The sequence below is a fragment of the Streptomyces sp. NPDC001137 genome (assembly GCF_040298885.1).
Taxonomy (GTDB): Bacteria; Actinomycetota; Actinomycetes; order Streptomycetales; family Streptomycetaceae; genus Streptomyces.
In genome coordinates, this window is the sequence record NZ_JBEPBA010000011.1 from 1 (window position 1) to 56,805 (window position 56,805).

Below are 56,805 nucleotides of genomic sequence, written 5' to 3' on the forward strand. Positions count from 1 at the left end.
GGGGGGGGGTGGGGGTGGGCGTGGGGGTCGTCGGCCGGGTGGTGCTGGGGGTGGTTGTGGTGGTGTTGGGGGTGGGGGGGCGGGGGGTCCCGCCCCCCCCCGGGCCCACCCCGGAGCTCTCACATCTGGGACATTTTTCTATGCGCAAGAAGACGTTCGCCGCGGCCGCGCTGCTCGCCGCCGCCACCCTGACCCTCTCCGCCTGCGGCAGCGGCGACGACAGCAACTCGCCCGTCGCCGTGGTCTCCGAGGACACCTCGCAGAAGGCCGCGACCGTTCTCGACAAGCCGTTCGAGAAGCCGGACCTCGTCCTCACCGACACCCATGGCAAGAAGTACGGCTTCCGCAAGGAGACCGCGGGCCGTCCGACGCTGATCTACTTCGGCTACACCCACTGCCCCGACATCTGCCCGCTGACGATGAGCAACATCGCCGTCGCCAAGAAGCAGCTGCCCAAGGCCGAACAGGACAAGCTGCGGGTCGTGTTCGTCACCACCGACCCCCAGCGCGACACCCCGGCCGAACTCGGCAAGTGGCTCAAGGGCATCGACCCCCAGTTCGTGGGTCTGACCGGCGACTTCGCCACCATCCAGGCCGGCGCCCGCACCCTCGGCATCTCCATCGAGCCGACCCACAAGGACAAGAAGACCGGCAAGACCGTCTCGGTGCACGGCACCCAGGTCATCGCGTTCTCGCCGAAGACCGACGGCGGCTACGTCCTCTACGGCGAGGACGCCCAGGTCGGCGACTACACCAAGGACCTCCCCAAGATCATCAAGGGGGAGAACCCGTGAGGCACCTCGTCGCCCCCGCCGCGGTACTGGCGGGAGCGCTGGCTCTGGCGGGCTGCGGCGGCTCCGGCGACACGAAGGCCGACCTGTCCGTCAGCTCCTCCTACATGCCCCAGCCCGTCTCCGACATGGCCGCGGGCTTCCTCACCATCGCCAACAAGGGCGGCACCAAGGACGAACTGACCTCCGTCACCAGCGACGCCGCGGGCAGCGTGACCGTCCACGAGACGGTCGGGCAGTCCATGGAGGAGGTCAAGTCCCTGGATGTCCCCGCACACGGTCAACTCGTGTTCAAGAGCGGCGGCAATCACCTGATGTTCGAGAACCTGAAGCGCAAGCCGAAGCAGGGCGAGAAAGTCACCCTCGAACTGCACTTCGCCAAGTCCGGCCCGATCAAGGTTGAGATGCCGGTCAAGTCGGCCACGTACAACCCCGCGACCGGCCACTGAGGGAGGCACCACCGTGACCCGGACCATCACCCCCCGTCGCGTGCGGACACTGGCGCTGCTGTTCCTGGCCGTCCTCGGCATGCTCCTCGCCGGTGCCGGGACGGCCTCCGCGCACGCCGCGCTGACCGGCAGCGACCCCGCCCAGGGGGTGGTGGTCGACAAGGCACCCAGCCAGGTCACGCTCACCTTCTCCGAGAAGGTCGCCACGTCCGACGACTCGCTGCGCGTCCTCGACCCCAAGGGCAAGCGCGTCGACACCGGCAGACCGTCCAACGTGAGCGGCACGTCGTACGCCGTGCCGCTGCACAGCGGGCTGCCGGACGGCACCTACACGGTGTCCTGGCAGGTGGTGTCCGCGGACAGCCACCCCGTCGCCGGCGCCTTCACCTTCTCCATCGGCGCCCCCTCCACCACCACCGTCTCGGTCACCGACCGGACGGTGGGCGGCGGGATCGTCGGCCGGCTGTACGGCTTCGGCCGGTATGTGTCGTATGCCGGCTTCATCGTCCTGGTCGGCGGCGCAGCCTTCGTGCTCGCCTGCTGGCGGCGCGGCTCCGGCGTACGGGCGCTGCAGCGGTTCGTGGTCGGCGGGTGGCTCGCGCTCACCTCGGCCACGCTCCTGCTGCTGCTCCTGCGCGGCTCCTACACCAGCTCCGGCAAGGTCGGCGCCATCTTCGACCTGAGCCTGCTCGGGCAGGTGCTGCAGACCAAGTCGGGCGCGGCACTGATCTCCCGGCTGCTGCTGCTCGCCGCGGCGGCCCTGTTCATCGCGGTGCTCTTCGGCGCCTATGCCCGCCCGTCTCCCACCACCACCCCGAACGACGACGCTTCGCGCCGACTGCCTGATTCAAGGGACGCCGAGGAGAAGCGGGACCTGACGTTCGGACTCGCGATCGGCGGAACCGTGGTGGCCGCCGGGCTCGCGGCGAGCTGGGCGATGGCGGAGCACGCCTCCACCGGGCTCCAGCCGGGCGTCGCGATGCCCGTCGACGTCGTCCATCTGCTGGCCGTGGCCGCATGGCTCGGCGGCCTGTGCGCGCTCCTCGTGGCGCTGTACCGGTCGGACACCCCGATCGAGGCCGCGGCGGTACACCGGTTCTCCCGGGTCGCCTTCGGCAGCGTCCTCGCGCTCGTCGCGACCGGCATCTACCAGTCCTGGCGCCAGCTCGGCTCCTGGTCGGCGTTCACCGACACGGCGTATGGCCGGCTGCTGCTCGTCAAGATCGGGCTCGTGGCGCTGCTCGTCGGGATCGCATGGATCTCCCGGCGGTGGACGGCACGGCTGGCGGACACCGCCGTCGTGCAGCCGCACGAGGAAGCGGTGGAGCAGAACACCTCGCAGAACGACGTCCTGGAGGTGAAGGAGCCGGCCGCCGCCCGGGCGGGTACCGGCTCGGCCAGGACGGCGACGGCGTCCGCCGACTCCTCGGCCGGTGAAGGACCGAGAGCCGCCCGCGGCTCCACGGCCGACGGCGGCGCCGCGTCCACCACCGGATCCGAGGAGTCCGAGGAGCCCGACGCGTCCGAAGCTGCCGACGAGGCCCGGACCTCCGGTGACTCCGAAGCCCCCGCCGACTCCGAGCGCGCCGCCCAACTCGCCCGCCAGAAGGCCGCCATCGCCACCGCACGGCAGAAGCGGCAGCGCGACGCCGACCCCGACCGGTTCGGCCTACGGCGCTCCGTACTCGCCGAGGCGGGCGTCGCCGTGGTCCTGCTCGCCGTCACCACCGTGCTGACCCAGACCGAGCCCGGACGCACGGAACAGCAGGCCAAGGCCGCCACCTCGGCGTCCTCGTCCTCCTCGTCCACGGCGGACTCGTCGTCCGGCGCGCTGACCCTGACCATGCCGTTCGACACCGGCGGCACGGACGGCAAGGGCGTCGTGTCCGTGGACCTCGACCCCGCGCGCGTAGGCGGCAACGACATGCACGTCTACGTCCAGCGGCCCAACGGGCGCGCCTTCGACATCCCCGAGGTGAAGGTCGCCTTCACCCTGGAGACCAAGAAGATCGGGCCGCTGCCCGTCAGCCCCGACCACATCGCCACCGGACACTGGGCGACGAACGGGGTGCAGATCCCCATGGCCGGCGACTGGAAGGTCGCCGTGACCGTGCGCACCTCCGACATCGACCAGGTGACCGTCTCCAAGAACGCGCAGATCGGCTGAATCGCACCATGGCTGACAAGTCCATCCGGGAGGCCCGCACTCCCGACGCAACTCCCGAAGCGGCTCCGGAGGAGAGCGTTTCCGAGAATGCGCGCTCCAGGGACGGCATTTCGCGACGGAAGCTGCTCGGCACCGCCGGCGCCACCGGGCTCGTGCTCGGCGCGGCCGGCGGAGCCGTGGGGTACGCCGCCGCACCCTCCGAGGCCGCCCCGCTCAGCTCAATCGGCTCCAATCGGGTGATGTTTCACGTGAAACACCAGCCCGGCATCACCGAGGGCCTCCAGGCACGCGGCCACCTCGTCGCCTTCGACCTGACGGCAGGGGCGGGCCGCAAGGAGGCTGCCGCGTTGCTGCGCCGCTGGTCGGCGACGGCCGAGCGGCTGATGGCGGGCGAGGCGGCAGCGAGTGACGACACGGATGTCGCGCGGGACGCGGGCCCGTCGTCCCTGACGATCACCTTCGGCTTCGGCCACAGCTTCTTCTCCCGCACCGGCCTGGAGAAGCAGCGCCCGGTCTCCCTCGACCCCCTGCCCGACTTCTCCTCCGACCACCTGGACAAGGCCCGCAGCGACGGCGATCTGTGGGTGCAGATCGGCGCCGACGACGCCCTGGTGGCCTTCCACGCCCTGCGGGCGATCCAGAAGGACGCGGGCAGCGCGGCCCGCATCCGCTGGCAGATGAACGGCTTCAACCGCACTCCGGGCGCCACCGCCCACCCCATGACGGCCCGCAACCTCATGGGCCAGCTGGACGGCACCCGCAATCCCAAGCCGAGTGAGTCCGACTTCGACAAGCGGATCTTCGTGCCGTCCTCGGGGTCCAACGATCCCGCCTGGATGGCGAACGGCTCCTACGCCGTCGTACGCCGCATCCGTATGCTCCTCGACGACTGGGAGAAGCTCTCTCTCCGGGCCCAGGAGGACGTCATCGGGCGCCGCAAGTCCGACGGAGCCCCCCTGTCCGGGGGCACCGAGACGACCGAGATGGACCTGGAGAAGACGGACGCGCAGGGCAACTACGTCGTCCCGGTCAACGCCCACGCCCGCATCTCCCGCCCCGACCAGAACGGCGGTGCGGCGATCCTGCGCCGTCCGTTCTCGTACCACGACGGGTTCGACGCGGACGGCGTCCCCGACGCGGGCCTCCTCTTCGTCTGCTGGCAGGCCGACCCGCTGCGCGGCTTCGTCACCATCCAGCGCAAGCTGGACCGCGGCGACGCCCTGTCGAAGTACATCCGCCACGAGGCGAGCGGCCTGTTCGCCGTGCCGGGCGGGGCGGCACAGGGCGAGTACGTGGGGCAGCGGCTGCTGGAGGGATGAGCCGCGTCTGCGTAAGGCCCATTAGGGTGAGGTCATGCCAGCGAGCTACGCGTATCTCGGCCCCGAGGGCACCTTCACCGAAGTCGCCCTGCGCACCCTCCCCGAAGCGGCCACCCGGGAACTGATCCCGTACGTGTCCGTCCAGTCCGCGCTCGACGCGGTCCGCGCGGGCGAGGCCGAGGCCGCCTTCGTGCCGATCGAGAACTCCGTCGAGGGCGGCATCACGACCACCCTCGACGAGCTGGTCGCGGGCGCCCCGCTGATGATCTACCGCGAGGTGCTGCTGTCCATCACCTTCGCGCTGCTGGTCAGGCCGGGCACGAAGCTCTCCGACATCAAGACGGTCTCCGCCCACCCGGCCGCCCAGCCGCAGGTGCGCAACTGGCTCAAGAACAACCTCCCGGACGCCCACTGGGAGTCCGCCGCCTCGAACGCGGACGCCGCCCGACTCGTCCAGGAGGGCCAGTACGACGCCGCCTTCGCGGGCGAGTTCGCGGCCGCCCGGTACGGTCTGGAGGCCCTGGAGACCGGCATCCACGACGCCGAGAACGCGCAGACCCGGTTCGTGCTGGTCGGCCGGCCCGCCCGGCCCGCCGCACCCACCGGCGCGGACAAGACGTCCGTCGTGCTGTGGCAGCGCGACGACCACCCCGGCGGCCTGCGCGACCTGCTGGGCGAGTTCGCCACCCGGGGCATCAACCTGATGCTGCTGCAGTCCCGGCCCACCGGTGCCGGCATCGGCAACTACTGCTTCTGCATCGACGCCGAGGGCCACATCTCCGACCGCCGGGTCGCCGAGGCCCTGATGGGGCTCAAGCGGATCTGCCTGGAGGTGCGCTTCCTCGGCTCGTACCCGCGCGCCGACATCGGCGTCGAGGACGTGCGCGCACCGCGCCAGGGGACGTCGGACGAGGAGTTCCTCGCGGCGTCGGACTGGGTGGCGCGCTGCCAGGACGGCCGCTTCTAGCCGGTCCGTCGGGCCGGTCCTACCTGCAGATTTTCGTTGTCCACAGAAGTTATCCACAGGCTGGCTTCTCGACCTGGGGACAAGTCGACATCGGAGCGTGAGTCTGTCGACAAATCCGCCTGTGGGCTCCTCTCGCGTCCATCGGATCGCATGTCACCGTTCGTCCACCTGTTTCCTTTAGGCAATCCTTTGGGGCGACCGCTTTCCACTCGAAAGTGGTGGTAAATCAGGGTCTGGGGCACGATTCCTCGGCGTGACCCTCCGGTTTCGGAGTGATTAATTCCGAAATCCACAGACGCCTCGCACAGCCTGTGGATAACTCTTCGGGGGGTGTGGATCGCTGTGGACAACCAAACGCCAAGTCCCGCTCCCCGCAAGGGAATCGGGTCAACCGAGCGCCGACCGCGTGCCCCGTATCAGGGAGTGAGACGCCTTTTGTTGACACTGAGGGCAATTCGCTCATAACTGAACGTAAGCCGCAATTGGCGACTGTTGGGAATGGTGAGTCGTGGGCCGTATCCCGGCACCGGTAGCCTTGACCGCGTGATTGACCTTCGCCTGCTCCGTGAGGACCCCGACCGTGTGCGCGCGTCCCAGCGCGCCCGTGGAGAGGACGTCGCGCTCGTCGACTCTCTCCTGTCTGCCGACGAGCGGCGCAGGTCGTCCGGCGTCCGCTTCGACGAGCTGCGTGCCGAGCAGAAGCAGCTCGGCAAGCTCATCCCCAAGGCCTCCGCGGACGAGAAGGCGGAGCTGCTGAAGAAGGCGAGCCAGCTCGCCGCCGACGTCAAGGCCGCCGACGCCGAGCGCGACGCAGCCGACACCGAGACGCAGGAGCTGCTCCTCCAGCTCGGCAACCTCGTCCACCCCGACGTGCCCGTCGGCGGCGAGGAGGACTTCGTCACCCTCGAGACGCACGGCACGATCCGCGACTTCGGCGCCGAGGGCTTCGAGCCCAAGGACCACCTGGAGCTCGGCACGCTCCTCGGCGCGATCGACGTGGAGCGCGGTGCGAAGGTCTCCGGCTCGCGCTTCTACTTCCTGACGGGTGTGGGCGCCCTGCTCGAGCTCGCGCTCGTCAACGCGGCGATCGCCCAGGCCACCGCGGCCGGCTTCACTCCGATGCTGACGCCCGCCCTGGTCCGTCCCCAGTCGATGGCGGGCACGGGCTTCCTCGGCCAGGCGGCCCAGGACGTCTACCACCTCGACAAGGACGACCTCTACCTGGTCGGCACCTCCGAGGTCCCCCTCGCCGCGTACCACATGGACGAGATCATCGACGCCGACCGGCTGCCCCTGCGGTACGCGGGCTTCTCGCCCTGCTTCCGCCGTGAGGCAGGCTCGCACGGCAAGGACACCCGGGGCATCTTCCGCGTCCACCAGTTCGACAAGGTGGAGATGTTCTCGTACGTCGCCCCGGAGGACTCGGAGGCCGAGCACCAGCGTCTGCTGCAGTGGGAGAAGCAGTGGCTGACCTCGCTGGAGCTGCCGTTCCGCGTCATCGACGTCGCCTCGGCCGACCTGGGCTCCTCGGCGGCCCGCAAGTTCGACTGTGAGGCGTGGATCCCGACGCAGGGCAAGTACCGCGAGCTGACGTCGACCTCGGACTGCACCGAGTTCCAGTCCCGCCGTCTGTCGATCCGCGTCCGTGACGGCAAGCAGGTCAAGCCGCTCGCGACGCTCAATGGCACGCTGTGCGCCGTACCGCGCACGATCGTGGCCATCCTGGAGAACCACCAGCAGGCCGACGGCTCGGTGTATGTTCCGCCGGTGCTGCGCCCGTTCCTGGGCGGCCGGGAGGTCCTGGAGCCGGTCGCCAAGTGAGCGACGCGTCCGCAGGCCCGGGGTTCCCGTACAGACTCATCGCCACCGACCTCGACGGAACGCTCCTGCGCTCCGACGATTCGATCTCGCGGCGCACCCGTGACGCGCTCGCCTCGGCCACCGAGGCGGGCGCCGCTCACATCGTCGTCACCGGCCGCGCGGTCCCCTGGACCCGGCACATCCTCGACGACCTCGGCTACCGGGGCCTCGCGGTCTGCGGCCAGGGCGCGCAGGTGTACGACGCCGGCGAGCACCGTCTGCTGACGTCGGTGACGCTGGACCGGCAGCTGGCGGGCGTGGCCCTGGCCAAGATCGAGGCGGAGGTCGGCCCGCTGCACCTGGCGGCGAGCCGCGACGGCCTGGACGGCGACGTGCTGGTGGGGCCGGGGTACGCGCTCACCGGTGAGCTTCCCGTGACGCCGTTCACGGATGCGTCCGACCTCTGGTCGGCCCCGCTGAACAAGATCTACATACAGCACCCCGAGCTGTCCGACGACGAGCTCGCGGAGGCCGCGCGCGAGGCAGCGGGCGGCTTCGTCACGGTCGCGATGGCCGGCGAGGGCATCGTGGAGCTGCTGCCGCTGGGTCTGTCCAAGGCCACGGGCCTGTCGCTGGCGGCCCGCCGCCTGGGCATCAAGGCGGCGGAGACGATCGCCTTCGGCGACATGCCCAACGACATCCCGATGTTCGCCTGGGCGTCCTACGGAGTGGCCATGGCCAACGCTCACGGGGAGCTGAAGGCGGTGGCGGACGAGGTGACGTCCTCCCATGATGAGGACGGGATCGCGGTGGTGCTGGAGCGGTTGCTGCCGTAGCTGCGGGCAGTCGTGCCGCTGGGGCGGCACGGGTGGGCGCAGCGGCGCCTCGTGAGCGCCGAGTTGCGCGACCGACCCGGCCACCCCAGCGGAGGGTGCCCCCTTGCAGCGGGGGCGACGTGGGGAGGCGGCCCACGCAAGCGCAGCGCGCCGCGTGCTCGAAGCGGCCGCCCCGGGCAGCTCCCCGTGCGGAGCGGGTTCGACGGTGGGGTAACTACACCGGAACCCGCCGCGGGCTGCCCTGTCGGGAGCTGGACGTACTGTCGTGCATGGACATCGCCCGGCTCCTCTCCCAGAACGTGGCGCCGGAGCAGCATCCCGAAGTGCGGGCGTCCGGCGGTGTGGACACAACCACTGTGCCTGTAGGACGAGTTGGACGCCACCGAATAAAACGACCGGACGACGGCCGTACGGGGATCAGCGCCGCCGCCACTTGCGGCGGCGCGCCCTGCTGAAGAACCAGCCGGCCGGCGGCTCGTCGGAGCGCCAGGGCTGCGGCTCCGGCTGCTCGTTGCGCCAGCGTGCGGCGAGCATGCGGGCACGGGCGGACGGCTCGGAGGTCTCGGCGCCCCGTATGAAGTCCTCGTCCAGGACCAACTCGTCCCAGTCGTCCGCCATCCCTGTTCCTCTCAGTCGTACATCCCCGGGTTGCTCAGCCGTACATCCCCATTTGCCCAGTCTGACCGGACAGAGGTGAAGCCCCCGTCAAGGTCAGGACTTGTCACTCCTCACCGGCCAGGGTCAGCGTGCGCAGCTTCTGACCGGCGTACCAGGTGGCGAGGACAGTCACCGCGACCAGGAAGACCGTGGCCGTCGTCAGGCCGACGTCCGAGGTGACCAGGTCGCCGCCGGCGACCTTGTGGGCGACGGCCAGCGACCACTGCTGGACGCTCAGCGTGCGCGCACCGGGCACCAGCGAACCGAACAGGGCCTCCCAGACGAGGGCGTACACGAGTCCGAAGACCACCGCGTGCCGGGAGACCGTGCCCAGCAGCAGGAACAGCGCCGCGTAGGCGATGGAGGAGACCAGCGCGGCGACCGTGTAGGCGACGGCGATCTGCTGTCCGTTGCCGTTGAGGATGAAGCCCGCGATGAGGGTGGGCAGCGCGGAGAACACCATCGTCACCGCGATCGCCACGATCAGCTTGGTGAAGATGATCGTCGACCGCTTCAGCGGCTTGGACAGCAGGTACACCACCGAGCCGTCGTCGATCTCCGGTCCGATCGCGCCCGTGCCGGCGATGACGCCGATGAGCGGCACCATCGTGGCGAGCGCAAGGCCGCCCAGCAGGTCGGAGGCCGTCTGGTCGTCGGCACCGGCGAGGCCGCGTACGACGACGGAGATCGCGATCAGCAGCATGGGCAGTGCGCCCAGGATGAGGGCCCGGCGACGGCCGAGCAGGGCCCGGTAGGTGAGCCGGGCGACTGTGGGGTCGTACATCTTTCGGCCTCCTACGCCGCGACCAGATACGAGAAGACGGACTCGAGGGACTCGTCGGACGGCGAGACGGTCAGCAGCCGGATGCCGTGGTCGCGGGCGACCTTCGGCAACAGGGCCGTGAAGCGGCCGAAGTCGACGGCCTGGATGCGCAACGCGCCCTCGACGAGGTCGACCTCGATGCCCGATGTCGACGGGTCGGCGATCAGTGCGGCCGCAAGGGCGCGGTCGTCGCTGGAACGCACCAGGTAGCGGTGCGGGCGATCGGTCATCAGGCGGCGGATCTTGCGGAAGTCGCCGCTGGCCGCATGGCGTCCGGCGACGACGACCTCGATGTGCCAGGCGAGTTGCTCGACCTCTTCGAGGATGTGCGACGAGAACAGCACCGTGCGGCCCTCGTTGCCCATGCGTCGCAGCAGGTCCATGAGCTGCATGCGCTGGCGCGGGTCCATGCCGTTGAAGGGCTCGTCCAGGAGGAGGAGCGAGGGGTCGTGGACCAGGGCGCTCGCCATCTTCACGCGCTGGCGCATGCCCTTGGAGTACGTGGAGATCTTCCGGTCCTGTGCGTACTCCATCTCGACCGTGGCCAGCGCCTTCTGGGCCGCCATGGCACCCAGGCCGTGCAACTCGGCGTTGGCGACGACGAATTCGCGTCCGGTGAGGAAGTCGTACATCGCCTCGCGCTCGGGGACGATACCGATGTGTTTGTAGATCGACTCGTTGCGCCAGACCTGCTCGCCGTCGAGGGTGACGGTGCCGGTGGAGGGGGCCAGGAAGCCGGCCATCATGTTGATGAGGGTGGACTTTCCGGCGCCGTTCGGGCCGAGCAGGCCGGTGACGCCGGGGCCGATCGTCATGGTGATGTCGTTGACGGCGACCACGTTGCCGAACCAGCGGGAGACGTGGTCGATCTGGAGCGTGGTCACAGTCCCACCTTCTTGTAGCGGCGGATCAGGAGGCCGTAGCTCGCGGCGATCAGGCCCAGGGTGAGCAGGACGTACACCACGCCCTGACCGGTCGAGGGGCCATGGCCTCCCGGAAGTGCCGGGGTCGCGCCGAGGAAGGCGGACTGCACGCCGTCGATGAGCGTGACCGGCGAGAAGAGACCGATCCAGGGGATGGCGCTCGTGCTGCCCTGGGTGTCGGCGATCGCCTGGAGCGTCGAGACGGCTCCGTAGGAGACGATCAGAACGGCGATCACGGCCGCGATGCCGAAGCCGCGGCGCGGGGTGACCGACGCGATGACCAGGCCGATGCCGGCGAAGAGCAGCGAGAGCAGTGCCACGGATACGAGTCCCTCGGCGAATCCCTTGGTCTGGTCGGCGAAGTCCAGCTTGGCCAGCAGCGCGCCCACATAGAGCACGATCAGCGGGGCCGTGGTCAGGATGAACATCGCCGAGGCCAGCGCCGCGTACTTCGCGCGTACGTAGTCGGCGGTCTCGATGGGCCGCGAGAAGTACAGCGGCACGGTCTTGAAGCGCAGGTCCCGCGAGACGGACTGGGGTGCCTGCGAGGCGACGTACAGGCAGATGACGGACTGCATGATGATCGCGTAGCGCGTGTACTGGACCGGCAGCTCGTGCGCCTTGGTGGCGACGGCGACGGCCACCATGATGGCCGCCGGCACACACATCACCGCGAACAGCAGCATCGGCAGCACCTTGGACTTGATCGAACGGCCGAGGCCGTAGGCGCCGCGCAGGGACTGCGAGTACAGGGAGCGGGTGGCGTAGGAGCGGCCGAGGCGGGGGCCGTCGTAGCTGCGGTAGCCGATGTTGTGGATGCGGGTCTGCTCACCCGGCGCAGCCGCCGAAGGGTGCTCAACTGCCATGGCCGACCGCCTCCTTCCGCTGCTCTTCCTCGCTCTTGAAGACCTCCGAGATGTGGTGCCTGCGCTGCTCCATGCGCACCAGGCCGAGGCCGAGATCCGCGACGACGTCGCGCACCAGGTCGTACGTCTCCTCGCCCTGCGCCGTGAGCAGCAGGATGTGCCCGGCACCGGGCAGGCCGTCGCTGCCGTCGACGACGTCCACCCCGCGCGCGTGCAGCGTCTCGCGCACCGCGCGCGTGCCGTCCGGGTGCTCGTCGCTGTCGGTGACCTCGATCGCGAGGGTGGTCGTGGTCTGTGTGAAGTCCGTGGTGGAGCTGGAGCGCAGCAGCTTGCCGCCGTCGATGACGACCACATGGTCACAGGTGCGTTCGAGCTCGCCCAGCAGGTGCGAGGTGACCAGGACCGAGATGCCGAAGTCGGTGTGGATGCGGCGGATCAGCCCGAGCATCTCGTCGCGGCCCACCGGGTCGAGGCCGTTGGTCGGCTCGTCCAGGAAGACCAGCTGCGGGTCGTGGACCAGCGCCTGCGCCAGCTTGACGCGCTGCTTCATACCGGTCGAGTAGCCGCCGATGGGGCGGTAGCGCTCCTCGTACAGACCGACATGGCGCAGCGTGTCCGCGGTGCGCTCGCGCGCGGCCGTGGGCGGCAGGCCGGACATGCGCGCCATGTGGACGACGAACTCGGTGGCCGAGACGTCCGGCGGCAGGCAGTCGTGCTCCGGCATGTAGCCGACCCGCTCACGGATGTCGCCACCCTTGGTCGCGACGTCGAGCCCGAGCACTTCGGCGCGGCCCTCGGAGGCGGGGGACAGACCCAGGAGGATCTTGATCAGTGTGGACTTGCCGGCTCCGTTCGCTCCGACGAGTCCGGTCACACCGGGCCCGACGTCGACGGAGAGCCGGTCAAGCGCGGTCACCCGGGGGAACCGCTTGCTCAGGCTTTCGGTCGCGATCACAGTCACGGCTTCGACGATAGTGACGCGGACCACGCCGGTCGTCAGACCGCAGAGCTGTCCTGGCATCAGCCTCCAGGCGTACGGGTCCGTAGGGGATTCCCCTACCTGAGAGCTACGCAGAGTTATCCACAGCCTCGACCCCTCCTATTGACGCAGCCTCTAACAACTGTCACATTCGCCAGTGTCAAGTTACGGGCACGTACCGCAGTCGGCGTGGACGGGGTGGGCGGTGGCATGACGACGGCAGTGACAAATGAACTCTCCGCGCAGCTGCGGGGGTTCAGGCAGGTGCAACGCCTCGCCTACGAGTGCGCGGAGGCGGTCGCCGCACAGCTCCGGCCGGGGGTGACCGAGCGCGAGACGGCCCGCATGCAGCGCGCCTGGCTGCGTGAGCGGGGCGTCCGGGACTGGTTCCATCTGCCCTTCGCCTGGTTCGGGGACCGCACGGCGTTCGTGAACTTCCGCATCCCGCTCCAGTTCTTCCCGACCGACCGGCGGCTCGAGCCCGGGATGCCGTTCATCCTGGACATGGCCCCCGTGTACGACGGCTTCACGGCCGACATCGGCTACTCGGGCTCCCTCGGGATCAACCCCGTGCAGGACAAGCTCATGGCCGACCTTCAGGCGCACCGCGAGCTGATCCTGCGCGAGGTGCGCGAGCGGCGCCCACTGCGGACGATCTACGAGGACGTGGACCGCCTCATGGTCCGCCAGGGCTATGCCAACCGGCACCGCGCCTATCCCTTCGGTGTGATCGCGCACAAGGTCGACCGCGTGAAGCAGCGCCGCTGGTCACCGCATCTGTTCGGGTTCGGCACCCAGTCCCTGAAGGGGCTCGCCTCCGACGCGCTGCACGGCCACCGCGACGGCTGGTCCCCCCTGTGGTCGCCGTACCGCTTCTCCGACCACCCGCCCCAGCCGGGCCTGTGGGCGGTCGAACCCCATCTCGGCTTCCGGGGTACGGGCGCGAAGTTCGAGGAGATCCTGGTCGTCACCGACTCCAGGGACCCCGAGCAGAGCGCCTTCTGGCTGGACGACGATCTGCCGCACGTGCGGCGCTGGGCGGAGGACAAGTGACGGGCTTTTCCCAGACGGTGCTCAAGGGCGTACGGGAGCGCCGGGTACGGACCGGCGGCGTGGAGCTTTGCGTGGCCGAGCTCGGGGACTCCGGGCAGCCGACGGTGGTACTCGTGCACGGATACCCCGACAGCAAGGAAGTGTGGTCCGAGGTCGCCCCCCGGCTCGCCGAGCGCTTCCACGTCGTCCTCTACGACGTCCGGGGACACGGCCGGTCGACGGCACCGCGGCCGCTGCGCGGCGGCTTCACCCTGGAGAAGCTCACGGACGACTTCCTGGCAGTGATCGACACCGTCAGCCCCGACCGGCCGGTGCACGTGGTGGGCCACGACTGGGGCTCGGTGCAGTCCTGGGAGTTCGTCACCGTCAAGCGGACCGAAGGGCGCATCGCGTCCTTCACCTCGATGTCCGGCCCGTCCCTCGACCACTTCGGGCACTGGATCGACAAGCGCCTGAGGCGGCCCACCCCACGCCGTGCCGGCCAGCTCCTCGGCCAGGGCGCCAAGTCCTGGTACGTGTACCTGCTGCACACCCCCGTACTGCCCGAGCTCGCCTGGCGCGGCCCTCTCGGCAAGCGCTGGCCGCGCATCCTGGAGCGCTTCGAGAAGGTACCCGGCGGCGACTACCCGACCCCCTCACTCCCCACCGACGCGGCGCACGGCGCCTGGCTGTACCGGGACAACGTCCGGGCCAGACTGCGCAGGCCCCGCCCGGACGCCTACGCGCACGCGCCCGTGCAGCTCATCACGCCCCTGGGGGACGCGTTCCTGTCGGAGAAGCTCTACGACGAACTGGAGCGGTGGGTCCCGCGGTTGACCCGCCGCACACTCCCCGCCAAGCACTGGATACCCCGCACCCGGCCCGACCAACTGGCCTCCTGGATCACCGAGTTCGTGACCGCCACCGAAGGAGGAAAGAACGAGGTGGCGGCGAGCGGCAGATACGCCGAGCGCTTCGGCGGCCAACTCGTCCTGGTCACCGGCGCGGGCAGCGGCATCGGGCGGGCCACGGCGTTCGCCTTCGCGGAGGCCGGCGCACGCGTGGTGGCCGTCGACCGGGACGCCGAGGCCGCCGCCCGCACCGCCGAACTGTCCCGCCTGGTCGGCGCCCCCGAAGCCTGGCCGGAGACGGCCGACGTCTCCGACGAACAGGCCATGGAGAAGCTCGCCGAAAAGGTCGCCACCGAGTACGGAGTGGTGGACGTCCTGGTGAACAACGCCGGGATCGGCCTGTCCGGCTCCTTCTTCGACACCAGCCCGGAGGACTGGAAGAAGGTCCTCGACGTCAACCTGTGGGGCGTGATCCACGGCTGCCGGCTCTTCGGCAGGCAGATGGCCGAGCGCGGACAGGGCGGCCACATCGTCAACACCGCTTCGGCGGCCGCGTACCAGCCGTCCAAGTCGCTGCCCGCCTACAGCACCTCCAAGGCGGCCGTGCTGATGCTCAGCGAGTGCCTGCGCGCGGAACTGGCGGGGCAGGGGATCGGCGTGAGCGCGATCTGCCCCGGCTTCGTCAACACCGGCATCACCTCGACGGCACGCTTCGCCGGCGTGGACGCCGAGGAGGAGAAGCGGCGCCAGAAGAAGGCGACCCGGCTGTACGGCCTGCGCAACTACCCGCCGGAGAAGGTCGCCGAGGCGATCCTGCGGGCGGTCGTGCGCAACGAGGCGGTCGTACCGGTCACCCCGGAGGCCCGGGGCGCCCACTTCATGTCCCGGTTCACCCCGCGCGCGTTGCGGGCGATCGCCCGCATGGAACCACCGCTGTGAGGGGGCAGTTGCCCACGAACACCGGCGGACGGAGGCACTCGGCATGCAGACGCCGTACCGGATAGAGGACTTGGCGCACCGCAGCGGCGCCACCGTGCGCACCATCCGCGCCTACCAGGACCGCGGCCTCCTCCCCCGTCCCGAGCGCCGCGGCCGCGCCAACCTCTACTCGGACGCGCATCTCGCCCGTCTGCGCCAGATCGCCGACCTCCTGGACCGCGGCTACACCCTGGCCTCCATCAAGGAGCTCCTGGAGGCCTGGGACGCGGGCCGCGGCCTGGGCGGGGTGCTCGGGCTGGTGGCCGAGGTCGACGGCCCGTGGACCGACGAGGAGGCGGTACGGATCTCGCGCGCCGAACTGGACGAGCGCTTCGGCGGCGACCCCGACGACGCGGCCGTCGCCGACGCCGTGGAGCTGGGCGTCCTGGAGCCGGTTCCCGGCGACGGGGACTCCTTCCTCGTGCCGAGCCCCCAAGAGCTCTCCGTGGCCGTCGAGTTGCACTCCGCCGGTGTCCCGCTGGCCGCGATCTCGGGCCATCTGCGGGAGTTGAGGGGCCAGGTCGAGCACATCGCCGCCCGTTTCCTGGAGTTCACCACCGAGCACGTCTTCGCCCGCTACCTCGACGGACCGCACCGCCCGACGGACGCGGACGCGGCGGAGGCCGCCTCACTGGTACGGCGACTGCGGCCCCTCGCACAGCAGACCGTGGACGCCGAACTCGCGCGGGCCATGCGGTTGTTGGCGGTACGGCAACTGCGCCAGCGGCTCGGCGCCGACGATCCCGTGCCGGACCGCCCGACATCACGCTCGGTCTCGTTGCCCGCGGAGACAATGCGAGCGGTGGAGGGGTTGGTTGGGGCGGAGCGGGCCGCGGAGTTCATTCGTCTGGCGGCTGAACGGGAGGTGAGGGCACGGGCGTTGGATGCGCTCACGTCAAGGGAGGTGCCCCCAGCCGATCTTGACGAACGGGACTGACATGTAGCGAAGTTGTCCACAGAACAGCCAACTGGCCTGTGGATAACATGAGTTGGTTGTGGATCAAACCTAGCCGCCAAAATAATCTGCGTGATCCACGTCTCTCCCGTCATGCTGAGCGGATGGACGAAAGACACATGGATGAAAGACGCACCGTAAAGGTGTCGAAGTACCTCTCGAAACACCTGCGCCACCAGCCCGAGCGGATCGGCCTGACGCTCGACGAGGCCGGCTGGGTCGAGATCGACGTACTGATCGCCGCGGCCGCCGCGCACGGCTTCCGCTTCACCCGCGAGGAGCTGGACCACGTCGTCGCCGTCAACGACAAGAAACGCTTCGCCGTCGAGGGCACCCGGATCCGCGCCAGCCAGGGCCACAGCATCGGGATCGACCTCGGACTCGCCCCGGCCACCCCGCCGCCGTACCTCCACCACGGCACCGTGGCCCGCAACCTGGACGCGATCCGCGCCGAGGGACTGCGCCCCATGAACCGGCACGACGTGCACCTCTCGCCGGACCGCGAGACCGCCACCCGGGTCGGAGCCCGCCGCGGCCGGCCCGTCGTGCTGTCCGTGGACGCCGCAGCCATGCACCGCGACGGGCACGTCTTCCACGTCAGCGCGAACGGGGTGTGGCTCACCCAGGCCGTGCCGCCTCAGTACCTGCGCTTCCCCCAGCCGCACTGACGCACCACCGCCGCCCGCCGCGTCACGTGTCCGAGCGAGCGCGCACGGTGACCGTTTCGTCCCTTGTCACCGGGGCGGCTTAGTCTCGGGGACATGAGTCTGCGTCTGAGCACTGTGATCCTCCCGTACCGCCGCTGGCACGAGGGCGGCCGTTCGGCATGGCAGCGCGCGGAGCAGCTCGGCTTCCACACCGCCTACACCTACGACCACCTGTCCTGGCGCAGCTTCCGGGACGGCCCGTGGTTCGGTGCCGTACCGACCCTGACCGCGGCCGCGGCCGTCACCGAGCGGATGCGGCTGGGCACCCTGGTGACCTCGCCGAACTTCCGCCACCCGGTGCCGTACGCGAAGGAGCTGATCTCCCTCGACGACATCTCCGCGGGCCGGTTCACCCTCGGCGTCGGCGCGGGTGGCAACGGCTTCGACGCCACGGTGCTGGGGCGCGATCCCTGGACCCCGCGGGAGCGCGCGGACCGCTTCGCCGAGTTCGTCCAGCTCCTGGACCGGCTCCTCACCGAGGACGGCAAGGAGGGGCTGTCGTACGAGGGCGACTTCTACTCGGCGCACGAGGCGCGCAACATACCGGGCTGCGTGCAGCGCCCCCGGCTGCCTTTCGCGGTGGCGGCGACAGGCCCGCGCGGGCTGCGGCTCGCCGCGCGGTACGGGCAGGCATGGGTGACCACGGGCGACCCCAAGCTGTACGAGAACGGCACTTCCGAACAGTCGATTCAGGCCATTCGCGGCCAGGCCGAGAAGCTGGCCGACGCCTGCGCCGAGATCGGCCGGGACGTGGCCGGGCTCGACAAGATCCTGCTCACCGGCTTCACCCCGGACCGCGGCCGGCCGCTGGAGTCGCTCGACGCGTTCGTGGACTTCGCGGGCCGGCACCGGGAACTGGGCTTCACCGAGATCGTGCTCCACTGGCCCGTCCCGGACTCCGACTTCGCCGCCGACGAGAAGGTGTTCGAGCAGATAGCCATGGAAGCCGCGTCGCAACTCGACTGAGCGGACGGCTGTGACAGTGCTGATCAGGACGGTGACCACTCACCTGTGCGGACTCCCGCACGGCCGTGCGGGCATATGCGGGAGAATGGGCGGGTGACCTCAGCGACTCGACAGCCCGAGACCCCGGCCGCCGCCGCCGCGCCGCGGCTCATAGCCACCGATCTCGACGGCACCCTCCTGCGGGACGACAAGTCGGTCTCCCCGCGCACGGTCGCCGCCCTCGCCGCCGCCGAGGACGCGGGCATCGAGGTCTTCTTCGTCACCGGCCGCCCGGCCCGCTGGATGGACGTCGTCAGTGACCATGTCCACGGCCATGGCCTGGCGATCTGCGGCAACGGCGCGGCCGTGGTCGACCTGCACGGCGGCCCGGGCGCCCACCGGTTCGTGAAGGTGCGGGAGCTGGCCCGGGACAACGCGCTGGACGCCGTACGGCTGCTGCGCGACGCGGCGCCGGGCACGGTGTACGCGGTGGAGCAGACGTACGGCTTCCACCAGGAGCCGGACTACCCGAAGCTGCACATGGAGATCCCGGACAACCTCATGCCGGCCGAGGACCTGCTGGCGCCGGACGGGCCCGGCGCCGCCGAGCCGGTGCTGAAGATCCTCGCCTACCACCCGACCCTGGACCCGGACGGTTTCCTCACCACCGCCCGTCTCGCCATCGGCGACCGTGCCAACGTCACCCGCTCAAGTCCCAGTGCCCTGCTGGAGATCAGCGGCCCCGGCGTCTCCAAGGCGAGCACGCTCGCCCTGTGCTGCGCGGAGCGCGGCATCTCGCACGAGGAGGTCGTCGCCTTCGGGGACATGCCGAACGATGTGGAGATGCTCACCTGGGCGGGCCGGTCCTATGCGATGGGCAACGCGCACCCGGACGTCATCGCCGCAGCCTCGGGCCGCACGGTCGCCAACAACGACGACGGAGTGGCGCTCGTCATCGAACGGATGCTGGCAGAGCGCGGGTAGCTGCGCGTGGTGATCCGGCAAGCCCTGGTCGTCCCGGTCATGCGAGGAGCACGCCTCGTGCCGCCAGCCATGGCACCGGGTCCACCGCGGAGCCCATCTGAGGTGTGACGCGCACCTCGAAGTGCAGATGCGGGCCGGTGGAGTTGCCGGTGGTGCCCGACTGCCCGATCCACTGACCGGTGTCCACCCGCTCGCCCTGGTCGACGGCGACGGCGGCGAGATGCGCGTACTGCGTGTAGTAGCCGCCCGGGTGCTGGATCACGATCTCGATGCCGAAGGCGCCCCCGCACGACACGCTCACCACGCGTCCCGCGCCGACCGCCCGCACCGGCGTGCCGATCGGTACCGCGAAGTCCTGCCCGGTGTGCCTGTTGGCCCACCGGTCGCCGCCGCTGCCGAAGCCCGCGGACAGTTGGTACGTCTCCACGGGCGCCACCCACGGCTGGGTGAAGTGTGCCGCCGGCTGCTGGAGCCGGACGGGGCCGCGGCAGCTGCCGGCCGCGACGGAAGCCTCCGCCTGTCCCTGCAACTCTTCGCGCGCCTCCTCGAGTTTCCGCTCGATGGTGTCCTTCACGGCGGCGAGCTCGATGTTCCGTTTCTCCAGCGCCTGCCAGGCCGCCTTGGCCTTCGCCTCGTCGGCGGCGAAGCGTGCCTCGGCCCGGCGGCTCCTGGCGACGGAGCCGGCCAGGGCCAGATGCGCCTGCGCCAGGACGTGCTGACCGCGCATCAGCGCGTCGGGGCTGTCCGCGAGGATCAGCTGGGCGGCCGCGGGCAGACCGCCGCCGGTGCGGTACTGGGCGCGTGCCATCCGGCCCAGGTCTTCGTGCAGGCGGGCGATCTCCCGCCGTTCGCCGTCCAGCAGCGCCTGGGAATGCTCGGCCTGCGCCCGCCGCACGTCGGCCTCCTGCCGACCCGCCTCGTACTGCTGCGTCGCCAGTGCCGCATCCTCGTAGAGCTGCTCGACCCGACCGCTGATGCCACTGCCGATCTCGTCCCCGTCGCCCACGCCCATCGCCTCCGTGGGCCGCGCCGCAAGCATGACGAGCGCACACAGCAGGGCCGGAACGAGCAAGGGGCGACGGCGGAATGAGCGCATGTCAGCGATCGTGACCCGCCCGGCCGGGACGGGTCATGTTCAAGTCCTGCGCCCGGGGGAAGCAGCACCCCGGATGGCTCAGTACGGACGGATCGTGACGCGTCGGTACGGCGCCCGTCGCGCCATGAGGGCTGCGCAGGTGCTACGACGTCGCCCCGGCCGGCAGCTCCGTCTCCGCCTCCCGCTGCACCATCGCCCGCAACGGCCCCGGCACGGCGGCCAGTTCGGCGTACGTACCGCGCTGCACCACTCGCCCCTCGTCCAGTACGACGACCTCGTCGACGGCCTCCAGACCGGCCAGCCGGTGCGTGATGAGCAGCGTCGTGCGGCCCTCGGTGGCGGCCAGCAGGTCGGCGGTGAGGGCGTCGGCCGTCGGCAGGTCGAGGTGTTCGGCGGGTTCGTCGAGCACGAGAACCGGGAAGTCGGCGAGGAGTGCGCGGGCGAGCGCGAGGCGCTGCCGTTGTCCGCCCGACAGCCGGGCCCCGTGTTCGCCGACGAGTGTGTCGAGCCCCTCGGGCAGGCTGTCGGCCCAGTCCAGCAGCCGGGCCCGGGCGAGCGCGTCGCGCAGGTCGCCCTCGGTGGCGTCCTTCTTCGCCAGCAGCAGGTTTTCGCGTACCGAGCTGTCGAAGAGGTGAGCGTCCTGGGCACACAGCCCGACGAGCCGTCGTACGTCGTCGCCGTCGAGCTCCTGGGCGTCCACACCGGCCAGCGTGTACGAGCCGGCGTCCGCATCCAGGAAGCGCAGCAGCACCTGTGCCAGCGTCGTCTTGCCGGAGCCGGACGGCCCGACCACGGCGACCCGGCGTCCCCGGGGGAGGGTGAGATCGAGACCGCCGAGGGCATCCCGGTCCTGCGCTTCGTACCGGGCGGTCAGGCCCTTCAGAACGACTGGGAAGGGGGAGGTGGGGGCCTGCCGGGGCCGCTCCGGCTCCCGTACCGGCTCGGGCGCGTCCAGGACCTCGAAGACGCGCTCCGCGCTTCTGCGGACCCGCTGCCGGTACTGCACGGCGAGCGGCAGCCCGCTGACCGCCTCGAAGGCGGCCAGCGGGGTGAGGACGACGACGGCCATCGCGACGCCGCCCAGGCGCCCGTCCGCGACCGCCTGGGCGGCCACGAGGGCGGTGGCGGTGACTGTCAGACCGGACAGCAGCGCGGTGAGTCCGTCGCCGAGCGCGGTGGCGGTTGCGGCCCGCGAGGCGATCCGGGTGAGCACACCGTCCGCCTGCCGTGCCTCGGCGGTACGAGCCGGCAGGGCGCCGGCGACGGTCAGCTCCGGGGTACCGGTGAGCAGATCGGTCACGCGCGTCGCGAGCACCCCTCGGGCGGGTGCCAGCCTGCGTTCGGCGCGGCGCGCCACGGCACCGCTGACCAGCGGCACACCGGCTCCGGCCGCCACCAGCCCGACGGCGAGCGCGAAACCGGCCTGGGGCAGCAGCCAGGTGGTGAAGCCGACGGACGCGGCGGAGACGACCGCCGCGGATCCGGCGGGCAGCAGCCAGCGCAGCCAGTAGTCCTGCAGGGCGTCCACGTCGGTGACGAGCCGCGAGAGCAGGTCGCCCCGTCGGGTGCTGTGCAGCCCGGCGGGAGCCAGTCGCTCCAGCCGCCGGTAGACGGCGACCCTCGTGTCGGCGAGCATCCGCAGCACCGCGTCGTGCGACACGAGCCGCTCGGCGTAACGGAAGACGGCCCGCCCGATGCCGAAGGCCCGCGTCGCGGTCACCGCCACCATCAGATACAGCACGGGCGGCTGCTGCGAGGCCCGCGAGATGAGCCAGCCGGAGGTGGCCATGAGCCCGACGGCACTGCCGAGCGCAAGGCTCCCTAGCAGCAGCGCGAGGGCGAGACGGCTGCGCCGGGGGCCGGACATGGCACGGACGCGGGTGAGGACAGCGCGCGTGCCCGTCGTGAGACCGCTTGTCCCGGTCTTCTCCGCAGCGGCGGCCTCGACGGGGCGAGCCCCGGCCGTCACGGCTCCGGACCTCACGGAGGCGGTGGGGGACACAGGTCGCTCCGGCGACCTCGCCGCGTCCGCCGTCGCCAGCCGTACCACCCGGTCCGCGACCCTGAGCAGCGCCGGCCGGTGCACCACCAGCAGCACCGTCCGCCCCACCGCCAGCCGCCGTACCGCCTCCACGACCTCGGCCTCCGTGGCGCCGTCCAGGGCCGCCGTCGGCTCGTCCAGCAGCAGTACGGGCCGGTCCGCGAGGAACGCGCGGGCGAGCGCGAGCCGCTGCCGCTGCCCGGCGGACAATCCGGCCCCGTCCTCCCCGAGCACGGTCCCTGCGCCCCCGGGCAACGCGTCCACGAACTCCAGCGCCCCGGCATCGCTCAACGCTCTGCGTACGGCGGTGTCGTCGGCGTCGGGCCGGGCAAGCCGCACGTTCTCGGCGATCGTCCCGGCGAACAGATGCGGCCGCTGGGGCACCCAGGCGATCCTCGACCGCCACTGCCCGAGATCGACCTCGGCGAGTTCGGCTCCCCCGACCCGCACCCGCCCCGCGGCCGGCCGCACGAAACCCAGCAGGGCGTTCAGCAGCGTCGACTTGCCCGCGCCGCTCGGCCCGACGAGTGCGACGGTCTCGCCGGGCCCGACGGCGAAGGACACCTCCGACACGGCGTCCTCGGACCTCCCGGGATACCGGACCGTCACCCCCTCGAAGGCGATACCGCCCGCCGGCACGGCCGCCGTGCCCGACGCGGGCACCGGCGTCTCCAGGACCGCGAAGATCTCCTCGGCCGCCGCAAGGCCCTCCGCCGCCGCGTGGTACTGCGCGCCGACCTGCCGCAGGGGCAGATAGGCCTCGGGTGCGAGGACGAGGATGACGAGACCTGTGTACAGGTCCATCTCGCCGTGCACGAGCCGCATGCCGATCGTCACGGCGACCAGCGCGACCGACAGCGTGGAGAGCAGCTCCAGCGCGAAGGACGAGATGAAGGCGATCCGCAGCGTCCGCATGGTCGCCAGCCGGTACTCGCCGGTGATGCGTTTGATCGACTCGGCCTGCGCCTTGGCCCGCCCGAACACCTTCAGCGTCGGCAGCCCCACGACCACATCCAGGAAGTGTCCGGACAGCCGGGACAGCAGCCGCCACTGACGGTCCATCCGGGACTGTGTGGCCCAGCCGATCAGGACCATGAAGACCGGAATGAGCGGCAGGGTCCCCACGATGATCGCCGCCGAGACCCAGTCCTCGGTGACGATCCGGGCCAGCACCGCCACCGGCACGACCACCGCGAGCCCCAGCTGCGGCAGATAACGCGAGAAGTAGTCGTCGAGGGCGTCGACTCCACGGGTGGCGAGGGCAACGAGCGAACCGGTCCGCTGCCCGCTCAGCCATCCCGGCCCCAGCTCGACAGCGCGCTCCAGCAGCCGGCCCCGCAGCTCCGACTTCACCGCCGCGCTCGCCCGGTGCGCCGCGAGCTCGGTGAGCCACGAGACCAGTGCCCGGCCACCGGCGACGGCCGCCAACAGCAGCAGGGGAGTGCCGAGTTCACCCACCGACATCCCGTGCTGGAAGGCACCCACCACCACCTCGGCGATGAGCATCGCCTGAGCGATGACCAGCGCCGCACCGACCACTCCCAGGCCGACGACCGCCACCATGAAGAGGCGGGTGGCACGGGCGTAGCGGAGCAGTCGCGGGTCGATCGGTTTCACGTGAAACACACCCTCTTCCTCAAGGGGCATGTTTCACGTGAAACATGCCCCAACTCGGACTCAGTGCACAGCGTCAGCGATGTGCTGCGTACCGATCCGCTTGCGGAACACCCAGTAGGTCCACCCCTGGTAGAGCAGGACGATCGGCGTGGCGATCGCGGCGCACCAGGTCATGATCTTCAGGGTGTAGGGGCTCGACGAGGCGTTGGTGACCGTGAGGCTCCAGTCTCCATTGAGCGACGACGGCATGACGTTCGGAAAGAGGGAAAGGAAGAGCATCGCCACGGCGGCCACGATCGTGATGCCGGACAGCGCGAACGACCATCCTTCGCGCCCGGCCTGATTCGCCACGAGGGCGGCGACCAGCGCGGACACGGCCACGACCAGTGCGATCAGGCTCTTGCCGTCACCGCTGTCGACCTGCGTCCACAGCAGGAAGATCAGCGCCACGACGGCGGTGACGAGACCGACCACCGTCGCCAGCTTCCGTGCCCGCTCCCGGATGTCCCCGACCGTCTTCAGCGCCGTGAACACGGCCCCGTGGAAGGTGAACAGCGTGAGGGTCACCAGCCCGCCGAGCAGCGCGTAAGGGTTGAGCAGGTCCCAGAACGTGCCGACGTACTCGAAGTTCTTGTCGATCTTCACGCCCCGCACGATGTTGCCGAAGGCGACGCCCCACAGGAACGCCGGGATCAGCGAGGTCCAGAAGATCGCGGTCTCCCAGTTGCGCTGCCAGTTCTCCTCGGGCCGCTTCGCCCGGTACTCGAAGGCGACACCCCGCACGATCAGGCTGACCAGGATGATCAGCAGCGGCAGGTAGAAGCCGGAGAAGAGCGTGGCGTACCAGTCGGGGAAGGCGGCGAAGGTCGCACCGCCGGCCGAGAGGAGCCAGACCTCGTTGCCGTCCCACACCGGACCGATCGTGTTGATCAGCACCCGCTTCTCGGGCCGGTTCCGCGCCAGCAGCTTGGTGAGGATGCCGACCCCGAAGTCGAAGCCCTCCAGGAAGAAGTAGCCGGTCCACAGGACGGCGATCAGGACGAACCAGACGTCGTGAAGTTCCATGACTCGATCTCCCTCGGCCTAGTACGAGAAGGCCATCGGCTTGTCGGCGTCACGGGTGTCGCCGCCGATCTTCGTGGGCGGGTTGAGGTCGGCCTCGGTGAGCTCGGGCGGGCCGGCCTTCACGTACTTCACGAGCAGCCTGACCTCGACGACGGCGAGGATGGCGTAGAGCGTGGTGAAGACGATCATCGAGGTGAGGACCTCGGCCTGGGAGACACCGGGGGAGACCGCGTGCCGGGTCTGCAGGACGCCGTAGACGACCCACGGCTGGCGGCCCATCTCGGTGAAGATCCAGCCCCAGGAGTTGGCGATCAGCGGGAAGCCCAGGGTCCAGATCGCCACCAGCCAGTAGAGCCTGCCCAGCTTGGGGCTGAGGGCCTTGTTCCTGAACAGGACCAGATGCGGCACCTCGTCCTCGCCGACCCTCAGATGCTGCGGCAGCATGAACTTCTTGCGGGTCAGCCAGAGTCCGACGATGCCGATGGCGAAGGACGCCATGCCGAAGCCGATCATCCAGCGGAACGCCCAGAACGTGACCGGAATGATGGGCCGGTAGTCGCCGGGGCCGTACTTCTCCTGCTCGGCCTTGTTGGTGTCGTTGATGCCGGGGACGTACGAGTTGAAGTCGTCGTCGGCGAGGAACGACAGCAGGCCGGGGACCGACAGCTCGACGGTGTTGTGGCCCTTGCTGACGTCGCCGTACGCGAAGATCGAGAACGGCGCGGAGTTCTGGCCGTCCCACAGCGCCTCGGCGGCGGCCATCTTCATCGGCTGCTGCTTGAACATGACCTTGCCGAGGGTGTCACCGCTGATCGCGGTGAGCAGACCGGCGATCACGACGGTGACCAGACCCAGCCGCAGCGAGGTCTTCATCACCCGGACGTGCTTCTTGCGGAACAGATGGAAGGCGGCGATGCCGACCATGAAAGCGCCGCCGGTCAGGAAGGAGGCGGAGAGCGTGTGGAAGGCCTGGGCGAGCGCGGTGTTCTGGGTGAGCACGTGCCAGAAGTCGGTGAGCTCGGCACGCCCCTTCGCCTTGTTGATCCGGTAGCCGACGGGGTGCTGCATCCAGGAGTTGGCCGCGAGGATGAAGTACGCCGACAGGATCGTGCCGATCGAGACCATCCAGATGCAGGCCAGATGGATCCTCTTGGGCAGCTTGTCCCAGCCGAAGATCCACAGGCCGATGAAGGTCGACTCGAAGAAGAACGCGATCAGGGCCTCGAAGGCGAGCGGGGCACCGAAGACGTCACCGACGAAGCGCGAGTAGTCCGACCAGTTCATGCCGAACTGGAACTCCTGGACGATGCCGGTGACCACACCCATCGCGATGTTGATCAGGAACAGCTTGCCCCAGAACTTGGTCGCCCTGAGGTACTTCTCCTTCTCCGTGCGCACCCATGCGGTCTGCAGACCGGCCGTGAGAGCGGCCAGCGAGATCGTCAGAGGGACGAACAGGAAGTGGTAGACGGTGGTGATACCGAACTGCCATCGCGCCAGGGTCTCCGGCGCCAGAGCCAGGTCCACGTCGTCAGTCTCCTTAGGTCGCCGTGGTACAGCGGCAGTTTGCCCCTTATGTCACACACGCCATTGGAGCAACCGGGACACGCTTGTGAACGCGTTCACATTCACAAGGAATTATGACGCACTGATTGTCGAAGGTCGAAGGGGGGTCCCGCTTGGGCCGTTCGGTACCCCCCTTGGCAGCAACTTCAACATCTTGTTGAATTGCCTGCCGTGCAGATACGGATCTCGTGGCCCGCCGGCCACCTCACCGCAACCCTCGACGACACCCCGACCACGCAGGCCCTCACCAGGGCACTGCCGCTCGCCTCCACCGCCCGTACCTGGGGCGAGGAGGTCTACTTCGACACGGGCGTCTCGGTTCCACGTGAAACATCGGCCCAGCAGGTCGTGGACCGGGGCACGGTCGCCTTCTGGACCGACGGCGACGCCCTCGCACTCCCCTACGGCCCCACCCCGATCTCGCGAAGCTGGGGGTCCCCCCGAACGGAGTTTGGGGGAGAGTGCCGCCTCGCGAGCCCGTGCAACGTCCTGGGCCGCCTCGACGGAGACCCCGGGCTCCTGGCCACGGTCCGCGACGGCGACCCGGTGCGCGTGGAACTCGTAGACGCGTAACCCCGACTCAGAGCTCCTTGCGGAACCCTTCCGCCACCTTCAGGAAGATGTCGTTCGCCTCGGTCTCCCCGACCGTCACCCGCACACCCTCGCCCGGGAACGGCCGGACCACCACGCCGTGCTGCTCGCACGCCGCCGCGAACGCGACCGTGCTCTCCCCCAGCCGCAGCCACACGAAGTTGGCCTGGGTCTCGGGCACGGTCCAGCCCTGGGCGCGCAGCCCGTCGACCACGCGGTTGCGCTCACCCACCAGCGAGCCGACCCGGCCGAGCAGCTCGTCCTCGGCGCGGAGCGAGGCGATGGCCGCCTCCTGGGCGAGCTGGCTCACGCCGAACGGCACCGCCGTCTTGCGCAGCGCGGCCGCCACCGGCTCGTGGGCGATCGCGAAGCCGACGCGCAGGCCCGCGAGGCCATACGCCTTGGAGAAGGTGCGCAGCACACAGACGTTCGGCCGCTCGCGGTACAGCTCCACGCCGTCCGGCACCTCGGTGTCGCGGATGAACTCTCGGTATGCCTCGTCCAGCACGACCAGTACATCGCCGGGCACCCGGTCCAGGAATCGCTCCAGCTCGGCGCGCCGTACCACCGTGCCGGTCGGGTTGTTGGGGTTGCAGACGAAGACAAGGCGCGTCCGATCGGTGATCGCGTCCGCCATCGCGTCCAGGTCGTGCACATCGCCCGGGGTCAGCGGCACCTGCACCGAGGTCGCCCCGCTGATCTGCGTGATGATCGGGTACGCCTCGAACGACCGCCAGGCGTAGATGACCTCGTCGCCGGGGCCGCTGGTCGCCTGGATGAGCTGCTGGGCGACGCCGACCGAGCCCGTGCCGGTGGCCAGGTGGGAGAGCGGGACGCCGAAGCGGTCCGACAGCTCGTTCATCAGGCCCGTACAGGCCATGTCGGGGTAGCGGTTGAAGGAGGAGACGGCGGCCGTCACCGTCTCCATCACACCGGGCAGCGGCGGATACGGGTTCTCGTTGGAGGACAGCTTGTAGGCCACCGGACCGCCGGCCGCGGCAGGCTTGCCCGGCTTGTAGGTGGGGATACCCTCCAGCTCGGCGCGCAGCTTGGGGCTCGTCTCGCTCACCGCAGTCCTCCTCATGACCACCACCGGCTTCCAATACTGCACACCTTATGAGGATTCGGCGCCGCTGCGTACAGCTGAGGACAGACCTCATCCGTCACACGCACATCAGGGGCATCACCACCCGTAGGCAGACGAACCGGGGGGCGCGGTCACATATATCTATGCGCCGGTGGCTCGCGCCCTGGCGCGCATCGCCCATGCAGGTGAGTTGAGACCTCTTCGAAACATCGGGGACTTGGCAGGCCCATGCGCGCCGACAAGTCACGTAGTCCCATTGGATCGTTCAACTGACTTTGTTTCAAAGGTAGTTGACGGTATATGACCTTGCAGAAACGTGCCTGTCAACGCGTGCATATGCGTCCGCCCTACCCCACTCCATGAGCCCTACTATCGGCTCGCCATGACAGCAGCAGGGAAGCACCAGGTGAGCCGCGCGGAAACCTCACGCCGAGGCAGCCGACCGGGCCGGGCGGGCATCAGAGACGTTGCCGCCGCCGCCGGAGTCTCCATCACGACCGTCTCCGACGCCCTCAACGGCAAGGGCCGGCTCCCGGACGCCACCCGGCGCCATGTCCGAGAGGTCGCCGACCGGCTGGGCTATCGCCCGTCGGCAGCGGCCAGAACCCTCCGTACCGGCAAGTCGGGCCTCATCGGCCTGACCGTGACGACCTACGGGGATGAACCTTTCACCTTCACCGAGTTCGCGTACTTCGCCGAGATGGCGCGCGCGGCCACCTCGGCCGCGCTCGCCCGCGGCTACGCCCTGGTGATCCTGCCCGCGACCTCCCGTCACGACGTCTGGTCGAACGTGGCACTGGACGGCACGGTCGTCATCGACCCCTCCGACCAGGACCCGGTGGTCAGCGAACTGGTCCGGCAGGGACTGCCCGTCGTCTCCGACGGCCGCCCGGCCGGCTCCCTCCCGGTCACCGCCTGGGTCGACAACGACCACGAAGCCGCCGTACTCGGCATCCTCGACCACCTGGCCGACGCCGGAGCCCGCCGCATCGGGCTGCTCACGGGAACCTCGACCGACACGTACACCCACCTGTCGACCACGGCGTATCTGCGCTGGTGCGAACGCGTCGGACAGGACCCGGTGTACGAGGCATATCCGGCGCACGACCCGTGCGCGGGCGCCGTCGCCGCCGACCGGCTGCTCGCCCGCCCCGACCGGCCCGACGCCGTCTACGGCCTGTTCGACCCGAACGGCACGGACCTGCTCGCGGCGGCCCGCCGCTACGGTCTGCGGGTACCGGACGACCTGCTTCTGGTCTGCTGCAGCGAGTCCACCGTGTACGCCAACACCGAACCGCCCATCACCACGCTCTCCCTGAAGCCGCGCCGCATCGGCACCGCCGTGGTGCAGCTCCTCATCGACGCGATCGAGGGGGTCGAATCGGACCAACCGGTCGAGCAGGTGATACCGACGGAGCTGATCGTGCGTACCTCGTCCCAGCGACGTCCGCCGCGTACGACCGTCAGCGCGCCGCGGTCGCCCGAAGAGGAGTAGAACCAAGGCCGTCAGCAGGCGGTCGAAGCCCTGCCCAATCGGGGCGAAAGCCGCGGTGAACTGGACTCTTCCTCCGATTCACCACCCCTGGGTCATCACATGGCGCGATCGGCATTCCTATGATGGGCCCACGACACCGCGGGCCGCTGCGACCAGGCAGTCCGAAGCGGTGCAGATGCGGCGCGATGGTGGAGGGGTCTGATGACTCAGGGGGCCGGTCAGGGACCCGAGACGGAGCGGACGGCGACGTTGCGCGACTTCCGGGTACCGGCGTATGTCCACGAGACCGGTCCGTACGGCCACAGCACATACCCCGGTGACGTCGCCAGACCCGTCGAGGAGCCGGCCGAGCACCCGGAGGGGTACACCCCGACACAGCGCGACCTGCCGGTCATCAATCGCGGTGACACGCTTCAGGTGCCCGTCGACCCCGCGTCCCTCCCCGTCCCGCAGCAGACGGACGGCGCGGGCCCGCTGTACGTCGTCGGTGATGTGCACGGCTATCTCGACGAGTTGGTGGCCGCCCTCCAGGAGCAGGGCCTCGTCGACGCCGCGGGCAACTGGTGCGCGGGCACCTCCCGGCTGTGGTTCCTCGGCGACTTCACCGACCGCGGTCCGGACGGCATCGGCGTCATCGACCTCGTGATGCGCCTGTCCGCGGAGGCGGCCGCGGCCGGCGGCTACTGCAAGGCGCTCATGGGCAACCACGAACTGCTGCTGCTGGGCGCCAAGCGGTTCGGCGACACCCCGGTCAATTCCGGCGCGGGCACCGCCACCTTCCAGGCGGCCTGGCTCCTCAACGGCGGCCAGAAGACCGACATGGACCGCCTCCAGGACCATCACCTCCAGTGGATGGCCCGCCTCGACGCGGTCGAGGAGGTCGACGGCTATCTGCTCGTCCACTCCGACACCACCGCCTACCTCGACTACGGCGACTCGATCGAGGCGGTCAACGACACCGTCCGCGAAACGCTCACGCGCAACGACGCCGACGAATGCTGGGATCTGTTCCGCAAGTTGACCAAGCGGTTCTCCTTCCGCGACGAGGGCGGTGCAGACGCCGTACGCTCCCTGCTGGATACGTACGGCGGCACGCGGATTGTTCACGGTCACAGCCCCATTCCCTATCTGCTGGGCGAGGTCGGCTCCGAGGACGGCGAGGACAGCGCCGGTCCCGTGGTCGAAGGACCGCACGTCTACGCCGAGGGCCTGGCCATCGCGATGGACGGCGGGGTGACCATGGCCGGAAAGCTGCTGGTGCAACAGCTGCCCCTGGATATCTGAACGTTCACAGGGCAGGCGTCCCCCCACGGAGGAATCGCGATAAACGGCGCAGGCCAGGGCCCAATTTCTTCAAACCCCCTGTCACCGTGTGCCGTCGCCGCTCTACCATCGGCTTATCCGTAGCAGGCTCCCCTCCGTTTCTGCCCGACGGCTCGTTGGCATGCGAGCCCCAAGCCCTACGGAGCATCGGGGGATGCACATGAACAGCGTTCCGCAGCACCTGCTGAGCGAGGACCGCCAGGAGTACGAGCGGGTCCTCGATGAGGCGCTGCGCTCCGCCCCAAACCGCCCGGAACTGGCCGCTGTCGGTAAGCGGCTCAACCCCGAACAGCTGCGCACGATGGCGCTCAACGCCACCGCACTCATCACGGTGGCCGCTGCGGCCGAGTACCAGCACTACGTGAAGGTTCGCGAGGAACTGCGCCAGCCGGCGTCGTCCACCCCGCCGTCCACCCGCGAATCCGGCTCTGCGGAACCGGGCGCGGCGGCAGCGGGGCTCGCCACCACCCTCGGCGAGGCCGCCGAGCCGGCCGGCGCGGGCGCCGTCGCCGTCGCCGCCGTCCTCACCCCCGTCCTCGCCGGAACAGCTGCGGTGATCTTCCTGCTCGTCGGATACGTCATCAGGTCGGTTGAACCCAAACAGGTGTTCGGCAAGACCATGATCACCGCCGGTTGGGTGTTCGGTGCCATGACGGCGGCCGCGATCCTCGTCGCCGCTGTCGGGCTGCTGCTCACCGCCCTGCGCAACCAGCCCTCGCTCGAGTCCGGACCGTACGGCGAACTGAGCGGAGAAGTGGCCGTGGCCAGGGAAGCCTGGCGCGAAGCACTCCTGGAGCGCGGCATCATGCCGTTCCTCAGGGAGGCACTCGCCGACCCCGGCACCGCCGCGGCGCTGCACACCGCCACACCGCCGACGTCGACCAGCCGCATGCCTCACCTCGGCTACGACCGTCCGGGCTTCAGCAGCCCGGACGAGGGCTCGACCCCCGGCCCGCGCCCGAGCTTCACCAGCCCGGACTACACCAGCCCGGACTTCGGAGGCCCGGAACACCAGCCGGAGTAACCGTCGGCTTGCGCCCCCCGGCCTCAGAAAGGCCCGTCAGGGCCCGCAGGGGGAGCGCAAGCCGAACACCGATCCCACAGACGGCTCCGCCCCACGGCGACTCACGCCGAAGAGCGGGACCGTCTTCCCTGTCGGAGGAGCCACTCACACCGGCATACGTCAGTCCGTGATCGGCAGGTACACCCTGTTGCCCGCGGCCGCGAACTCCTTCGACTTCTCGGCCATGCCCTGCTCGATCTCCGCCCGGCTTCCGCCGTGTTCACGGCGGATGTCCTGGGAGATCTTCATCGAGCAGAACTTCGGCCCGCACATCGAGCAGAAGTGGGCGGTCTTGGCCGGCTCCGCCGGGAGGGTCTCGTCGTGGAACTCCCGTGCCGTGTCGGGGTCCAGGGCGAGGTTGAACTGGTCCTCCCACCGGAACTCGAAACGGGCGTCGGACAGCGCGTCGTCCCATTCCTGCGCACCGGGGTGCCCCTTGGCGAGATCGGCCGCATGGGCGGCGATCTTGTAGGTGATGACGCCGGTCTTGACGTCGTCACGGTTGGGCAGGCCCAGGTGCTCCTTGGGCGTGACGTAGCAGAGCATGGCCGTGCCCCACCAGGCGATCATCGCGGCGCCGATACCGGAGGTGATGTGGTCGTACGCCGGCGCGACGTCCGTGGTCAGCGGGCCGAGCGTATAGAACGGAGCTTCATCGCAGATCTCCTGCTGAAGGTCGATGTTCTCCTTGATCTTGTGCATCGGGACATGTCCCGGGCCCTCGATCATGGTCTGTACGTTGAAACGCTTGGCGATCCGGTTGAGTTCCCCGAGCGTGCGCAACTCCGCGAACTGCGCCTCGTCGTTGGCGTCCGCGATCGAGCCGGGCCTGAGGCCGTCGCCCAGCGAGTACGTGACGTCGTAGGCGGCCAGGATCTCGCAGAGTTCCTCGAAGTTCTCGTACAGGAACGACTCCTTGTGGTGCGCGAGGCACCACGCGGCCATGATCGAGCCGCCCCGCGAGACGATGCCGGTCTTGCGGTTCGCGGTGAGCGGGACGTACGGCAGACGGACGCCCGCGTGGACCGTCATGTAGTCCACGCCCTGCTCGGCCTGCTCGATGACGGTGTCCTTGTAGATCTCCCAGGTGAGTTCCTCGGCCCGGCCGTCCACCTTCTCCAGGGCCTGATAGAGCGGCACCGTGCCGATGGGGACGGGGGAGTTGCGCAGCACCCACTCACGGGTGGTGTGGATGTTGCGGCCGGTGGACAGGTCCATGACCGTGTCGGCGCCCCAGCGGGTCGCCCAGGTCATCTTCTCGACCTCCTCCTCGATGGAGGACGTCACCGCTGAGTTGCCGATGTTGGCGTTGACCTTCACCAAGAACCGCTTGCCGATGATCATCGGCTCGATCTCCGGGTGATTGACGTTGGCCGGCAGTACCGCGCGGCCCGCCTCGATCTCCTGGCGGACCACCTCGGGCGAGACGTTCTCCCGGATGGCCACGTACTCCATCTCCGGCGTGATCTCCCCGCGGCGGGCGTACGCGAGCTGCGTGACCGCCTTGCCGTCACGACTGCGACGCGGCTGCCGCGGCCGGCCCGGGAAGACCGCGTCGAGGTTGCGCAGACCGCCTCGTGGAGAGGTGTGCTTGATCCCGTCGTCCTCGGGACGGGCGGGACGGCCCGCGTACTCCTCGGTGTCACCGCGCGCGATGATCCAGTTCTCGCGCAGCGGGGCGAGCCCCCTGCGCACATCGGTGTCGATGAGCGGATCGGTGTACGGGCCCGAGGTGTCGTACAGCGTGACCGACTGCCCGTTGGTGAGATGCACCTGACGGACCGGCACCCGCAGATCGGGGCGTGAGCCCTCGACATACGCCTTGTGCCAGCCGATGGACTTCCCGGCCTCCTCGGACTGTTCGCCCTGAATGAGCTGTTCGTCCTGGTTGGAGGCAGGCGTGCGTACGTCCTTGTTGGTCATGAGACCTACTCCCTACGCCGGCATTACCCGGTAACAGGTTCGGCGGTCGACGCAGCCGTTTCCGTCTGTGGACGTTTCGTGGGGAACATCACTCGACTTCGGTGATGTTCCACGTGAAACATCGCTGGGACGGAGGTCAGCGCCCTCTCAGCCCGGTGCTCCGAGCTCCCGCGTGTGCAAAGGTGCCTCCACGCTAGCGTCAATTCGGGCGCGCTGAACAGAGGGCCCCTGTCGTTCTTGCGATGATCGGGCGGTGACCACGACACATCAGCCCCCGTACCCGCCTCCGGAGCCGCCCCACGGGCACGGCTCCGGAGGCGGCAGCGGCCATGGTTCCGGCGCCGGGCACCACCACGGGCCGGGAGCCGGCGCCGGGCACGGTCACGAGGCCGGTGGCGGCCAGGGGCCGGAGCACGGCCATGGTTCCGCCGGCGGGCACGGTCACTCGCACAGTCACGGTCCGGCGGCCCCCGTCTCCAAGCATCTGCGCAAGGTCATCGCCGCCATTCTCATTCCGTTCGCCGCGGCCGTGGCGGTCGGGCTCGTGGTCCTGTGGCCGGGCGGTGCCCCGCCGCACCAGCGCACCGGTGTGGGTTTCGACCGGCAGACCCAGCAGGCGACGGTCACCGAGGTCGTGAGCGTGAGCTGCAAGTCGGTGAACGCCTCGGGCGAGACCCCGACGGGGGACACCTCCACCGCCGAGGGCTCCTCCGCCCAGCAGCAGGCGAGCGGCACCTGCAAGAAGGCGACGATCCGCGTCGACAGCGGCAAGGACAAGGGCCGTACGTTCACCGAGATCGTGCAGCCGGACCAGTCGCGGCAACTGCACGAGGGCGAGAAGGTCGTGGCCGCCTACGAGCCCTCCGCACCGAAGGACCTGCAGTACTCGGTCGCCGACGTCAACCGCCGCTTCCCCATGGCGCTGCTGGCCGGCATCTTCGCGCTCGCCGTCGTGGTCGTGGGCCGGATGCGCGGCCTGATGGCCCTGATCGCGCTGGCCGTCAGCTTCATGGTGCTGACCTTCTTCATCCTGCCCGCGATCCTGCAGGGGTCGAATCCGCTGCTCGTGGCGGTGATCGGATCGAGCGCCATCATGCTGATCGCGCTCTACATGTGCCATGGCCTGTCGGCCCGCACCTCCGTGGCGGTGCTGGGCACGCTGCTCTCGCTCGTCCTGATCGGCCTGCTCGGCTCCGAGTTCATCGGCTGGGCCGCACTGACCGGCAACACGGACGACAACACCGGTCTGATCCACGGCCTGTACCCGTCGATCGACATGAGCGGCCTGCTGCTGGCGGGCGTCATCATCGGTTCGCTCGGTGTCCTCGACGACGTGACGGTGACCCAGACCTCGGCGGTCTGGGAGCTGCACGAGGCGAATCCGTCGATGGGCTGGCGGGGGCTTTACCGTGCGGGCATCCGCATCGGCCGCGACCACATCGCATCCGTCGTCAACACCCTCGTCCTCGCCTACGCGGGCGCCGCGCTGCCCTTGCTGCTGCTCTTCTCCATCGCGCAGAGCAGTGTGGGGACGGTCGCCAACAGCGAACTGGTGGCGGAGGAGATCGTACGCACGCTGGTGGGCTCGATCGGCCTGGTCGCCTCGGTGCCGGTCACGACGCTGCTCGCGGCACTGGTGGTCGCGGCCGACCGTCCCGGCCCGGGGCAGGCGGCGGGCACCGCGGGCGCGGCACCTGCGGCGGCACGCACGGGGCGGGGCCGACGCCGCAAGCGGTGAGGCGATGGCCACTCGGGCACGCGTGAACAGACCGTTGGGGCGGTACGGACTCCAGCCGCCGTGCACATGGAGACATGGAGAAGCGTTACTGCGCCCTCCACATCCACGCAGAAGCGTTCCGGCCGACCGCCCGCCGCCGCCTCTCAGCCCGCGCTCTGCTCCTCCGCCAGGATGCGGTCCAGGGCCTCGTCGAGATGGGCGTCGAAGTCGGCGAGGGCGCCCTCCTGACCGAGAGGCACCAGCTTGTCGGTGCGGTCGAGGAAGGCGATGAGCGACGCCGTGGACGCACGGAACAGCGCCTGGTCGCGGCCGACCTGAAGCCGGATCAGGACCTCGGCCAGGGAGTCCGGCTCGGCGGGTGAGACGCGCACATCCCCTTCCCCGCACGGCCGGCACACCCCGTCGATGAGCAGCTCGCGACCGAACGCCCAGGTCACCGGTGCATCTCCGGGCAGATGGAAGGTCAGCCTCACGGCATAGGGATCACAGCTCTCGTAGCGCAGCTCCACCGGGATGCGGAAGGAGAGCTCCTCGGACACGAGAAAGCTCATCATGACCTCTGCCTGTACGGACTCGCGCATCGCCTACCCCGTCATGTGAAGCCGACCGGCTGGGAGTGATCCCCTGACAATGGTGGAATCTTGCTGAACGTACACGGCAGATCACAAGGAGTGAGTTTTCAGATACTGATAGAGAGCGCGAGTGACCCCATCAGCCGTCCGATTTCGCTCTGCAGTTGCCGGGTGACGGACATCAGCCGGTCGGCCTGATGCGAGGGCAGGGAAATGGCCATCGTCGCGGCCGTCGTGCCCACCGTGATCGGGATCGCGGCGCAGACCGTCCCCAGCGCGTACTCCTGCCGTTCCGTCACCGGCTCCATCCGCGGCGTCCGCTCGAGCCGCCGCAGCAGGGTGTGGTTGTCGCGGACGGTGTAGGGGGTGATGGACTGCACGGGGTAACGGTCGAGGTGATCGCGGCGGGCCGCGTCGTCCAGCTGCGAGAGCAGGCACTGGCCGATCGCATGCGCGTGAGCGGTCTCGCGGAAGTCGGCCCACTCCTCGACGGCCGGATTGCCCGGGGTGTCGGAGACACACATGACCTCGATCTCGCCCTCCCGGTACACGGCGTAGTACACGGGCACACCGATGGCGTCCCGGCAGCCGGCGAGGGCGTCGACAATCGTGCTGCGACGTTTCTGCTGGGCCCCGCTGCTGCTCAGTCGCACCGCCGCGTCACCGAGGAAGAACAGGCCCTTGTCCCGCCGCAGATAGCCCTCGTGGACGAGGGTGCGCAACAGGTGGTACGCCGTCGGGAGCGCCAGGCCGGTCTCACGGGCCAGCTGCTTGGCCGGGGCTCCGTGCTCGTGCCCGGCGACGCATTCCAGCAGGCGCATCGCGCGCTGGACGGATCCGATGAGGGTTGCCGACTGCGGCTGCGCCGGAGCGGTTTCCGGGGACGGCTGCGCCGGCGCTGCGGTCAGGCGCGACGCTGCGCGTGGTGCCGGCACGCGCTCCTGCGTGGAGGGGCCCGGCTGTTCGGGGGGCCCGATGCGGCGTCCGGGGGCCGGGCTGGGGGGAATGTGGGGGTCTGTGGGTGCGGTGTCTACCGTGGCCAAGGGTCACTCCCGAAGCGCGAGGGGGCTGCCCGTGCCGTGGGGAACACGGGAGGGGGTGTACGCCGCTCGCGGGGTCGCCCCCGCGTCGATTTCCGGACTCTAATGGCGAGATGGCGCCTTGAGGCGTCCTGTCCGGAAAACTTCCCTCGCGCGAGGGAACCGGTGATTCCTGTTACCGATCACCGGTGTCCCAGAGCCCTCACCAGTCGCTGCGCGACGAGGAGCTCGACGTGAACTTCCGCACGACGTAGATCAGTCCGCCGACCAGTGCCACGAAGACCAGCACCTTGAACAGCAGTCCGATGACGAAGCCGACGACGCTGGCTATCAGCCCGCCGAAGACGACGAGGGCGATGACCGGCACCGCGATCCACTTCACCCACCACGGCAGTCCGCCGAAAATCTCACCCATTGCGCTCGCCCTTACCTCTCCGCCCGGCTGCTGTGCAGGGGCCCCTTGATGTCCTGCACTCGATGCTAGGGCCGGCAGGGGCCCCGGCGGGGGCCTCGCATCCCTTGTCCTCCCCTGACTGGTCCCCTAGGGAACCCTGAGACGGAGGGTCAGCTTTCCGGCGGAGAGAACACCACGAGCACCCGCAGGTCCTCGCTGATGTGGTGGAACTTGTGGGCGACGCCGGCCGGTACGTAGACCACGCTGCCGCGGGCGACCTCGGTGGTCTCCAGACCGACGGTGATCGAGGCGCGGCCGCTCACAACGAAGTAGACCTCGTCCTGGTTGTGAGGCTTCTGTGGATCATGTTCGCCGGCATTGAGCGCATACAGACCGACGGACATGTGCCGCTCACGCAGAAACTGCAGGTAGGCACCCTCGTTGGCGGCACGTTCCGCCTCCAGTTCGTCCAGCCGGAATGCCTTCATCGCCCTTGTCGCCCTCGTCCCACTGCTCGTGACCGATCTCGTCTGCCACGATCAGACACATGAAGAATTTCGTAGTCAAGACGATCGCCAACGCGGGTGCCCTGGCGATCGCCGTATGGCTGCTCGACAAGATCACCCTGACCGGTGACAGCACGGGCAAGAAGGCCGGCACCCTGATCATCGTCGCGCTGATCTTCGGTTTGGTGAACTTCCTCGTCAAGCCGATCGTGAAGGTACTGACCTTCCCCCTGTTCATCCTGACGCTGGGTCTGATCACCCTCGTGGTCAACGCACTGATGCTGCTGCTCACCTCGTGGCTGGCCGACAAGCTCGACCTGAGTTTCCACGTCGAGGGCTTCTGGACGGCGGTCCTGGGAGGCCTGATCATCTCCATCGTGTCCTGGGCGCTCCACGTCGTCCTGCCCGACAACGACTGAGCACGCGATGACCTATCGCGTCTGCTTCGTCTGCACCGGCAACATCTGCCGCTCCCCGATGGCGGAGTCCGTCTTCCGGGCCCGCACAGCGGAGGCGGGACTCGACGGCCTGGTCGAGGTCGACAGCGCCGGCACCGGCGGCTGGCACGAGGGTGACGGCGCCGACCCGCGCACCGTCTCCGTCCTGGAGGAGAACGGCTACGAGAGCGCCCACACGGCGCGGCAGTTCCAGCCGTCGTGGTTCTCCCGGCTGGACCTCGTCATCGCCCTCGACACCGGCCACCTCAAGGCCCTGCGCCGCCTCGCCCGTACCCCGGAGGAGGCGGCGAAGGTGCGGCTGCTGCGCTCCTACGACCCCGCGGCGGGCGACGACCTCGACGTACCGGACCCGTACTACGGGGGCCTGGACGGCTTCGAGGAGTGCCTTGAGATGGTGGAGGCAGCGAGCGAGGGTCTGCTCGCCGCGGTACGCGAGCAGGTGGAGGTGGAGGCGGTATGAGCGATTCCGGTACGGGCCCGTCGACGGGCAGCGGTGACGGCACCCGCGCGGTGCGGGCCGGGCTGCCCGAGCCGGCCAAGAACCAGCCGCACCTGCCCGGACCGGCGTTCGCCGCCCACTACCACCTGCCGGGTGACGTCGACGGCCCGTATACCTATGGACGGGACCAGAACCCGACCTGGAGCCTGCTGGAGCGGGCCATCGGCGAGTTGGAGGCGCCCGGGCAGGAGGGCGTAGAGACGCTCACCTTCGCCTCAGGGATGGCCGCCATCTCCTCGGTGGTCTTCTCCCAACTGCGCGCTGGGGACACGGTCGTCCTGCCCGGCGACGGCTACCAGGTGCTGCCCATGGTGCGCGAGCAGCTGGAGGCCTACGGCATCGAGGTGCGCACCGCGCCGACCGGGGGCGACGCCCAGCTCGACGTCCTCGACGGCGCGAAGCTGCTGTGGATCGAGTCGCCCTCCAACCCCGGGCTCGACGTGTGCGACATCCGGCGGCTCGTCGAGGCGGCACACGCGCGTGGCGCCCTCGTCGCCGTCGACAACACCCTCGCCACGCCGCTGGGGCAGCGTCCGCTGGAGCTCGGCGCGGACTTCGCCGTGGCCAGTGGCACCAAACAGCTCACCGGGCACGGGGACGTCCTGCTCGGCTACGTCGTGGGCCGCGACGCCGAGGCCATGGCCGCCGTACGCCGCTGGCGCAAGATCGTCGGTGCGATTCCCGGGCCCATGGAGGCCTGGCTCGCGCACCGTTCGATCGCCACGCTCCAGTTGCGTGTCGACCGGCAGTGCGCGACGGCTCTCACCGTCGCCGAGGCGCTGCGGAAGCGGCCCGAGGTGACCGGTCTGCGCTACCCGGGCCTGCCCGAGGACCCCTCGCACAAGATCGCCTCGCAGCAGATGCGGCGCTTCGGATGCGTGGTCTCCTTCACGCTGCCCACGCGCGCGCGTGCCGACCGTTTTCTCGATGCGCTGCGGCTCGTGGACGACGCGACGAGCTTCGGAGGGGTGCGGTCGACGGCCGAGCGGCGCGGGCGCTGGGGCGGGGACGCCGTGCCGGAGGGCTTCATCCGCTTCTCGGTCGGCGCCGAGGACCCCGAGGACCTGGTGGCGGATGTGCTCCGCGCGCTGGAGGTGTCGGCGGAGTGACGACGTCAGCAACTGCCTTACGGTCGCCGAACCGATGCCCGGCTACGCACAACGGACGGTCCGAGCCTCCCCCCTCGTGGCTCGGACCGTCCTCGGTTCCGCGCGCTAAGAACCGCGCGACCAAGGCTAGTTGACTCTGTGTCAGTGTCCAATCACAGTAGCGACAGAGACCTATCGACTTATTTATAGTTGGGCCCTGCCTGAAGGCCGGGAGAAGGGCAGGGAACTGGGGAGGGCGAACCATGGATCTGGCCTTGCTGCGCACTTTCGTGACCGTGCACCGGGCCGGCTCCTTCACCCGCGCCGCCGCACTGCTCGGCCTGTCGCAGCCGGCCGTGACCTCACAGATCCGCACGCTGGAGCGGCAGCTGGGCCGCCCCCTGTTCCTGCGGCAGGCGCGCGGAGTGACCCCGACGACCATCGGCGACGAACTCGCGCACAAGGCCGCTCCGCATCTCGACGCCCTCGTGGAGATCGCCGAGACCGGCCTCGACGACGAGTCCTCCTTACGTACCCTGCATCTCGCCGGTCCTCCCGAGTTCACCGCGGAACGGGCGCTGCCCGCCCTCACGGAGCTGACCGGTGAGGACGGCCAGGGCTTCGCGCTGCGCGCTTCCTTCGGGAACGCCGAGGAAGTCCTGGAGGGACTCGCCGCCGGACATCACGATCTGGCCATCTGTACGGCCCGCCCCCGCGGTGCCCTGCTCACGGCGACTCCCCTCTGCGACGAAGAGCACGTCCTGGTCGCCGCCCCGGCGCGGGCCCAGCAGATAGGCACCGGCAAGCCGCGCCGCAAGGGAGCACCCGCCCTGGAGGACGTCCCCGTGATCGAGGTGCACGAGTCGCTGCCCTTCGTCTCCCGCTACTGGGCCTCCGTCTTCGACTCCCGTCCCGCAGCGCCGGGCACCGTCATCGTTCCCGACCTGCGCGCCGTCCTGGCCTGCGCCGTCGCCGGCGCGGGGCTCGCGGTGCTGCCCCGCTATCTCTGCGCAGACGCCCTGGAGCGCGGTGAGCTCGTGGCCCTCCACGAACCCGCGGTACCTCCGCTGCGCACGTACTTCCTGGTGGTCCGCACCGGCACCCTCGCCATGCCGCACATCGCGCGGGCTCACGAATGGCTGCTGCGAGCGGCCGCCGACTGGTGCTGACCAGCACTTTTCCCAGCGTCACGGGGTGAGCTCGACCGGTCACGACCCGCGATGTTTCACGTGGAACCAACCGGGCCACATTTCTCCCATGACCGTCCGACCCGTGGTCAAGCGCACCGCACGTGCCGTTCTGCTGGACGGCGACAACCTGATCCTGATCAAGCGCACCAAGCCCGGCGTCGATCCCTACTGGGTCACTCCCGGTGGCGGCGTCGAGCCCGGCGACACGACCGTCGTCGATGCCCTGCACCGTGAGGTGTACGAGGAGCTCGGCGCCAAGATCACCGACGTGGTGCCCTGCTTCGTGGACACCGTGGAGCACATCGGCGAGGACGGCGGCGCGACCGGCGTGAAGGTGCAGCACTTCTTCGTGTGCCGGCTGGAGTCGATGGACCCCTCCCTGCGGCATGGCCCGGAGGTGGACGAGCCCGCAGGCGAGTACGAGATCGTTCGGGTGCCGTTCACCCGCGTCGGGATCGCCTCCGTGCATCTCGTACCGCTGTCCCTGCGGCACTACCTGGACGGGAACATCGAGGGCGTACGCGCCATGCACGCGCCCGACCTGGGCTGATCCGGTGCCGGATCAGTCTCCGGTGGTGACGAGCTCCTCCACCGAGTCGTGCCGTATTCGCTCCGAGGGGATGCCGATGTTCCTCAGCGCGTCCACCCCGCTGCGGATCATTCCGGGCGGGCCCGAGAGATAGGCGTCGAACTCGTTCCACGGCCCGTATTCGCGTATGGCGTCCGGGAGCTGAAGGTGGGCCTGCTGGTCGATGACCGCGCGGACCGAGAGCCAGGGGTGGGACTGCTGGAGCCTGAGCATCGTGTCGATGTCGTAGAGGTCGTGATCGGTGCGGGCGCCGTAGAACACCTCGACCGTCCGCCGCTCGCCGTGTTCGGCGACGTCCTCCACCAGTGCCTTGATGGGTGCTATGCCGGTGCCGCCGCCCAGGCACAGCAGTCCGCTGTCGGTGGTGTGGTCGACGGTCATCGAACCGGTCGGCGGGCCGAGCCGGATGATGTCGCCGGGGCGGGCGCGGTGCACCAGGGCGTTGGAGACCCAGCCCGCGGGGACGGCCTTCACATGGAACGTCAGCAGCCCGTCGGAACGGGGTGCCGAGGCGAAGGAGTAGTGCCGCCAGATCCGCGGCCACCACGGCGTCTCCACGCTCGTGTACTGCCCGGCGAGGAACGGATAGGGCTGGTCGGGGCGGACCGTGACGACCGCCACGTCCGGGGTCCTGAGGTCGTGCGCGACGATCTCGGCGTACCACCAGGCCGGGGCACGCAGTTCGTCCGCCGCCGCTGCGTCGATCATGACCTGCGAGATGGTCGTGTACGCCCGCACCCAGGCCGCCTCCGTCTCGGCGTCCCAGATACCGGAGGCGTATCTGCTCAACGCGCCGATGAGGCACTCGCCGACGGCCGGGTAGTGCTCGGCCCTGGTGCCGTACTTGCGGTGGCCACGGCCGAGGTTCTGCAGATACGCGACGAGGACCTCGGTGTTGTCGATGTGTTCGGCCGCGGTGAGCAGCGCCTTGAGCAGCCGGTCCCGCTGGGTGTCCATCGCGGCCGGGAACAGCGAGCGCAGATCGGGGTGCCGGACGAAGAGCAGCGCGTAGAAGTACGAGGTGACCTTGTCGGCGATCGGCGCCACCTCGGCCATGGTCCGGCGGATGAGGACGGCATCCGGTGAGGCGGTCTCGGCGCCGGCTCGAGCGGCGGGCTCCTGGATCTGCGCCGCGGGCGCGGTGGAGCGCTGGGTGGGGACTCGCAGTTCGGCGGCGGCAGGTGACTCGGGGGGAGAGGGCTCCGCCGGAGAGGGCCGTGCACCTGAGGGCCGCGGGGCAGCAGCGGCCGGCTCGGGTTCGGCGGGGGGCGCCGACTGCGGAACATACTGCGTCGGCTGGTCCTTGTCCGTGTCCGCCGTGGTCCTGCCCATCGGGCGCATCGCGGCGAGGCGGCTGCCTTCGGCCGCTTCACTCTCGTTGTCCGGAGTCGCGTCCGGCTGCGTGCGCGGTGTGAACCAGCCGTCGCTCCCGCCGCCGGAAGTGCCGTTGTCGGCCGACGCGGTGGTCGGAGCGTCCATGGTGTGCCTCGCCTCGAACATCTCTCGGTCGGTCTGCGCCCTTCCTCGGTCGGAAGGTGCCTTTCCCCCGCAGACGGCTTGCTTTCTCCGTTTCATGCCGCGGCCAATGCGGCCACATTCAACCCGGATTCACGTTCTGTACGGACAAGTAAGGCGAGAGTGTGACATTGACCGCAGTGCACTCACCGCAGCATCCCATCCCGCAAGGACGCTCCGGCCACATAACGGCAAATGCGGGTCTTCGATCTCTCCGTCCCGTTACGCTGCATCGCCCTGTCCTCGGTCCGCACAGGATGTGTACGCCTCGTCCCGCAACGAACCGGAGTCGACCATACCGGCCGACGCTCCGATCACAAGTCCCCCCTTCCTCCGCCACGAATGAGAGGGCGGGCGAACCAGCAATTCCCTCAATTACCGGGCGGGACGCACCAATTCATAGGCTTCCCACAGATCCCCGCCCATGTACGAGTGTGTCGCAAGACCGGACAGATGCCGGTCCGCATTGACCGCCACCGAGACCGGCACCGCGGCGAACAGATCCATGTCCGACAGCGAGTCGCCATAGGCAATGCAGTCCTCCCGGGCCACGCCGAACTCCCGGCAGAGTCGGTCGGCGATCTCGACCTTGGCCGCGGCAGTGAGAACTCCGGACGGATCGACGGGCTCGGTGAACGGCACGGCAGGAAAACGGGACCCGAACGCCGCGTGCGCGCCCCATCCGGTGAGCCGTTCCACGAAGAAGGAGGGCGAGAGCGAAACGACGGCACAGTAGTCACCCACCTGCCGGATCTCCTCCCAGACCTCCCGGATGCGCTCCAGCCACGGGGCGGCTTCGAAGGCGGCCGACACATGCATCTCGGTGAGTTCCGCCCAGAGCTCGTACACCTGCGCCGCATATTCCGGTGGGCCTATCAGCCCCGCCGAGATCGCCTGATCGAGCGCCACCGCCTCGGCTTCCAGCCCCAGCTGCCGTGAGATCTCCACGGGCGCCGTCGTGCCCTGCAGCAGCGTGCCGTCGAGATCGAAGAGATGAAGTCTCGCCATGGGACCCGAGGCTAACGGGACCCGTGGTGGGCTCTCCGGATGAGACCACGTGATGCTCGGCGTCAGCCCGTGTTTCACGTGAAACACGCAACTGCTGTCGGGGCCCTGTGCACTTGCCCACGACATGGCCAAAAGCTCCTGCTTCTCACCGCAAAGAAGTGGACGTCGAGGGCAGCCGTCGGACAGCCTGACCTGCGTGCCGACTCCTTCTCTTCCCCCTCTTGCCGTCCGCCGTCTGACGCTTCGCGATCTCACCGCCTGCGCCGACCTGTCCGAAGACCGGGGGTGGCCGCGCGAGGAGCACAAGTGGGGTCTCCTCCTCACCGCCGGGAAGGGATACGGCATCGACGACCCCGACGGCGGCCTCGTCAGCGCCTGTGTCGTCACCGAGTACGGGCCGCAGGACCACCCCACTCTCGGGGCCATCGGCATGGTCCTGGTCGCCGAACGGCATGCCCGCCGAGGCATCGGACGCCATCTGATGCGTCACGTCGTGTCGGCCATGGGCACCACCCCGCTGACGCTGCACGCGACCCCGAACGGTCGTCCGCTCTACGAGGAACTCGGGTTCAAGGTCACCGGCCGGGCCGAGATGATGCGCGGGCATTTCACGCCCTCCGGGCCGCAGCCCGCGGTGGTCACACGCGCGGCCACCGCCGAGGATCTCCCTGCGATCCTCGGGCTCGACGAGGAGGTGTTCGGCGCCGACCGCACACCCGTCATCACGCGGCTGCCTGCCTTCGCCGACCGACTGCGCGTCGCCGAGGAGGACGGCCGGCTCATCGGCTACGCGGCCGCCTGGCCCAACATGGACACCCATGTCGTGGGCCCGCTGATCGCCAGGGACACGGAGACGGCAAAGGCGCTCATCGCCTCTCTCGCTGCGCACACCGACCGCCCCCTGCGCACCGACATCGACGTACGGCACGAAGAGTTGCTGGCGTGGGTGAAGGAGCGAGGACTGGAGTCCGTCGCTTTCAACGCGGTCATGACGTACGGGATCACGGAACTGCCCGGCGACTGGACCAGGCGATTCGCTCCGCTGACGGTGGCCGCGGGCTGAGCCCCTCCAGAGGCCGGTACGTAAGGTACGGGGCATGGGAGATCTTGAAATACGGCCCGCCACAGCGGACGACGTGACCGCGATCGTCGCGATGCTCGCCGACGACCCTTTGGGCGCCCAGCGCGAGTCACCGGACGATCTGACCCCGTACCTGGCCGCGCTGGAACGTCTTGCAGCCGATCCGAACCAGCACCTCGTCGTCGCCGTTCGTGAGGGCCGTGTCGTCGGCACACTCCAGCTCACGGTCATTCCCGGTCTGTCGCGACGCGGCGCCGTCAGATCGATCATCGAAGCGGTCCGCATCCATGCCGATGAGCGCGGCAGCGGACTGGGCACACAGCTCATCGAGTGGGCGATCGACGAATCCCGGCGCCAGGGCTGCCAGTTGGTCCAGCTGACCTCCGACAACACCCGCACCGACGCCCACCGCTTCTATGAGCGGCTCGGCTTCACGGCCTCACACGTGGGCTTCAAGCTCGCCCTGTGAGGCCGTGACACGAGGGGGCGTGTTTCACGTGAAACAGCCCGCCTCCTGGGGCTTGCCTCTAGCCGATCCCCCGCCACCCGTCCGGATCGACCCCACCGGGGACGGAAGCCTCCTCGTCGTACGGCTGACGCGTGAACACGAACGACCCGAGGTCCAGATGACTCAGGGTCCCGTCGGGGCGCCGTACGGCCGTCAGGAGCTCTCCGGCGTAGTAGCCCTCCAGTCCGGTCCACGTGCCGTCGCCGTTCGCCCTGAAGCGTGAGCGGCGGCCGGATCCCGACAGCGGCTCCAGTGATACGCCCCCGGCTGCCGTCAGCCGCAGGGCGAACACATGCGTTCCCCAGTACCACGGCCCCGCCAACTCCAGCACCGCTGAGTCGACTTCCGGCAGCGGCCGCCAGGGTTCCGGAATGCGGGGCTCGGCCTCCGCCACGATCCGCACGAGGTCGGCTCCGACGGTGGACAGCAGAGGGCCGGACGTACAGTTGGCCAGGACCACAGAAGCGACGTCGTCCTCGACGCTGAGGGTGAGGTTCGCCAGAAACCCCGGCAGCGACCCGGAGTGCCCCACGAGCAGCCGGCCGTCCCGGCGCTGGATCTGCAGACCCAGCCCATAGGTGACCCCGTCCACGACATCCGCCGCTTCGGCCGGCGCCGCGGGCGTCCGCATCTCCTTCACGGTCTCGGCGCTCAGTACCCGGTCGTCACCCCGCGCCAGGAAGGCGGCGAAACGCGCCAAGTCACCCGTGGTGGACCAGAGTTGACCCGCGGGGGCCATCCGCCCCAGGTCCTCGGCGGGTTCGGGCAGCATGACATCGGCCCAGGGGTGCACGGCCCAGCCACCCGCATGGGGCGCCCGAGGGTGACCACTCGTACGGTCGAGGCCCAGAGGTTCGAGCACTTCACGCCGAAGTACCTCGTCCCACGAGGCTGCACGCAGCTTCTCGACCAGCGCCCCCAGCAGGGTGTAGCCGGGGTTGGAGTAATGGAAGCGGCGGCCCACCGGATGCAGAAGAGGCTGCTCTCCCAGGACATCCGAAAGTTCGGGACGCAGGGACCCCGCGGTGCGCTCCCACCACGGCGCGGGCGATTCCGCCGCCAACCCGCTCGTATGGGCGAGAAGATCGGCGATGGTGGCCTCCCCCGCGCCTGTTCCCGGCAGATGCTTCTCCAGCGGGTCACCGAGATCGAGCAGGCCCTCGTCCCGCAGACGAAGCACCAGAACCGCGGTGAAGGTCTTGGTGATCGAACCGATGCGGTACTGCACGGTCTCGTCCGGACCATGGCCGTCCACCGAGGTCCGCGCGCCGTGCCACACGGGCCGCCCGTCCCTCACGACCGCCGCGACCAGCGACGGCGCACGTCCTTCGGACTGCGCCACTGCGATCCGGTGCAGCAGTGCCCGACGCGTACCGGGGAGCAGCTCTTCCTGAGGTGTTGTCATGGGCCCAGTCCATCCCGCGGGACACCCGGCCGTCGAGTTCATTTGTCCGGGACGGGGATCCGCCGGATCAGGTCTGCGCCATGTCCACGAACCGCGAGTAGTGGCCCTGGAAGGCGACCGTGATCGTCGCCGTCGGACCGTTACGGTGCTTGGCCACGATCAGATCGGCCTCGCCCGCACGCGGTGACTCCTTCTCGTAGGCGTCCTCGCGGTGCAGCAGGATGACCATGTCGGCGTCCTGCTCGATGGAGCCGGACTCACGCAGGTCGGAGACCATCGGCTTCTTGTCCGTGCGCTGCTCGGGGCCACGGTTCAGCTGGGACAGCGCGATGACCGGGATCTCCAGCTCCTTGGCGAGGAGCTTGAGGTTACGGGACATGTCCGAGACCTCCTGCTGGCGGTTCTCGGCACGCTTGGAGCCGCCCGACTGCATCAGCTGGAGGTAGTCGATGACGACCAGTCTGATGTCATTGCGCTGCTTGAGACGGCGGCACTTGGCGCGGATCTCCATCATCGACAGGTTCGGAGAGTCGTCGATGAACAGCGGCGCGGCCGAGACGTCCGGCATCCGGCGGGCCAGTCGCGTCCAGTCCTCGTCGGTCATCGTGCCGGAGCGCATGTGGTGCAGGGCGACACGGGCCTCGGCGGACAGCAGACGCATCGCGATCTCGTTGCGCCCCATTTCGAGGGAGAAGATGACACTCGGAAGGTTGTGCTTGATCGACGCTGCCCGGGCGAAGTCCAGCGCGAGCGTGGACTTGCCCATCGCGGGACGGGCTGCAATGACGATCATCTGGCCGGGGTGCAGGCCGTTGGTGAGCGAGTCGAAGTCGGTGAAGCCCGTGGGCACCCCGGTCATCTCGCCGCTGCGGGAGCCGATCGCCTCGATCTCGTCGAGAGCGCCCTCCATGATGTCGCCGAGCGGCAGGTAGTCCTCGCTGGTGCGCTGCTCGGTGACCGCATAGATCTCGGCCTGGGCGCGGTTGACGATCTCGTCGACGTCGTCGTCGGCCGCGTATCCCATCTGGGTGATGCGGGTGCCCGCCTCGACCAGACGGCGCAGGACCGCGCGTTCGTGGACGATCTCCGCGTAGTACTCGGCGTTGGCCGCAGTCGGCACGGTCTGCACGAGGGTGTGCAGATACGATGCGCCACCGACCTTGTTGATCTCGCCGCGCTTGGTGAGTTCGGCGGCGATCGTGATGGGGTCGGCCGGCTCACCCTTGGCATAGACGTCGAGGATCGCCTGGAAGATCGTCTCGTGTGCCGGCTTGTAGAAGTCGTGGCCCTTGAGAATCTCCACGACGTCGGCGATGGCGTCCTTGGACAGGAGCATGCCGCCGAGGACGGACTGCTCGGCATCGAGATCCTGGGGTGGAACTCGCTCGAAGGACGTACCTCCGCCGTCCCATTCGCCGCTGTCCCGGCCACGGTCGTGCTGCTCGTCACGGCCCCGGCCCCCGTCGCCGCGTCGACGGGAGGCAGGCAGGCGATCGCTTGGACCGCTGTCGGCCCAGGGATCGTCCAAGGGCTCGGAAATACTCACCGAGCCACCTCCTCCCGTCCGCCGGCGGGCGGACCTAGCCGTGCCCTCTTTTCTACGGCACGGCACTGACAAATGAGAGGCCCAACTCCGGTTACTGCACGTCGGTTTTGGGCTGGTTTCCCTGCCGACGAACGGAGCGGGCGCCGGACCACGGTAGGCCCGCGGGCAGCGTCAGCCAATCTGGTTATCCACAGGCCATGTGGACGACGGCCCGGATGCTGTGGAGAACTCCGCAAAACCTGTGCACGACACGGTGGACAGCCCTGTGAACAAGCAGCCGCCCCTTCCACTCTGACCGTCCTGACCTGCACTTTTCCCATCCACCGGCTGTGCAGAAGAAAAACTTCCCCACTCGGGCCAAGATCGCTTCGAACGGCGCGCGTAAGACCATGCAGCCCAAGGAGTGGTAAGGGGCACAAAACCTTTGCATCTCTTACCTGTGGACGATTAGATTGGTGCTCATGACACAGGCTCCCGCGCCCACCCAGGTCACCCGGCGACAGCACGATCGAGAGATCGTCGCGCTGGCCGTCCCGGCCTTCGGTGCACTCGTCGCCGAGCCGCTCTTCGTCATGGCCGACAGTGCGATCGTCGGCCACCTCGGTACGGCACAGCTCGCCGGCCTGGGCGTCGCCTCGGCCCTCCTCACCACAGCGGTCAGCGTCTTCGTCTTCCTCGCCTACGCCACCACCGCTGCCGTCGCCCGACGGGTCGGCGCCAACGACCTCCAGGCCGCGATCCGGCAAGGCATGGACGGCATCTGGCTGGCCCTTCTGCTCGGCGCCGCCGTCATTGCCGTCGTGCTGCCCGCGGCACCGGCCCTTGTGGAACTCTTCGGCGCCTCGGCCGACGCGGCCCCCTACGCGACCACCTACCTGCGGATCTCGTCTCTCGGCATCCCGGCCATGCTCGTCGTACTCGCCGCAACCGGTGTGCTGCGCGGGTTGCAGGACACCAAGACACCACTCCGCGTCGCCATCGCCGGCTTCGTCGCCAACGGCGCCCTCAACGCGGGCCTCGTCTACGGCGCAGGCCTCGGCATCGCCGGCTCCGCGTGGGGAACGGTCATCGCGCAGTGCGGCATGGCAGTCGTCTACCTCACCGTGGTCGTCCGCGGAGCCCGCAGACACGGCGCCTCCCTGCGTCCCGAGGCAGGGGGGATACGGGCCTCCGCACAAGCCGGGGTTCCCCTCCTGGTCCGCACACTGTCACTACGGGCGATCCTGATGATCGCCACAGCCGTCGCCGCCCGACTCGGCGACGCCGACATCGCCGCACACCAGATCATCCTCTCCCTCTGGAGTCTGCTCGCCTTCGCCCTCGACGCCATCGCCATCGCCGGTCAGGCCATCATCGGACGCCATCTCGGCGCCGAGGACAGCCAGGGTGCTCGCGATGCCTGCCGCCGCATGGTGCAGTGGGGAGTCGCGGTAGGTGTCGTCCTCGGTGTCCTGGTAGTGGTCGCCCGGCCGGTGTTCCTGCCGCTGTTCACCAGCGACAGCGTGGTGAAGGACGCCGCGTTGCCCGCCCTGCTCGTAGTGGCTCTCTCCCAGCCGATCTGCGGCGTCGTCTTCGTCCTGGACGGCGTCCTGATGGGAGCCGGTGACGGCCCCTACCTTGCCTGGGCCATGGTGCTCACCCTTGCTGTCTTCGCCCCGGTTGCGCTGCTGGTCCCAGCACTCGGCGGCGGCCTGACCGCGCTGTGGTCGGCGATGACGCTGATGATGACGGTGCGCATGCTGACCCTTTGGCTGCGGACCCAGTCGGGCCGCTGGATCGTCACCGGCGCCACCCGCTGACGTGTTTCACGTGAAACCGGCGTTTCACGTGAAACATGTGCTGTCCCGTACCGAACCGGAGCACGAAGAAGGGGCGGCACCCTACATGGGTGTCGCCCCTTCCCTCAGCCGTTCAAGCCGAGCGCGGCGATCAGGCCGCGACAACCTCGATGTTGACCTTGGCGGCAACCTCGGGGTGCAGACGCACCGACGTCTCGTGAGCGCCCAGCGTCTTGATCGGCGCGCCCAGCTCGATGCGGCGCTTGTCGACCTCGGGGCCACCGGAGGCCTTGATCGCCGAGGCGATGTCGGCCGGGGTGACGGAGCCGAAGAGACGACCGGCGTCGCCGGAGCGGACGGCCAGACGGACCTTGACGCCCTCGAGCTGGGCCTTCACCTGGTTGGCCTGCTCGATGGTCTGGATCTCGTGGATCTTGCGAGCACGACGGATCTGCTCGACGTCCTTCTCGCCACCCTTGGTCCAGCGGATAGCGAACTTCCGCGGGATCAGGTAGTTGCGAGCGTAACCGTCCTTGACGTCGACGACGTCGCCCGCGGCGCCGAGGCCGGAGACCTCGTGGGTGAGGATGATCTTCATGTTTCGGTCACCCTTCCCTTATCGCGCAGTGGAGGTGTAGGGCAGCAGCGCCATCTCACGGCTGTTCTTGACGGCCGTGGCGACGTCACGCTGGTGCTGCGTGCAGTTGCCGGTCACGCGGCGGGCACGGATCTTGCCGCGGTCGGAAATGAACTTCCGCAGCATGTTCGTGTCCTTGTAGTCCACGTACGTGACCTTGTCCTTGCAAAAAGCGCAGACCTTCTTCTTAGGCTTGCGCACAGGCGGCTTCGCCATGGTGTTTCTCCTGTGTGATCAAGAAGTTTGGGTACGACCCGCCCTCCGGCCGAAGGCCTAGAAGGGGGGCTCGTCCGAGTAGCCGCCGCCACCGCCGCCGGAGTTTCCACCCCAGCCGCCGCCACCGCCGCCCTGCTGGCCACCGGCGGGAGCGCCGGTCGCCCACGGGTCGTCGGCGGGAGCACCGCCGCCCTGCTGGCCGCCACCGGAGTTTCCACCCCAGCCGCCGCCACCCTGGCCGCCACCGCCGCCGTAACCGCCCTGGCCCTGCCCACCGCGGCCGGCGGTCTTGGTGACCTTGGCCGTGGCGTTGCGCAGGCTGGCGCCGACTTCCTCGACGTCCAGTTCGTAGACCGTGCGCTTGACGCCCTCACGGTCCTCGTAGGACCGCTGCTTCAGCCGGCCCTGCACGATGACGCGCATGCCTCGCTGGAGCGACTCGGCGACGTTCTCCGCCGCCTGACGCCAGACCGAGCAGGTCAGGAAGAGGCTTTCGCCGTCCTTCCACTCGTTCGTCTGACGGTCGAAGGTGCGGGGGGTGGACGCGACACGGAACTTCGCGACCGCCGCACCGGAAGGGGTGAAGCGCAGCTCGGGGTCATCGACAAGATTGCCGACGACCGTGATGACGGTCTCGCCTGCCATGGGGGAACCTCTCGGCGGGTTTGCTGCTGGCTGCTTGTGCTGCTACTCGAATCCCGGGATCAGCTGAGCGAGAGCTCAGTGGGTCTCGGGGCGGAGGACCTTGGTCCGGAGGACCGACTCGTTCAGGTTCATCTGGCGGTCGAGCTCCTTGACGACCGCAGGCTCGGCCTGCAGGTCGATGACCGAGTAGATGCCCTCGGGCTTCTTCTTGATCTCGTACGAGAGACGACGACGGCCCCAGGTGTCGACCTTCTCGACCTTGCCGTTGCCCTCACGGACGACGGAGAGGAAGTTCTCGATCAGGGGGGCGACAGCGCGCTCCTCCAGATCGGGGTCGAGGATGACCATCACCTCGTAGTGACGCATGTGGAACCCACCTCCTTTGGACTCAGCGGCCACGGTCGTTCCGTGGCAGGAGGGTCGTGATGCGTACGCAACGGTATCGGCCGCCACTGACAATCGGGGGTCGTCGAGCGACATCCCCGGTCTGGCCTGGACGGTTCCCTGGCTCTGCCTGGGCAGACACCGGTGCAGACGCTACAGACTACCTGCACACCCGCTTCCGGTTGAAATCCGGCCGCGTAGACCGTCAATCTGTACACATCGGGTGTGCATGGCGCTACGATGCGCCGTCTTCCGCAGGAGGTGCCCCAATGGCACAGGCATTGCGACCCAACACCGTCGGAGGCCTTTTCGCCACGGACGGAAAACCCCACCCCCTCCAGGACACACTGCTCGCGGTGACCCTGGTTGTCGGCGTGACGGCGTTCGTGACGGGCTTCTTCCACAACCTGCACCTGCTCAGCTCCTGGGCCGGCCTGGTGGGAATCATCACCGGCGCGTACGGCCAGTGGATCTCGGAGACGACCCGCGAGCGCTTCGGACTCATCCTGGGTCTGGGGGCCGCGGCAGTCGGCTTCTTCCTCGGCATGGCGCACGGCGGCCTCTTCGGTGGGGTCATCGGCTGAAGCCAGGGACACCGGCTCTCCAACCCCAGACAAAGCACCACTGAACGCCCTGGCCGCCAACAAGCCGGGGCGCAGGTTCCGTACGCCCAGTCGGGGCGCTCGCAAGGCGCAGTAGGCTTCGGCGCGAGAGCCGGAGCCCCTGTACCCATGGGGACACACCAGCCCGAGGAGCGCCCCGAATGAGCCTGACCCTGAGGACGATCAGCCGCGAGCAGCATCTGGCGTACATCCAGAGCCTGCCCTCGGCGAGCCACATGCAGGTTCCGGCCTGGGCCGACGTCAAGGCGGAGTGGCGCTCCGAGAGCCTCGGCTGGTTCGACGAGCGCACCGGCGAGATGGTCGGTGCGGGCCTCGTCCTCTACCGCCAACTGCCCAAGATCAAGCGCTACTTGGCCTATCTGCCCGAAGGTCCGGTCATCAACTGGTTCGCGCCGAATCTGACCGAGTGGCTGGAACCGATGCTCGCGCACCTCAAGCAGCAGGGTGCCTTCTCCGTGAAGATGGGCCCGCCGGTGATCATCCGGCGCTGGGAGGCGGGCTCGATCAAGCAGGGCATCCAGAGCCCGGACGTGAAGCGGCTGCGTGACATCGAGGCCGACTTCATCGAGCCGCGCGCCTTCGAGGTCGCCGACAAGCTGCGCCGCATGGGCTGGCAGCAGGGCGAGGACGGCGGGGCCGGCTTCGGTGACGTACAGCCCCGCTATGTCTTCCAGGTGCCGCTGGCGAACCGCTCCCTGGAAGAGGTCCACAAGAACTTCAACCAGCTGTGGCGCCGCAACATCAAGAAGGCCGAGAAGGCCGGCGTCGAGGTCGTCCAGGGCGGCTACCAGGACCTCGAGGAATGGCAGCGGCTGTACGAGATCACGGCCGTGCGTGACCATTTCCGGCCGCGCCCGCTGTCGTACTTCCAGCGCATGTGGACGGCCCTCAACACCGAGGACCCCAACCGCATGCGGCTGTACTTCGCCCGGCACAACGGGGTGAACCTGTCGGCCGCGACCATGCTGATCGTCGGCGGGCACGTCTGGTACTCCTACGGCGCCTCCGACAACATCGGCCGTGAGGTCCGGCCCTCGAACGCGATGCAGTGGCGGATGCTGCGTGACGCATACGCGCTCGGCGCGACCGTCTACGACCTGCGCGGCATCTCCGACTCCCTGGACGAGACCGACCACCTCTTCGGCCTGATCCAGTTCAAGGTGGGCACGGGCGGCCAGGCCGCCGAGTACCTCGGCGAGTGGGACTTCCCGCTCAACAAGCTGCTCCACAAGGCGCTCGACATCTACATGTCGCGCCGCTGAGCCCCGGCGGCCCCGGCCGCTCGCTTCGACAAGTACGACTGCTTCGTTCGCTTCCACATCTCTGATACACCGCAGCCACGAGAAAGGTTCCAGGTCCGGCCATGGCGCTCACGCTCTACGTCGACACCGCGCGCTGGCGGGCGCACCACAAGCACGTGCAGGAGCAGTTTCCGGGGCTCGTCCCGGTCTGCAAGGGCAACGGCTACGGCTTCGGGCACGAGCGGCTGGCGGAGGAGGCCACTCGGCTGGGCTCGGACGTCCTCGCCGTCGGCACGACGTACGAGGCCGCGCGCATCAAGGACTTCTTCGGTGGCGACCTGCTGGTGCTGACGCCGTACCGGCGCGGCGAGGAGCCCGTCCCGCTGCCCGACCGGGTCATCCGCTCGGTGTCGTCGGTGGACGGCGTGTACGGCCTCGTGGGAGCCCGTGTGGTCATCGAGGTGATGTCCTCGATGAAGCGGCACGGCATCAGCGCGCAGGACCTGCCGCAGCTGCACGCCGCCATTGAGAACGTCCGCCTCGAGGGCTTCGCCATCCACCTGCCGCTGGACCGCACGGACGGCTCCGACGCCGTCGAGGAGGTCATCGGCTGGATGGACCACCTGCGTGCCGCCCGCCTGCCCCTGCACACGATGTTCGTCAGCCACCTCAAGGCGGACGAACTCCACCGGCTGCAGCAGCAGTTCCCGCAGACGCGCTTCCGTGCCCGTATCGGCACCCGGCTGTGGCTGGGGGACCACGAGGCCACCGAGTACCGTGGCGCGGTCCTGGACGTCACGCGGGTCGCCAAGGGAGACCGTTTCGGCTACCGGCAGCAGAAGGCCGCCTCCGACGGCTTCCTGGTGGTCGTGGCGGGCGGAACGTCGCACGGGGTGGGTCTGGAGGCCCCGAAGGCGCTGCACGGCGTGATGCCGCGTGCCAAGGGCGTCGCACGGGCCGGCCTCGCCACGGTGAACCGGAACCTTTCTCCGTTCGTGTGGGGCGGCAAGCAGCGCTGGTTCGCGGAGCCGCCGCACATGCAGGTCTCCATCCTGTTCGTGCCGGCGGACGCACCGGAACCGAAGGTGGGCGAGGAGCTGGTTGCCCATCTGCGCCACACCACCACGCAGTTCGACCGCATCGTCGACCGCTGATCGAGAGCGCCGGCCAACCGAAAGGCCGTACACGGAAGCTCCGTGTACGGCCTTTTCGTGCGTCGGGTGAGGCCGCTCCATGGGTCGCCCACCCTCTCCGACAACTGTTCGCTCAGAGCGAACCATCCGTGGAAGATGCTGTTCCACGGCTGCCCCACTCCACCTGTGGTGGGTCGAAGTGGGCCGCGTGCCGCGGCGGATGGGCCGCAGCGCCGAGGGCGAAGACGTCCTCCGCGCCGTCGAGCACGCCCCCTGACGGGTCGTCGTCACCGGCCCGGCGCACCGGGTCCCGCTCCGGCATGAGGATGTCGCGCACGATCACGCCGCACAGGTAGAGCGTCCCCAGCAGATGCACGCCGATGCCCCAGTGGTAGCCGTCCTGGGGCAGCCCCTTGTGAGCGTCCCCGCTGGTCGTGTAGGCGAGATACAGCCAGATGCCCAGGAAGTACGCGACCTCGCACGCCTGCCAGATCAGGAAGTCCCGCCACTTCGGCCGGGCCAGCACGGCGAGCGGGACCAGCCACAGGACGTACTGCGGCGAGTAGACCTTGTTGGTGAGGATGAACGCCGCGACGATCAGGAAAGCGAGCTGGGCGAAGCGCGGACGGCGAGGAGCGGTCATGGTGAGCACGGCAAGACCCACGAAACACAGCACCACCAGTGCCGTGGCCAGATTGTTGACGGTGTCGGTGCTGAGCGGGTCGGTCGAGTTCTGAGCCATGATCAGCCAGAACGACCCGAAGTCCACGCCCCGGTCATGGCTGAACTTGTAGAACTGCGACCAGCCGTCCCAGGCGAAGAGCATCACCGGCAGATTCACGGCGAGCCATGCGACGACTGTTCCTGTCACAGCCTTGCCGAAGTCCCGCCACTTGCCCGCACGCCAGCACAGCAGGAACAGCGGGCCCAGCAGGAACACGGGATAGAGCTTGGCTGCCGTGGCCAGCCCCAGAAGGACGCCGAACGCGAGGGAGCGGCTCCGGGACCACATCAGCATCGCCGCGGCCGTCAGAGCGACCGCCAGCAGGTCCCAGTTGATGGTGGCGGTCAGCGCGAAGGCGGGCGCCAGGGCGACCAGCAGACCGTCCCAGGGG

53 protein-coding genes (1 of these 53 only partly in view) are annotated in these 56,805 nt (G+C 69.2%); 29 read left to right on the top strand and 24 right to left on the bottom strand.

Going from position 1 to position 56,805, the window contains the following annotated elements:
* Positions 1-140 precede the first annotated feature (140 nt).
* The 7 genes from ABT254_RS22645 to ABT254_RS22675 all read left to right on the top strand — a co-directional run bounded on the left by ABT254_RS22645 (position 141) and on the right by ABT254_RS22675 (position 8,329).
* Positions 141-794: an SCO family protein gene (locus ABT254_RS22645; protein ID WP_351472903.1), complete on the top strand. Its 654-nt coding sequence runs from the start codon at positions 141-143 to the stop codon at positions 792-794.
* Complete coding sequence (locus ABT254_RS22650; RefSeq protein ID WP_351472906.1) at positions 791-1,240, top strand: copper chaperone PCu(A)C; 450 nt, start codon at positions 791-793, stop codon at positions 1,238-1,240. The genes ABT254_RS22645 and ABT254_RS22650 overlap by 4 nt, the downstream gene beginning before the upstream one ends.
* A 13-nt stretch (positions 1,241-1,253) precedes the next feature.
* Entirely contained in the window at positions 1,254-3,407 is a 2,154-nt protein-coding gene (locus ABT254_RS22655; RefSeq protein WP_351472909.1) for a copper resistance CopC/CopD family protein, read from the top strand.
* An 8-nt stretch (positions 3,408-3,415) separates the two neighbouring features.
* Positions 3,416-4,726 carry an iron uptake transporter deferrochelatase/peroxidase subunit gene (gene efeB / locus ABT254_RS22660; RefSeq protein WP_351472912.1) on the top strand — a complete coding sequence of 437 codons (1,311 nt, stop codon included), beginning with the start codon at positions 3,416-3,418 and terminating at the stop codon, positions 4,724-4,726.
* A 34-nt stretch (positions 4,727-4,760) separates the two neighbouring features.
* Positions 4,761-5,693, top strand: coding sequence for a prephenate dehydratase (pheA, locus tag ABT254_RS22665; RefSeq protein ID WP_344403254.1), 933 nt, complete (start codon positions 4,761-4,763; stop codon positions 5,691-5,693).
* Between the two features lie 543 nt (positions 5,694-6,236).
* Positions 6,237-7,514: a serine--tRNA ligase gene (serS, locus tag ABT254_RS22670; RefSeq protein WP_351472915.1), complete on the top strand. Its 1,278-nt coding sequence runs from the start codon at positions 6,237-6,239 to the stop codon at positions 7,512-7,514.
* Positions 7,511-8,329, top strand: coding sequence for an HAD family hydrolase (locus ABT254_RS22675; protein ID WP_351472918.1), 819 nt, complete (start codon positions 7,511-7,513; stop codon positions 8,327-8,329). The genes serS and ABT254_RS22675 overlap by 4 nt, the downstream gene beginning before the upstream one ends.
* A 417-nt stretch (positions 8,330-8,746) precedes the next feature.
* Here the strand turns inward: ABT254_RS22675 and ABT254_RS22680 are convergent, their stop codons facing one another.
* The 5 genes from ABT254_RS22680 to ABT254_RS22700 all read right to left on the bottom strand — a co-directional run bounded on the left by ABT254_RS22680 (position 8,747) and on the right by ABT254_RS22700 (position 12,553).
* Complete coding sequence (locus tag ABT254_RS22680) at positions 8,747-8,947, bottom strand: SGM_3592 family protein (protein WP_351472921.1); 201 nt, start codon at positions 8,945-8,947, stop codon at positions 8,747-8,749.
* Positions 8,948-9,050: 103 nt separating this feature from the next.
* Positions 9,051-9,770 (bottom strand): ABC transporter permease, encoded by a 720-nt coding sequence (locus tag ABT254_RS22685; protein WP_351472923.1) that lies wholly within the window; start codon positions 9,768-9,770, stop codon positions 9,051-9,053.
* Between the two features lie 11 nt (positions 9,771-9,781).
* On the bottom strand, positions 9,782-10,693 hold the full coding sequence (locus tag ABT254_RS22690; RefSeq protein WP_351472926.1) for an ABC transporter ATP-binding protein: 912 nt from the start codon (positions 10,691-10,693) through the stop codon (positions 9,782-9,784).
* Positions 10,690-11,598 carry an ABC transporter permease subunit gene (locus ABT254_RS22695; RefSeq protein WP_351472927.1) on the bottom strand — a complete coding sequence of 303 codons (909 nt, stop codon included), beginning with the start codon at positions 11,596-11,598 and terminating at the stop codon, positions 10,690-10,692. The genes ABT254_RS22690 and ABT254_RS22695 overlap by 4 nt, the downstream gene beginning before the upstream one ends.
* A complete protein-coding gene (locus ABT254_RS22700; RefSeq protein WP_351473545.1) occupies positions 11,588-12,553 on the bottom strand; it encodes an ABC transporter ATP-binding protein in 966 nt (321 codons plus the stop codon). The genes ABT254_RS22695 and ABT254_RS22700 overlap by 11 nt, the downstream gene beginning before the upstream one ends.
* A gap of 234 nt (positions 12,554-12,787) precedes the next feature.
* Here ABT254_RS22700 and ABT254_RS22705 point away from each other — a divergent pair, with 234 nt between their 5' ends.
* From ABT254_RS22705 to ABT254_RS22730, 6 genes are all read left to right on the top strand, one after another.
* Positions 12,788-13,630 carry a M24 family metallopeptidase gene (locus tag ABT254_RS22705; protein WP_351472930.1) on the top strand — a complete coding sequence of 281 codons (843 nt, stop codon included), beginning with the start codon at positions 12,788-12,790 and terminating at the stop codon, positions 13,628-13,630.
* Positions 13,627-15,399, top strand: a complete 1,773-nt coding sequence (locus tag ABT254_RS22710; protein ID WP_351472933.1) for an SDR family oxidoreductase — start codon at positions 13,627-13,629, stop codon at positions 15,397-15,399. The genes ABT254_RS22705 and ABT254_RS22710 overlap by 4 nt, the downstream gene beginning before the upstream one ends.
* A 43-nt stretch (positions 15,400-15,442) precedes the next feature.
* On the top strand, positions 15,443-16,375 hold the full coding sequence (locus ABT254_RS22715) for a MerR family transcriptional regulator (RefSeq protein WP_351472936.1): 933 nt from the start codon (positions 15,443-15,445) through the stop codon (positions 16,373-16,375).
* Positions 16,376-16,512: 137 nt separating this feature from the next.
* Positions 16,513-17,061, top strand: coding sequence for an RNA 2'-phosphotransferase (locus ABT254_RS22720; RefSeq protein ID WP_351472939.1), 549 nt, complete (start codon positions 16,513-16,515; stop codon positions 17,059-17,061).
* A 93-nt stretch (positions 17,062-17,154) separates the two neighbouring features.
* On the top strand, positions 17,155-18,066 hold the full coding sequence (locus tag ABT254_RS22725; protein WP_351472942.1) for an LLM class flavin-dependent oxidoreductase: 912 nt from the start codon (positions 17,155-17,157) through the stop codon (positions 18,064-18,066).
* A 75-nt stretch (positions 18,067-18,141) separates the two neighbouring features.
* On the top strand, positions 18,142-19,029 hold the full coding sequence (locus ABT254_RS22730) for an HAD hydrolase family protein (protein WP_351472945.1): 888 nt from the start codon (positions 18,142-18,144) through the stop codon (positions 19,027-19,029).
* Positions 19,030-19,066: 37 nt separating this feature from the next.
* Here ABT254_RS22730 and ABT254_RS22735 read toward each other — a convergent pair whose 3' ends face one another.
* The 4 genes from ABT254_RS22735 to ABT254_RS22750 form a co-directional block, all read right to left on the bottom strand.
* Positions 19,067-20,125, bottom strand: a complete 1,059-nt coding sequence (locus tag ABT254_RS22735) for a M23 family metallopeptidase (protein WP_351472948.1) — start codon at positions 20,123-20,125, stop codon at positions 19,067-19,069.
* A 142-nt stretch (positions 20,126-20,267) separates the two neighbouring features.
* A complete protein-coding gene (gene cydD / locus ABT254_RS22740; protein ID WP_351472951.1) occupies positions 20,268-23,783 on the bottom strand; it encodes a thiol reductant ABC exporter subunit CydD in 3,516 nt (1,171 codons plus the stop codon).
* A 60-nt stretch (positions 23,784-23,843) separates the two neighbouring features.
* Positions 23,844-24,848: a cytochrome d ubiquinol oxidase subunit II gene (gene cydB / locus ABT254_RS22745; RefSeq protein ID WP_351472954.1), complete on the bottom strand. Its 1,005-nt coding sequence runs from the start codon at positions 24,846-24,848 to the stop codon at positions 23,844-23,846.
* An 18-nt stretch (positions 24,849-24,866) separates the two neighbouring features.
* Positions 24,867-26,375, bottom strand: a complete 1,509-nt coding sequence (locus ABT254_RS22750; RefSeq protein WP_351472957.1) for a cytochrome ubiquinol oxidase subunit I — start codon at positions 26,373-26,375, stop codon at positions 24,867-24,869.
* A gap of 210 nt (positions 26,376-26,585) precedes the next feature.
* On the opposite strand from ABT254_RS22750, the gene ABT254_RS22755 reads away from it, so the two are divergent.
* Positions 26,586-26,987 carry a cyclophilin-like fold protein gene (locus ABT254_RS22755; protein WP_351472960.1) on the top strand — a complete coding sequence of 134 codons (402 nt, stop codon included), beginning with the start codon at positions 26,586-26,588 and terminating at the stop codon, positions 26,985-26,987.
* A 7-nt stretch (positions 26,988-26,994) separates the two neighbouring features.
* Here the strand turns inward: ABT254_RS22755 and hisC are convergent, their stop codons facing one another.
* Complete coding sequence (gene hisC / locus ABT254_RS22760; RefSeq protein ID WP_351472962.1) at positions 26,995-28,074, bottom strand: histidinol-phosphate transaminase; 1,080 nt, start codon at positions 28,072-28,074, stop codon at positions 26,995-26,997.
* A gap of 400 nt (positions 28,075-28,474) precedes the next feature.
* Between hisC and ABT254_RS22765 the strand changes: the two genes are divergently transcribed.
* From ABT254_RS22765 to ABT254_RS22775, 3 genes are all read left to right on the top strand, one after another.
* Positions 28,475-29,587: a LacI family DNA-binding transcriptional regulator gene (locus ABT254_RS22765; RefSeq protein ID WP_030938801.1), complete on the top strand. Its 1,113-nt coding sequence runs from the start codon at positions 28,475-28,477 to the stop codon at positions 29,585-29,587.
* A gap of 201 nt (positions 29,588-29,788) precedes the next feature.
* Positions 29,789-30,871, top strand: coding sequence for a metallophosphoesterase (locus ABT254_RS22770; protein WP_351472966.1), 1,083 nt, complete (start codon positions 29,789-29,791; stop codon positions 30,869-30,871).
* Positions 30,872-31,064: 193 nt separating this feature from the next.
* Positions 31,065-31,934, top strand: a complete 870-nt coding sequence (locus ABT254_RS22775; protein ID WP_351472969.1) for a hypothetical protein — start codon at positions 31,065-31,067, stop codon at positions 31,932-31,934.
* A gap of 159 nt (positions 31,935-32,093) precedes the next feature.
* On the opposite strand, the gene thiC is transcribed toward ABT254_RS22775, so the two are convergent.
* Positions 32,094-33,896 (bottom strand): phosphomethylpyrimidine synthase ThiC, encoded by a 1,803-nt coding sequence (gene thiC, locus ABT254_RS22780; RefSeq protein ID WP_351472972.1) that lies wholly within the window; start codon positions 33,894-33,896, stop codon positions 32,094-32,096.
* Between the two features lie 253 nt (positions 33,897-34,149).
* Here thiC and ABT254_RS22785 point away from each other — a divergent pair, with 253 nt between their 5' ends.
* On the top strand, positions 34,150-35,634 hold the full coding sequence (locus ABT254_RS22785; protein WP_351472975.1) for a YibE/F family protein: 1,485 nt from the start codon (positions 34,150-34,152) through the stop codon (positions 35,632-35,634).
* Positions 35,635-35,777: 143 nt separating this feature from the next.
* Here the strand turns inward: ABT254_RS22785 and ABT254_RS22790 are convergent, their stop codons facing one another.
* From ABT254_RS22790 to ABT254_RS22805, 4 genes are all read right to left on the bottom strand, one after another.
* A complete protein-coding gene (locus ABT254_RS22790; protein WP_351472978.1) occupies positions 35,778-36,215 on the bottom strand; it encodes an SsgA family sporulation/cell division regulator in 438 nt (145 codons plus the stop codon).
* A 98-nt stretch (positions 36,216-36,313) separates the two neighbouring features.
* A complete protein-coding gene (locus tag ABT254_RS22795; protein WP_502972022.1) occupies positions 36,314-37,141 on the bottom strand; it encodes an IclR family transcriptional regulator in 828 nt (275 codons plus the stop codon).
* A 307-nt stretch (positions 37,142-37,448) separates the two neighbouring features.
* On the bottom strand, positions 37,449-37,661 hold the full coding sequence (locus tag ABT254_RS22800) for a DUF5326 family protein (protein ID WP_123966204.1): 213 nt from the start codon (positions 37,659-37,661) through the stop codon (positions 37,449-37,451).
* Positions 37,662-37,810: 149 nt separating this feature from the next.
* Complete coding sequence (locus tag ABT254_RS22805) at positions 37,811-38,128, bottom strand: cupin domain-containing protein (protein ID WP_099930040.1); 318 nt, start codon at positions 38,126-38,128, stop codon at positions 37,811-37,813.
* 59 nt (positions 38,129-38,187) lie between these two features.
* Here ABT254_RS22805 and ABT254_RS22810 point away from each other — a divergent pair, with 59 nt between their 5' ends.
* The 5 genes from ABT254_RS22810 (at position 38,188) to ABT254_RS22830 (ending at position 41,931) form a co-directional block, all read left to right on the top strand.
* Positions 38,188-38,565 (top strand): phage holin family protein, encoded by a 378-nt coding sequence (locus ABT254_RS22810; protein ID WP_351472982.1) that lies wholly within the window; start codon positions 38,188-38,190, stop codon positions 38,563-38,565.
* A gap of 7 nt (positions 38,566-38,572) precedes the next feature.
* On the top strand, positions 38,573-39,064 hold the full coding sequence (locus ABT254_RS22815; protein WP_351472984.1) for a low molecular weight protein-tyrosine-phosphatase: 492 nt from the start codon (positions 38,573-38,575) through the stop codon (positions 39,062-39,064).
* Positions 39,061-40,212 carry a cystathionine gamma-lyase gene (locus ABT254_RS22820; RefSeq protein WP_351472986.1) on the top strand — a complete coding sequence of 384 codons (1,152 nt, stop codon included), beginning with the start codon at positions 39,061-39,063 and terminating at the stop codon, positions 40,210-40,212. Before ABT254_RS22815 ends, ABT254_RS22820 begins: the two co-directional genes overlap by 4 nt.
* A gap of 242 nt (positions 40,213-40,454) precedes the next feature.
* Positions 40,455-41,360: a LysR family transcriptional regulator gene (locus tag ABT254_RS22825; RefSeq protein ID WP_351472989.1), complete on the top strand. Its 906-nt coding sequence runs from the start codon at positions 40,455-40,457 to the stop codon at positions 41,358-41,360.
* Positions 41,361-41,448: 88 nt separating this feature from the next.
* Positions 41,449-41,931, top strand: coding sequence for an NUDIX domain-containing protein (locus ABT254_RS22830; RefSeq protein WP_351472992.1), 483 nt, complete (start codon positions 41,449-41,451; stop codon positions 41,929-41,931).
* A 12-nt stretch (positions 41,932-41,943) separates the two neighbouring features.
* Here ABT254_RS22830 and ABT254_RS22835 read toward each other — a convergent pair whose 3' ends face one another.
* Both ABT254_RS22835 and ABT254_RS22840 read right to left on the bottom strand, forming a co-directional pair.
* Positions 41,944-43,449, bottom strand: a complete 1,506-nt coding sequence (locus ABT254_RS22835; RefSeq protein ID WP_351472995.1) for a globin domain-containing protein — start codon at positions 43,447-43,449, stop codon at positions 41,944-41,946.
* 411 nt (positions 43,450-43,860) lie between these two features.
* Positions 43,861-44,493 carry an HAD family hydrolase gene (locus tag ABT254_RS22840; protein WP_351472998.1) on the bottom strand — a complete coding sequence of 211 codons (633 nt, stop codon included), beginning with the start codon at positions 44,491-44,493 and terminating at the stop codon, positions 43,861-43,863.
* A gap of 196 nt (positions 44,494-44,689) precedes the next feature.
* On the opposite strand from ABT254_RS22840, the gene ABT254_RS22845 reads away from it, so the two are divergent.
* Together ABT254_RS22845 and ABT254_RS22850 are read left to right on the top strand one after the other, a co-directional pair.
* Complete coding sequence (locus tag ABT254_RS22845) at positions 44,690-45,556, top strand: GNAT family N-acetyltransferase (protein WP_351473000.1); 867 nt, start codon at positions 44,690-44,692, stop codon at positions 45,554-45,556.
* Between the two features lie 34 nt (positions 45,557-45,590).
* Positions 45,591-46,043, top strand: coding sequence for a GNAT family N-acetyltransferase (locus ABT254_RS22850; RefSeq protein WP_351473003.1), 453 nt, complete (start codon positions 45,591-45,593; stop codon positions 46,041-46,043).
* Positions 46,044-46,101: 58 nt separating this feature from the next.
* On the opposite strand, the gene ABT254_RS22855 is transcribed toward ABT254_RS22850, so the two are convergent.
* Positions 46,102-47,487, bottom strand: a complete 1,386-nt coding sequence (locus ABT254_RS22855; protein ID WP_351473005.1) for a serine hydrolase domain-containing protein — start codon at positions 47,485-47,487, stop codon at positions 46,102-46,104.
* A gap of 67 nt (positions 47,488-47,554) precedes the next feature.
* Complete coding sequence (dnaB, locus tag ABT254_RS22860; RefSeq protein WP_351473008.1) at positions 47,555-49,033, bottom strand: replicative DNA helicase; 1,479 nt, start codon at positions 49,031-49,033, stop codon at positions 47,555-47,557.
* Positions 49,034-49,494: 461 nt separating this feature from the next.
* On the opposite strand from dnaB, the gene ABT254_RS22865 reads away from it, so the two are divergent.
* Positions 49,495-50,832: an MATE family efflux transporter gene (locus tag ABT254_RS22865; protein WP_351473011.1), complete on the top strand. Its 1,338-nt coding sequence runs from the start codon at positions 49,495-49,497 to the stop codon at positions 50,830-50,832.
* A 130-nt stretch (positions 50,833-50,962) separates the two neighbouring features.
* Here ABT254_RS22865 and rplI read toward each other — a convergent pair whose 3' ends face one another.
* From rplI to rpsF, 4 genes are all read right to left on the bottom strand, one after another.
* Positions 50,963-51,409, bottom strand: coding sequence for a 50S ribosomal protein L9 (rplI, locus tag ABT254_RS22870; RefSeq protein ID WP_030938854.1), 447 nt, complete (start codon positions 51,407-51,409; stop codon positions 50,963-50,965).
* A gap of 18 nt (positions 51,410-51,427) precedes the next feature.
* Positions 51,428-51,664: a 30S ribosomal protein S18 gene (gene rpsR, locus ABT254_RS22875; protein WP_003949403.1), complete on the bottom strand. Its 237-nt coding sequence runs from the start codon at positions 51,662-51,664 to the stop codon at positions 51,428-51,430.
* Positions 51,665-51,721: 57 nt separating this feature from the next.
* Positions 51,722-52,309: a single-stranded DNA-binding protein gene (locus tag ABT254_RS22880; protein WP_351473015.1), complete on the bottom strand. Its 588-nt coding sequence runs from the start codon at positions 52,307-52,309 to the stop codon at positions 51,722-51,724.
* A gap of 75 nt (positions 52,310-52,384) precedes the next feature.
* Positions 52,385-52,675: a 30S ribosomal protein S6 gene (rpsF, locus tag ABT254_RS22885; RefSeq protein ID WP_005482942.1), complete on the bottom strand. Its 291-nt coding sequence runs from the start codon at positions 52,673-52,675 to the stop codon at positions 52,385-52,387.
* Positions 52,676-52,962: 287 nt separating this feature from the next.
* Between rpsF and ABT254_RS22890 the strand changes: the two genes are divergently transcribed.
* The 3 genes from ABT254_RS22890 to ABT254_RS22900 all read left to right on the top strand — a co-directional run bounded on the left by ABT254_RS22890 (position 52,963) and on the right by ABT254_RS22900 (position 55,711).
* A complete protein-coding gene (locus tag ABT254_RS22890) occupies positions 52,963-53,277 on the top strand; it encodes a hypothetical protein (protein WP_351473018.1) in 315 nt (104 codons plus the stop codon).
* A gap of 179 nt (positions 53,278-53,456) precedes the next feature.
* A complete protein-coding gene (gene femX / locus ABT254_RS22895) occupies positions 53,457-54,578 on the top strand; it encodes a peptidoglycan bridge formation glycyltransferase FemX (protein ID WP_115907084.1) in 1,122 nt (373 codons plus the stop codon).
* A gap of 101 nt (positions 54,579-54,679) precedes the next feature.
* Positions 54,680-55,711, top strand: a complete 1,032-nt coding sequence (locus tag ABT254_RS22900; protein ID WP_030938869.1) for an alanine racemase — start codon at positions 54,680-54,682, stop codon at positions 55,709-55,711.
* A gap of 112 nt (positions 55,712-55,823) precedes the next feature.
* Here the strand turns inward: ABT254_RS22900 and ABT254_RS22905 are convergent, their stop codons facing one another.
* Positions 55,824-56,805 carry the 3' portion of a glycosyltransferase family 87 protein gene (locus ABT254_RS22905; protein ID WP_351473023.1) on the bottom strand. 527 nt of this gene lie beyond the right edge of the window, so 982 of the gene's 1,509 nt are visible here — the last part of the coding sequence; its start codon lies beyond the right edge, outside the window; its stop codon occupies positions 55,824-55,826.

Bases quoted from the DNA above. Each gene is read 5' to 3' on its own strand.
- ABT254_RS22825 (WP_351472989.1), top strand. From the start codon at position 40,455: ATGGATCTGGCCTTGCTGCGCACTTTCGTGACCGTGCACCGGGCCGGC.
- ABT254_RS22725 (WP_351472942.1), top strand. From the start codon at position 17,155: ATGAGTCTGCGTCTGAGCACTGTGATCCTCCCGTACCGCCGCTGGCAC.
- ABT254_RS22695 (WP_351472927.1), bottom strand. From the start codon at position 11,598: ATGGCAGTTGAGCACCCTTCGGCGGCTGCGCCGGGTGAGCAGACCCGC.
- ABT254_RS22815 (WP_351472984.1), top strand. From the start codon at position 38,573: ATGACCTATCGCGTCTGCTTCGTCTGCACCGGCAACATCTGCCGCTCC.
- pheA (WP_344403254.1), top strand. From the start codon at position 4,761: ATGCCAGCGAGCTACGCGTATCTCGGCCCCGAGGGCACCTTCACCGAA.
- ABT254_RS22850 (WP_351473003.1), top strand. From the start codon at position 45,591: ATGGGAGATCTTGAAATACGGCCCGCCACAGCGGACGACGTGACCGCG.
- ABT254_RS22730 (WP_351472945.1), top strand. From the start codon at position 18,142: ATGCGGGAGAATGGGCGGGTGACCTCAGCGACTCGACAGCCCGAGACC.
- thiC (WP_351472972.1), bottom strand. From the start codon at position 33,896: ATGACCAACAAGGACGTACGCACGCCTGCCTCCAACCAGGACGAACAG.
- efeB (WP_351472912.1), top strand. From the start codon at position 3,416: ATGGCTGACAAGTCCATCCGGGAGGCCCGCACTCCCGACGCAACTCCC.
- ABT254_RS22680 (WP_351472921.1), bottom strand. From the start codon at position 8,947: ATGGCGGACGACTGGGACGAGTTGGTCCTGGACGAGGACTTCATACGG.
- rplI (WP_030938854.1), bottom strand. From the start codon at position 51,409: ATGAAGATCATCCTCACCCACGAGGTCTCCGGCCTCGGCGCCGCGGGC.
- ABT254_RS22765 (WP_030938801.1), top strand. From the start codon at position 28,475: ATGACAGCAGCAGGGAAGCACCAGGTGAGCCGCGCGGAAACCTCACGC.
- ABT254_RS22820 (WP_351472986.1), top strand. From the start codon at position 39,061: ATGAGCGATTCCGGTACGGGCCCGTCGACGGGCAGCGGTGACGGCACC.
- ABT254_RS22775 (WP_351472969.1), top strand. From the start codon at position 31,065: ATGCACATGAACAGCGTTCCGCAGCACCTGCTGAGCGAGGACCGCCAG.
- femX (WP_115907084.1), top strand. From the start codon at position 53,457: ATGAGCCTGACCCTGAGGACGATCAGCCGCGAGCAGCATCTGGCGTAC.
- cydB (WP_351472954.1), bottom strand. From the start codon at position 24,848: ATGGAACTTCACGACGTCTGGTTCGTCCTGATCGCCGTCCTGTGGACC.
- ABT254_RS22645 (WP_351472903.1), top strand. From the start codon at position 141: ATGCGCAAGAAGACGTTCGCCGCGGCCGCGCTGCTCGCCGCCGCCACC.
- ABT254_RS22705 (WP_351472930.1), top strand. From the start codon at position 12,788: ATGACGACGGCAGTGACAAATGAACTCTCCGCGCAGCTGCGGGGGTTC.
- ABT254_RS22880 (WP_351473015.1), bottom strand. From the start codon at position 52,309: ATGGCAGGCGAGACCGTCATCACGGTCGTCGGCAATCTTGTCGATGAC.
- ABT254_RS22855 (WP_351473005.1), bottom strand. From the start codon at position 47,487: ATGACAACACCTCAGGAAGAGCTGCTCCCCGGTACGCGTCGGGCACTG.
- ABT254_RS22900 (WP_030938869.1), top strand. From the start codon at position 54,680: ATGGCGCTCACGCTCTACGTCGACACCGCGCGCTGGCGGGCGCACCAC.
- ABT254_RS22865 (WP_351473011.1), top strand. From the start codon at position 49,495: ATGACACAGGCTCCCGCGCCCACCCAGGTCACCCGGCGACAGCACGAT.
- ABT254_RS22890 (WP_351473018.1), top strand. From the start codon at position 52,963: ATGGCACAGGCATTGCGACCCAACACCGTCGGAGGCCTTTTCGCCACG.
- ABT254_RS22770 (WP_351472966.1), top strand. From the start codon at position 29,789: ATGACTCAGGGGGCCGGTCAGGGACCCGAGACGGAGCGGACGGCGACG.
- ABT254_RS22805 (WP_099930040.1), bottom strand. From the start codon at position 38,128: ATGAAGGCATTCCGGCTGGACGAACTGGAGGCGGAACGTGCCGCCAAC.
- rpsF (WP_005482942.1), bottom strand. From the start codon at position 52,675: ATGCGTCACTACGAGGTGATGGTCATCCTCGACCCCGATCTGGAGGAG.
- ABT254_RS22720 (WP_351472939.1), top strand. From the start codon at position 16,513: ATGGATGAAAGACGCACCGTAAAGGTGTCGAAGTACCTCTCGAAACAC.
- ABT254_RS22685 (WP_351472923.1), bottom strand. From the start codon at position 9,770: ATGTACGACCCCACAGTCGCCCGGCTCACCTACCGGGCCCTGCTCGGC.
- ABT254_RS22810 (WP_351472982.1), top strand. From the start codon at position 38,188: ATGAAGAATTTCGTAGTCAAGACGATCGCCAACGCGGGTGCCCTGGCG.
- ABT254_RS22830 (WP_351472992.1), top strand. From the start codon at position 41,449: ATGACCGTCCGACCCGTGGTCAAGCGCACCGCACGTGCCGTTCTGCTG.
- ABT254_RS22735 (WP_351472948.1), bottom strand. From the start codon at position 20,125: ATGCGCTCATTCCGCCGTCGCCCCTTGCTCGTTCCGGCCCTGCTGTGT.
- ABT254_RS22840 (WP_351472998.1), bottom strand. From the start codon at position 44,493: ATGGCGAGACTTCATCTCTTCGATCTCGACGGCACGCTGCTGCAGGGC.
- rpsR (WP_003949403.1), bottom strand. From the start codon at position 51,664: ATGGCGAAGCCGCCTGTGCGCAAGCCTAAGAAGAAGGTCTGCGCTTTT.
- ABT254_RS22715 (WP_351472936.1), top strand. From the start codon at position 15,443: ATGCAGACGCCGTACCGGATAGAGGACTTGGCGCACCGCAGCGGCGCC.
- ABT254_RS22800 (WP_123966204.1), bottom strand. From the start codon at position 37,661: ATGGGTGAGATTTTCGGCGGACTGCCGTGGTGGGTGAAGTGGATCGCG.
- ABT254_RS22790 (WP_351472978.1), bottom strand. From the start codon at position 36,215: ATGCGCGAGTCCGTACAGGCAGAGGTCATGATGAGCTTTCTCGTGTCC.
- ABT254_RS22835 (WP_351472995.1), bottom strand. From the start codon at position 43,449: ATGGACGCTCCGACCACCGCGTCGGCCGACAACGGCACTTCCGGCGGC.